Raw genomic sequence first — 56,642 nt, 5'->3', positions numbered from 1 at the left:
GCGCCCGCCTCATGCACGCCGGGAAAAACTGGAACCAGGTATCCGGACCGACCATCGTCGGGGGATCCCACGCCAGACTGCGCGTCACTTCGGCCCGTGGTCGTCGCGAATACCAAAAGGTTGGTCGGACGGAAGGCGCTCTGGAGAACGGTCTGAAACGACGCGAGCCATAGCCGGTAGGGCGCGGCATCAATGTCGCGCATGCAGACAATATGAAAGCAATCGGGTGCGCCCAAGGCTGCCTGCCAGGCATGCGCGAATGCGGTCGGTGCTTGCGTCCCGGGTGCCCGCCAGAGGTCGTCGAGACCGATGATGCTGGGGTCCAGAGCCATCGTTCGATAAACACCGGCGGAGATGCAACGCGCATACGCCCGGAGGGTGAGTTCGGCTTGCGGGCCACATAGCAGCACCAGCTCCCCGGCGCGCGCGAAAATGTCAGTCAGTCGTAGTGCGCTTTCATCGATTCCATGGCGCTTAGCTTCCTCGCTGATGACGGCGGTCAAGGAACCATATCCAATTTCGTTACAGGCGCCGCTCGGCATTCCGGTTCCCCAAGGCGGCATGGCCGGTGGAATCAGCGACGGCTCATGGTAACCGTGTTGAGTCAGCATGCCCTCGAGTCGTTCGGCAATGAACGACAACGCGGGATGGCCTTGAACGGGGCTTTGGGCGAGGGTGATGCGCAATTCCGAGGCAACCGCCGACAAGCCATCTGAAATCGCCTTCTGTTGCTCACGCCTCTCGTTACACTGTCTCTCCAGTTCTGCGGCGTCGCTCGAAGCCCGGGCGCGACGCTGCTCCAGATTCAGGATCTCTTCCGAGAGTTCGTCGCGCTGACGTCGTGCTTCGGTAAGTGATGCCTCGGTTTCCTCTCTCACCTGACGCTCAAGGCTGGGCCGTGCCTCTTCGAGAGCATGGCGGGTCGCCAGTTGCGTCGCGGCCGCGACTTTGTCCTTGATACCCGTGAGGTTGAGTATCAACGAAGCCAGTTCTTCAGACGCCTCCAGTCGTGCTTCAAGTATCGGCCAGTCTGTCTGGAGCCGTTCCATGTCAAGGACGATGCCGTTGTCCTCTCCCGGCATGAGGTCCGCCTGCCGGAGCGCGCGGGAAATGTACTTGACGGCATCCCGTGACGGTCGTGCGTAAGCGGTATCTCCAACACCCTGCATGAACTTCCGGAAGCGGTCGATAACGCGCTCGATAAAGTCCTGGTCACTACACCAGTTGACCGTTCCAATGACGGTAGCATGCGGTATGGTTTGAGCTGGAATGACCCGCAATCCGTTGAAGTCCAGCGACGTTTTCCAACCGTTGGGCATTTCCTTCAGTTGCACGGGGCGCGAGAGGCTGTTGCTGCGCCAAAGACCATCGGCCGAGCGCGTGAGCGTGACATCACAGAAGAGGTCATCGGACAGCAGGGCGACCGCAGTCACGGAGTTGAATTCAAGCGGGAGGGGGACGCCCTCATTGAAGAGCCTTCGTCGTGCCATCTCTAGTGAAATCGACGACAGGTCGACAATTGGCGTCGCCCGCACGATGTCCTCGGCGAGGAGGAGGTCGGGACCATGTAGGTCACGTTGCTCGTTCGGACGCTGCGTGAATGTCCACAGGCTGTCGGTTGGGGCGTTAAGCAGACCGCGCCTTGAGAATATTTTCCCTTCCTTGGGAAACATTTCTACCGTGTTATCGATTCGTTTCCATTGCCCTGCGACTCGCACCGCGAGGGGCTCAATCCGTGCCCAGTTCGCTTCGTTTCTGAAGACTTTTCCCAAAAACAGCTCGTCGTCCATCACAACCCCATAACCCTCATTTTCACTGGTGCCCGACAGGGGGCGGCATCAATTCCTGAACCCGAAACACGTTCCTGTTTCGAGACCATCCAAGTGCTTCCGCCGACAGGCTACTCAACTTTGCGTCAAGCGCCCACCTGTCGTCGACAAAGGCCTGGCCGAACATGGAGCGTATCCAGCCGACGCAGTCTGCAGTCATACCGTAGACATACGTCCAGCGCCCGTCCACTAATGCTGGACCAGGACTTCGACAGGACGAAAGCATGACGAGATTCGCAAGTGGCTCGACGAGGTGACCGTCCTCGCTATTTCGTATGAGGCGGGCGCCGTCCCATCTGAACATCGCGATTCGCGCACGTCGGTACGCCTCGATGATTGCTGACGTTCGGGAAGTGGTCACGTACCGCGTGGAACCGGGGCCGGTGACAACGAAGATGTCATCCCGGTCGCCTCGTTCTCGCCGGAAACGTTCGAGGTTTACTGGCCCGGGATTCGTGTTATCAAGGCTCCGAAAAATGCCGTCGGTCCAGTTCCATCGCCCCACGCGTCGATGTCGCGATTCATCGACGTTCTCGGGTGGCCAGCAGTCCGGCGCAGCCATGGGGGCGTATATCGGCTGTTCGGCAACCACCCATGCGAGTTCTTTCGCGACCTCGTCGAGAGCAGGTCCCCGCGCGAGTTGCATACATGCGGCGTACTCACTTGCTCCGGGTCGTTCCATCACCGTACAGCCGGCGGCTTGAGCGGTTTGCTGGAAGCGGCGCCGGATATTCGCAGGTGCACTTCCAACGAGCAGCAATCCTTCTATGCCTTCTCTATTCCTAACTCTGATAAGAGAGGGTGGAGTCAGCCACCATCGGCGCGCTCGCCATCTCAGATTGGAGGTAGGTGTCAGCCAGCCACACTCCATCAATCCACGCAGTATGTCCCAGACCGGGGGAGCGTTGTCTCCGAGGACGGCGCGCATGGTCGACACAAGCTCCTGTTCTGACCAGCCGGCGCGGCCTCCGGCGTACACCACTTCCAGACAGTCCTGGAACTTTGCTGAGCGCTCACTATCGACGGGCGGGTGGTCATCAGTGATGTTCGTCAGGACAATCGGCCCGCATGTCGAACGAACACGCGCTTCCTCCCGTCGCCGCCACGTCGCCTCCTCGATATCCCTGAGTTCGGCGTGTTCAAGGGCATCGGGGAAAAAGGCAACTGACGTTTCGATGGCGAGAGGCTCCGCCGACGGAATAATGTTCTCGTCCAGACGAAGCTTGTATGTGCCCTTGAGCGGCGTGCACGCGATGATTGAATAGAGGTTGTCGGAATCGCGACGGAGCCGACACTTCACTCCGTCTTCGTGCACTGGGCGCAGCGTCACAGCGCCGGGACCTGCAATCCTGATTTGCGGGAGAAGTGCGCTCCGGCCGAGAAGTCCTGAGCCGGTCCTGTGCCCGCCGACAAGCATCATGGCCTGGGAAGGCGGACCGGCTGGTTCGATGCTCCCTCCTAAGTATTGATACACGGAGCGGCAATCGCGGGCCGGAATCGGGCCCGCTAGTCTCCATTCGTCTCCAATCGGCTCTGTACTGACGCCCCATTTAAGGGCGACGTCCCGGTTTTTCTTTGATAGGAGGAGAAGGCAGCGGGTGGGCACTGGTGGCTGGAGCAGACTCGAATGCCATACACCGAAGCGGGACTCGACGAACGGGATGCCGCCGCGGCTGATGGCCGAAACAAGCGCTTCACTTGCGATTTTCCCGACTCGCTCGCTAGCCCAAGATGTCGTTTGCGCCATAACAAGGTCCGGGAACCCCTCTAGGATCTGGAGCGGGTCGACGTTCCCTTTCATATCAGCCAGAACGACGCGCAGTTCCACGTCGCCGAGCGTTGCGCTGAATCTGAGCTCAAGGCGCGGTACAAAGAATCGCTCGGCTGTTGGTGAATGCCGTTCCGTCAGGAGACCGGTCAAGGCTACCCAGAAGCGATGCAGGCCAAGCAACGAGGCCTTCCTCAGATACAGCTGCCGGTATTCTGCGCTCGCCTGGCGCATTGCCGACGAAAAGCTGGCGTCGTTTTCGACCAGGGGGGCCAGCTTAATTGCAGCCCCTACTGGGTCAACGATTGTGCGGTATTCCGTCCTTCGGTCCAGAAGTTGACGCAGTCGCTTGACGTCACGCCAACTCGGGAACGTTATCGCGTTGGTGAGGCCTAGGTGCTTGCCCGTGCCCGGTGGTGGAAGCATGACCTGTCGGACGGCTTCCCCGGCGGCGTGCGCCTCGTCACACCAGTCTCGCAACCGGAGCCACAGGTCTGGCAACGCCGAACGGTTGTTGAATGGATTCTGGGTTCCGAAGGCTCGAGCGAGGTTTTTGCCGAACTCGTGCGTTGAGTTGTTGTTGTCAGCCGTCGCGACAATCGCACATGTCATCACGAGGAACCGAAAGAAGCCCGGCAGTTCCGGTCTGGGCTTGAATGGCACGACACCGTTGGCCAGTGCGTCGATCATTGCGGCCGGACCACCGCAGGCTGCGGCCAGCAATCGTACCGGGTCTGCGTCATGCGCGATTTTCAAAGCCATGCGCAGTTGCGGTTCGGATGCGTCGATGTAGCGCAGCGGGCCTGCACCAAACGCCCCGTCGGAATGCAGATAGTAAGCCGTAAGCGCGGCTTCGACGCGCATCTGGTCCGCCGCCGAACACCGGTCTGCTACTAGAGCTAACACCGAATGGCCCTCTTTCCAGGAAGTTCTTTGCTCTGATTTCAGTGTTGCTTTCCGCTTATCGGAGCCGAAAGCGACTTCTTCTGACTATATGAATGTAACAGGATGTTACCTCAATCGCGCATCCAAAAATCCAAAAATCACGAGTCCATTGATTCACTCGCACATTCATCGACTCGTACCGCTCGGAAACGGAGTGGTTGGGATAGCCTGTGGCCTCTTTGTATGCCAGTTCGCCTTTTTCGACGTGCGCCACCATCGCCGATTTAAAAGCCAGGCTATAGTCTCGCTGCGTCCGCTTGATCCCTTGCCTCACTTGGCAGGTCTCCGCTTCCGCGAAAAAGTGTCAACCTATTTCACGACGGGTCACGGAAAGCAAAAAAGCCGCTGTCCTTGCGGAACAGCGGCTTTTTTGGTGAAACTGGTGGCGAATCAGGGATTCGAACGCCAGACTTTTGGACTATGATTTTGCGGCTGAGCTCTCATAAAACATGACGCTCCACAGGTAGGTTAGTCGCGCCAATTTTTTCGCTCCGTCGCAAAACTACGGTGCCAGTCGCACATACTCTGGCGCCCTACGACTACAAGAGGAATCAAACGTCAATATTCCCCGCCCGCAACGCATTGCTCTCAATAAACGCCCGCCGCGGCTCGACATCATCCCCCATGAGGGTAGTAAAGATCCCATCCGCAGCAATCGCGTCTTCGATCTGCACACGCAGCAGTCGCCGCACTGCCGGATCCATCGTCGTTTCCCACAGCTGCTCGGGGTTCATCTCCCCCAGCCCCTTATAGCGTTGTTTCGACACGTTCCGCTCAGCATCCGCCAGCAGCCACTTCATCGCGCTCTTGAAGTCCGCCACGGCCATGCTGCGCTCACCGCGCTTGATGACCGCACCTTCCCCAATCAGCCCCTTGAACGTATTCGCGGTCGTCACGAGCTGCTGATAATCCGCCGTGTGCTGGAATTCCTGGTCGATGACCGAAACCCGCACGTTGCCGTGATGTGTCCGCTCGACATGCAGCGCTCGCTGTTCGCGAACCGCGTCATACGAAGGCACAACCCGCACTTCGTTCTTCAGCGCTTCATCATGCAACGCCGCGTGCAGCGCCTTAGCCGAAGCCTCGGTCGACTCCTCGTTGGAGAGATCGATCACCACGCCATCCATAACGGCTTCCAGCGCAGCCGGGTCATACAACCGGCTCAACCGATCGATAACGCTCTGCGACAGCAGATACGACCGTGCCAGCTCCCCAAGCGCATCGCCCGAAATCGCCGCCGCGTTCTCCCCAGGCACCAGCTCCGACCCTTGCAGCGCCAACCGCAGCATATGCGCGTTGAGCTCCACGTCATCCTTCAGATACCGCTCGTCCTTGCCCGCCTTGATCTTGTAAAGCGGCGGCTGCGCGATATACACGTATCCGCGCTCGATCATGTCCGGCATCTGGCGATACAGGAACGTGAGCAGCAGTGTCCGGATGTGCGCACCGTCGACGTCCGCGTCGGTCATGATGATGATGCGGTGATAGCGGAGCTTGTCGAGGTTGTAGTCTTCCTTGCCGATCCCGCACCCAAGCGCGGTCACGAGCGTGACGATCTGTTCCGACGACAGCAGCTTGTCGTAGCGAGCCTTCTCGACGTTCAGCACCTTGCCGCGTAGCGGCAGGATCGCCTGGAACTTGCGATCGCGCCCTTGCTTGGCCGACCCACCTGCCGAGTCACCCTCGACGATATAGATTTCGCACTTCGCCGGGTCTTTCTCCTGGCAGTCCGCGAGCTTGCCGGGCAGGCCGACGCCGTCGAGCACGCCCTTGCGGCGCGTCATCTCACGCGCCTTCCGCGCAGCATCGCGCGCACGCGCGGCCTCGACGATCTTCCCGCAAATGATCTTCGCGTCGATCGGCGTTTCCAGCAGGAATTCTTCCAGCGCCTTCGCCACAACCTCCTCAACCGGCGCACGAACCTCGGAAGAAACCAGCTTGTCCTTCGTCTGCGAGCTGAACTTCGGCTCCGGCACCTTCACGGACAGCACGCACGACAGCCCTTCGCGCATGTCGTCGCCGGTCGTCTCGACCTTCGCCTTCTTCGCGATTTCGTTGTCGGTGATGTACTTGTTGATGACGCGTGTCATCGCGGCCCGCAGGCCGGTCAGGTGCGTGCCGCCGTCGCGCTGCGGAATGTTGTTCGTGAAGCACAGCACGTTCTCGTTGTAGCTGTCGTTCCACTGCATCGCGACTTCGACGCCCACGCCGTCCTTCTCGCCGTTGGCGAAGAACACGGTCGGGTGCAGGTTGGTCTTCGTCTTGTTGATGTACTCGACGAAGCCCTTCACACCGCCGGCGAACGCGAAATCGTCTTCCTTGCCCGAGCGCAGGTCCGTGAGACGAATCCGCACGCCGTTGTTCAGGAACGAAAGCTCGCGCATCCGCTTCGCGAGGATGTCGTAGTGATACTCGACCGTGCCGAAAATGGTCGGATCGGCCATGAAGTGCACTTCGGTGCCGCGGTTCTCGGTGTCGCCGGTCACGAGCATCGGCGACACTTCCACGCCGTCCACCACCTCGAGCACGCGATCCTGCGCGACGCCGCGATGGAACTCCATGAACCGCTTCTTGCCATCGCGGCGCACGGTGAGGCGCAGCCAGCTCGACAGCGCGTTCACGCACGACACGCCCACGCCGTGCAGGCCGCCCGACACCTTGTAGCTGTTCTGGTCGAACTTGCCGCCGGCGTGCAGCTCGGTCATCACGATCTCGGCGGCGCTGCGCTTCGGCTCGTGCTTGTCGTTCATCTTCACGTCGGTCGGAATCCCGCGGCCGTTGTCGGTCACGGAAATCGAGTTGTCGGCGTGAATCGTCACGTGGATGTCGTTGCAGTACCCGGCCAACGCTTCGTCGATCGAGTTGTCGAGCACCTCGAACACGAGGTGGTGCAGACCGGTGCCGTCCGACGTGTCGCCGATGTACATCCCGGGGCGCTTGCGCACCGCTTCCAGCCCTTCGAGGATCTGGATCGACGAAGCGCCGTAGCTGCTGTTATCGGGTTGCGAATTGTGCTGTTCACTCATGGATATCTTCCGGTTCTGCGGGGCCACTCTCGTGGCGGCGCGGTGCGTTTCAGCGAGAAATCGCCGGGCCGCTCCAGTTTCCTGGCCCGCCCCAAGTGCCGAAAAGGCACTAAAAGGGCGGGTTGTCGGTTCGCCATAAAAACGCCAAAGGGGCTTGCCGCCCCCTGGTGTGTGTCGCGATGTCGAGCGCGTCAGATGCGCATCGGCATCACGACATACTTGAACTCGTCGTTCTCGGGCACGGTGATCAGCGCGCTCGAGCTGGCGTCGCCGAGGCTCACCTGCACGGTGTCGACCTTCAGGTTCGCGAGCACGTCGAGCAGATACGTGACGTTGAAGCCGATGTCGACGGTATCGCCCTGGTAGGCGATTTCGAGTTCTTCCTGCGCCTCTTCCTGATCGGCGTTGGTCGACATGATCTTCAGCTGGCCCGGCGCGATGATGCAGCGCACGCCCTTGAACTTGTCCGAGGTCAGGATCGCCGCGCGCTGCAGCGAACGCTGCAGTTCCTCACGGCCGATCTCGAACGTGTTCTTGTGCGCCTTCGGGATCACGCGCTGGAAGTCGGGGAACTTGCCCTCGACGAGTTTCGACACGAGCTCGACCTGGCCGAACGTGAACTTGGCCTGGGTTTGCGCGATGTCGATGGTGACGGTGTCGTCGATGTCTTCGAGCAGGCGCTGCAGCTCGAGAATCGTCTTGCGCGGCACGATGACTTCCTGGCGACCGAACGTGCCGCCTTCGAGCTTCATCGACGAGAACGCGAGGCGGTGGCCGTCGGTGGCCACGGCCATCAGCTGGTCGCCGTCGACGACGAGCAGCATGCCGTTCAGGTAGTAGCGGATGTCCTGCTGCGCCATCGCGAAGTGCACCATGCCGAGCAACTGGCGGAACGACTTCTGCGGGACGGTGAGCGTGGCGCCGAAATCCTTCGCCTGCGCGACGGTCGGGAACTCGTCGGCCGCCAGCGTCTGCAGCGCGAAGCGGCTCTTGCCCGATTGAACGGTGAGGCGCTTGTCGGCGAGCGACAGCGTGACCTGGCCGTCAGGCATCGCGCGCAGGATGTCGAGCAGCTTGCGGGCCGCGACGGTGGTCGCGATCTGGTCGCCGCCGACGCCGAAGTCGGCGCGCGTGGTGATCTGCAGCTCCAGGTCGGTCGACAGGAATGAAACGTCCGGGCCGTTCTTGGTGATCAGCAGGTTGGCGAGGATCGGCAACGTATGGCGGCGTTCGACGATGCCGCTGACCGTTTGCAGCGGCCTGAGGAGGGTGTCTCGTTCGGTCTTGACCAGTTGCATAGAGTTCCTTCGTTGAGTAACGGCCTGCAGCGCAGCAGCCACGCAGCGCCCCGCCGGCCGGGCTCTTGGCCCGCCACCACCGGGGCGGTCAAACCAGTATTGTGCCTCAAAACCGAACCGCCCCCCTTAAATTGGGGCGGAGGCCGAATTATCAAGCGCGGTGCGCGCGCTCAGCCCTTCAGCGTCTGTTCCAGCACGTGCAGCTCGTGGTTGAGCTGCGCGTCCTTGCTGCGCTCGTCGGCGATCTTGCGCACCGCGTGCAGCACGGTGGTGTGATCGCGCCCGCCGAACAGCTCGCCGATTTCCGGCAGGCTCTTCTGCGTGAGTTCCTTCGCCAGGTACATCGCAATCTGCCGCGGCCGCGCGATGTTCGCGGGGCGCTTCTTCGAGTACATGTCCGCGACCTTGATGTTGTAGAAATCGGCGACGGTCTTCTGGATGTTCTCGACCGAAATCTGCCGGTTCTGCACGGTCAGCAGGTCCTTCAGCGCTTCCTTGGTCAGCTCGATCGAGATCTCGCGGCCGTGGAACTTCGAATACGCGAGGATCTTGCGCAGCGCACCTTCGAGTTCGCGCACGTTCGAGCGCAGGTGCTTCGCGACGAAGAACGCGACGTCTTCCGAGAGATTCACGCCTTCCGACTGCGCCTTGCGCATCAGGATCGCGACGCGCATTTCCAGCTCGGGCGGCTCGATTGCGACGGTGAGGCCCGAATCGAAGCGCGAGATCAGGCGATCGTCGATGCCCGAGATTTCCTTCGGATACGTGTCGCTGGTGATGATCACCTGCGCCTTGTTCGCGACGAGCGCCTCGAACGCGTAGAAGAATTCCTCTTGCGTGCGCGACTTGCCGGAGAAGAACTGGATATCGTCGATCAGCAGCAGGTCGAGCGAGTGGTAGTAGCGCTTGAAGTCGTCGAACGCCTTGCGCTGGTACGCCTTCACCACGTCCGACACGTATTGCTCGGCGTGGATGTAGCGGATGCGCGCGCCGGCCTTGTCGAGCAGCAGCTGGTTGCCGATCGCGTGGATCAGGTGGGTCTTGCCGAGGCCGACGCCGCCGTACAGGAACAGCGGGTTGTACGAGATGCCCGGGTTGTCCGCGACCTGGATCGCGGCGGCGCGCGCGAGCTGGTTCGCCTTGCCGGTCACGAAGTTGTCGAACGTGAGCACCGGGTTCAGCTTCGAGCGCTCGTACATCGAATCGGCTTCGCCGCCGTTCGCGGGCGCGGCGCCCGGGCCCGGACGCCACGTGCGGCGGCCGGCCGCGGCTTCGTGCGCGGGCAGGCTCGGCAGGTCGATGTCGGCGTCGTCGGCGTTCAGGTGGTGTGCGGCGGCCGCCGACGGCGTCATCGGCACGTCGGCCGGCGCGCTGGGCGCAGCGGCGGCATTCGCGGTCAGGTTGGCGGCGATCGCGGCGACCGTCGCGGCCGGGCCGTTCGGGGTCAGCGGCGCACGTGGCGCGGCCGGTGCGGCGCCTGCGGCGGCGCTGCGCATGCCGGCCTTCGGATCGAGGACGAACTGGACTTCGATCGGCGTGTTCCAGAATTCGCGGGCCAGATCGGAGATCCGGCCCGAAAACTGGCTCTTGACCCAGTCCAGCTTGAAGCGGTTCGGCGCGGCGATGGACAGCGTGTTCGCCGACGCATCGAAGGCCACCGGGGCCAAGGGTTTGATCCACGTCACGTACTGCTGGGGCGTCAGCTCGCGCTCCAGCAGTGCGGAACAGTGTTGCCAGAAATCGTTCATCAAGTAACTGTCGTTTTTTGCGTGCACAGCGCGGCTCGCCGGCGCCCTTGTCGCAGTCGCGCAACAAGGCCCGAAGCGGTCGTGCGAGCGTGCCTCGGACGCCTGCGTCACAGTGTTGGAGGGGCAGGCGCGAGCCGAGGCGGCGTGCGGGATTCTTGGAGATAAGGCGAGATTCTAACGCCAAACGCGGCCACAGCGGGACTTATCCACAGGCTGGGTTGGTGGGTCGCGGGGCCGGATCGGCGCGGCCCGGCACAGGCGAGCGACTCGTAAAGTATTGACCGTCAACGGAAAAACGGTTTAAATAGCGGGTTCCGCGAAAACCAATCCTGTATTCCCGGCGATTGCGTTCGCCCGAATGCCTCCGGTTAAGGGCACGCGGTCCCCTGAATTTCGACATTCTCGAACAAGTGAGAACATCATGAAACGTACTTACCAACCGTCCGTGACGCGCCGCAAGCGCACCCATGGCTTCCGTGTCCGCATGAAGACGGCAGGTGGCCGCAAGGTCATCAACGCTCGCCGCGCGAAGGGCCGCAAGCGCCTCGCCATCTAAGGCAGGTTGCGCGCTGTGTCCGCCGTCCGCAGTCCTGCGGAAGGTGCCGTCGAGCCGGGTGCGAATCCGTCGCAGACGAAAGCCGCCTTCCCGAAAGCTGCGCGACTTCTGAAAACGGATGAATTTTCATCCGTTTTTCGTTTGCGCCCCTGGCGGCGCTCCGCGCACTTCGTGATCTACGGCAAGCCGACCGGTCAGCCTGCACGCCTGGGGCTCGTCATCGGCAAGAAGTATGCGCCGCGAGCGGTCACCCGTAACCTCGTGAAGCGGCTGGCGCGCGATCAGTTTCGCCTGCGCCGCGCCGAATTCGCCGGTTACGACCTGCTGCTGCGGCAGCACACGCGCTTCGACAAGAAAGCGCTGCCGAGCGCGGCTTCCGCCCCGCTCGCGGCGATGTGCGCGGCCGAGATCCGCGAACTGCTCGACAGGGCAGTCCGGGAAATCGCGCGCCGTGCGTCGAAGCCCGCGTCCGAGTGACGCATCCGTCCGTGGTGCGGCGGCGTTCGCGCCCGCCCGGCCGGTTTTGACGCGGCGTCGTACGGCGCCGCCCAAGGTATGAAAACGGTATTGATCGCCTTGCTGCGCTTCTACAAGGTTGCCGTGAGCCCGATGCTCGGCAACCGTTGCCGTTTTTATCCTTCCTGTTCGGATTACGCGCGCGAGGCAATCCAGTATCATGGCGCCGCGCGCGGCACGTATCTCGCCGTCAGGCGCGTGTGCCGATGCCACCCGTTTTCCGCGGGCGGCATCGACCTCGTCCCGCCGCCCAACTCCGACACTCGCGCTCGCGGCGAAGCCGACGCGCGGTCCCATCGACTCTGAGACAACGCATGGATATCAAACGCACCGTCCTATGGGTGATCTTCTTCATGTCAGCTGTCATGCTGTACGACAACTGGCAGCGGGACCATGGACGCCCGTCGATGTTCTTCCCGAGCGCCACGCACACGGCCCCGGCCGCTGCCGGCGGCGCATCGGGCACGGGCGCGACGACGACCGCAGGTGACGTGCCGCCCGCCGCAGCCGGCGCCGCACCGTCGACGACGGCCCCGGCCGCCCAGGCGCAGCTCGTGAAGTTCTCGACCGACGTGTACGACGGCGAAATCGACACGCGCGGCGGCACGCTCGCGAAGCTGACGCTGAAGAAGCAGGGCGACGGCAAGCAGCCCGACCTGTACATCACGCTGTTCGACCACACGGCCGGCCACACGTACCTCGCGCGCACGGGCCTGCTCGGCGGCGATTTCCCGAACCACAACGATGTCTATACGCAGCTGAACCCCGGCTCGACGTCGCTGACGGGCGACCAGAACACGCTGAAGCTGTCGTTCGAATCGCCGGTGAAGGGCGGCGTGAAGGTCGTGAAGACCTACACGTTCACGCGCGGCAGCTACGTGATCGGCGTCGACACCAAGATCGACAACGTCGGCACGGCACCGGTCACGCCGACGGTCTACATGGAACTGGTGCGCGACAACACGGCCGTCGAAACGCCGATGTTCTCGCATACGTTCCTCGGGCCGGCGGTCTACACGGACGCGAAGCACTTCCAGAAGATCGACTTCAGCGACCTCGACAAGAACAAGGCGAACTTCGAGAAGTCCGCGGACAACGGTTGGGTCGCGATGGTGCAGCACTACTTCGCGTCGGCCTGGATTCCGCAGCAGGGCGCGAAGCGCGACATCTACGCTGAAAAGATCGACCCGACGCTGTACCGCGTCGGCGTGAAGCAGCCGGTCGCCGCGATCGCGCCGGGCCAGTCGGCCGACGTGCAGGCGCGCCTGTTCGCCGGTCCGGAAGAAGAGCGCATGCTCGAAGGCATCGCGCCGGGCCTGGAGCTCGTGAAGGACTACGGCTGGGTGACGATCATCGCGAAGCCGCTGTTCTGGCTGCTCGAGAAGATTCACGGCTACGTCGGCAACTGGGGCTGGGCGATCGTGCTGCTGACGGTGCTGATCAAGGCCGTGTTCTTCCCGCTGTCGGCCGCGAGCTACAAGTCGATGGCGCGCATGAAGGAAATCACGCCGCGCATGCAGGCGCTGCGCGAACGCTTCAAGAGCGATCCGCAGAAGATGAACGCCGCGCTGATGGAGCTGTACAAGACCGAGAAGGTCAATCCGTTCGGCGGCTGCCTGCCGGTCGTGATCCAGATCCCGGTGTTCATCTCGCTGTACTGGGTGCTGCTCGCATCGGTCGAAATGCGCGGCGCGCCGTGGATTCTGTGGATTCACGACCTGTCGCAGCGCGATCCGTTCTTCATCCTGCCGGTGCTGATGGCCGTGTCGATGTTCGTGCAGACGAGCCTGAACCCGACGCCGCCGGACCCGGTCCAGGCGAAGATGATGAAGTTCATGCCGATCGCTTTCTCGGTGATGTTCTTCTTCTTCCCGGCAGGTCTCGTGCTGTACTACGTGGTGAACAACGTGCTGTCGATCGCGCAGCAGTACTACATCACGCGCAAGCTCGGCGGCGTCAAGAAGAAGCCGGCCTGACGTTCGTTGCATTCGCGGGTGGCCAGCCGCCCGCGATGTGCGCAAAAAAAAGCCGCATGGTTCGTGACCATGCGGCTTTTTGTTTTCCCGGCGTTTTCCCGGCGACGACGGCGGCGGCGCGTGCGGTTGCTGCCGTTTAGGCCTTCTTCGCTTCGAGTTTCGGATCGCCGTAGAACTGCTCGACCAGTTCCTGCACGAGGTAGCGCTGATGCGGAGACAAGGCCTCGATCTTCGATGCGAGTTCGATCGTCTCGGGCGTGGGCGGATAGCGTTCGTCGCGCGGCAGCGGTTGCGGCGTCGGATGTTCGATCACGCTCGGCGATGGCCCGTAATGCAGCCAGTGCACTTCGACGCGCAACCATTCAGCGAGCGTTTCGAGTTTGTCCGACGTCGGGATCGTGCGGCCCGTCAGCCATTTGTGCGCGGTTTGCGGCGAAACGGGGTGCGTTCCGCGGTGACGCAGATTGAATCGGTTCGCCAGCTCCGTCGCGCCGGTGACCTTCTCCGGGCTGCGCCGCAGGGCGAATTTCAGGCGTTCCGAGAACGCGGCTTTTTCTTCGGATGTCGGCATGGGGAGATTGTGCAATTCCATCGCCGCGTCCCAGACAACCATACGGGATAAACGTATCTCGTTCGGACGAATCCCCCCTTGGTCAGGATGGGGAATGAAATTGAGGGACGCGGTGCCAAGCCCCTCCGGCACGCATACTCGTCCGAAATGGCCGCACCGTCATGACGCCGGACTGATACTCGGCTTATCCCCGGCGGGATAAATTCGGGCGTGTCCGAATCCGGCGTCGCGGCCGGTGGCGTATGAGCCGGCACGCTACAATGCCGGCGTTCCGATGCCCGAACTGTTGCGCGGGCGCACCATTGACCCGCTGATTACCCGATTTCCCTGATTCCTTCGATTCCCATGCTCGCTACCGATTCCGATCCGATCGTCGCCATTGCCACTGCTGCCGGCCGGGGTGGCATCGGGGTCGTCCGCGTGTCGTTCGGGCGCGGCGGCGAGGCGGCCGCGCTGCCGCTGATCGACGCGTTGTGCGGGCAAAAGCTCGCGCCGCGTCATGCGAGCTACGTGCCGTTTCTGGACGCGCACGGCGCGCCGCTCGACCGCGGGATCGCGCTGTATTTCCCGGCGCCGCATTCGTACACCGGCGAGCACGTGCTCGAGCTGCAGGGGCATGGCGGGCCGATCGTGATGCAGCTGCTGCTGCAGCGCTGCCTGGATGCGGGGCGCGGCTTCGGGCTACGGCTGGCGGAGCCGGGCGAGTTCACGCGGCGCGCGTTTCTGAACGACAAGCTCGACCTCGCGCAGGCCGAGGCCGTCGCCGACCTGATCGAGGCGAGCACCGAGGCGGCCGCGCGCTCGGCCGGGCGTTCGCTCGACGGCGCGTTCTCGCGGCAGATCCATGCGCTCGTCGACGACGTGATCACGCTGCGGATGCTGGTGGAGGCGACGCTCGATTTTCCGGAGGAGGAAATCGACTTCCTCGAAGCAGCCGACGCGCGCGGCAAGCTCGCGAAGATCCGCGCGCAACTCGCGCACGTGCTCGGCGATGCGCGGCAGGGCGCGCTGTTGCGCGAAGGGTTGTCGGTCGTGCTCGCGGGGCAGCCGAACGTCGGCAAGTCGTCGCTGCTGAATGCGCTGGCGGGCGCCGAGCTGGCGATCGTCACGCCGATCGCCGGCACGACCCGCGACAAGGTGGCGCAGACGATCCAGGTCGAAGGGATTCCGCTGCACATCATCGATACGGCCGGGCTGCGCGAGACGGAGGACGAAGTCGAACGAATCGGCATTGCGCGCACGTGGAGCGAGATCGAGCGCGCGGATGTCGTGCTGCATCTGCTCGATTCGCGCACGGGGATGACGGCGGACGACGAAACGATCGCCGCGCGGTTTCCGGCCGGCGTGCCGGTGGTGCGCGTGCTGAACAAGACGGACCTGACCGGCGTGCCGGCATGCGTCGAGCATCCGACGGCGGAAGGCGATCTGACCGAGGTGCATCTGTCGGCGAAACGCGGCGACGGGATCGACATGCTGCGCGCGGAGCTGCTGCGGATCGCCGGGTGGCAGGCGGGGGCCGAGGGTGTGTATCTGGCGCGCGAGCGGCATCTGATCGCGCTGCGGGCCGCGCAGGAACATCTCGCGCAGGCGGCAGATCATGCGGAGCAGCGTGCGCAGTCGCTCGATCTGTTTGCCGAAGAGCTGCGGCTCGCGCAGGAGCAGCTCAATGCGATTACCGGGGAGTTCACGTCGGATGATCTGCTGGGGGTGATTTTTAGCAGGTTTTGTATTGGGAAATGATCCGAGGGTCGTTGACCTCGTGGGGTGCTGCTTCATCTGCCTGCATCGTATCGGCACGCCTCGTCATACCTCTGTACGCTCCGACAACTCGACGCAAGCCTCTCGTGACGGCTCTGTCACGACGCTGACTATTTCGCAGCAGATTGTTCGCGTGGATGCTTGGGACTCCGCGTTCGGACAATGTTTGGACCGATGTCGTGCTCCATGTTGGCGCGATTGCCAAGCCTGTATCCGCTCGCGCTTCCCATTTTTGTCCTATTTCCTCGTCCGTCTCGCTTGCGATGGATTACCGCCGGCTCAACGAACCCTCGTGTTGTTCGTTCACCATGGGTTCATGCTCATGGCAAGCCGTCTGCCTGTTGGTCTCCAGATCTGGTTGGCAATCGAGCACGCGGAATTCGCGCCGTATCGTATCTCGTTGCGCCACGACCAATTGTGCAAAGGGATGTAAGCGCTCGCCTCGTAGCTCAAGTAGCCGACTCGAACGTAATGGGCTGGCGATTTCAGCGGGCGGCGTATTTCGTTGACAGATAGACCTTAAGGGTCTAAATTGAATCGCGTTGGGTAACGCTCCGCGTAGCCCGCTACCTCCGAAAGGAACGACATTATGAATAGCATCGTATTTGCGCGAATTCTGCGCGACCACGCTTATGGCCCTCAAATATTTCCCGCCGACGCCGGAAGACCTGCGTGCGCTGAAAGTGCGCCTCGGATTCACCGGCGAGCAGATGGCTCAGATGTTCGGATTGGCTGGCAACAGTCAGTGGCGAAAGTACACGGGGGGAGTCGAGCCGAGACCGATGTCGTTGCCGATGTTGTTCCTAGCGCTAGCGCTGCAGGATCGTTCCGCGACTGTCGACCAAGTGCTCGAGAAGTGTCGGCAGGTCGGCGCAACGATCGAGCTGGACGACGAGTAACCGCCGACGGCGCGCTTGCTGTTACCTTTCCGAATACACTTGCCAAATCTGCCGGTCCGATCGCCCTCATACCCAATGTCTGGCGTAACACTCGGTCGCCGAAGCCCACGATTACTGTCACATCGGAGTTATTCGAACTTGCCGGCATCCGCGCTGCAGAACACTGGCTGAATGTTCGCCCGACGGCGCGTCCGAGCCGGGGATATCGGTCGATGTTCGAAAACCTCTTCGCTGGCTTCGGTCGTATCCCCTACCGCGCTGACGGCTGCGCAGCGTTCAAACGCAGCATCGAGGCCGCAACTTGCACCGACTGTAAAGCCTCAGAGGTGTGCGCAATCTCCGCCACCGAAATCATTCTTCGCTGTTTGCTCGATGCAGTGGAGGCACACGCGTTTCTCGTGATTCCTGATATCTGGCCTCGGATGGGCGAGGCGGCGCGTTGCGTGCAAAATGCGGAGGCGCATCATGGCTCAAAATGATGACGCAACCTTATCTATCGAGGAGGCGCGCCGCGAACTGCTGCAGGCATCGCGTCAACTGAGCGTTCTGTTGCTCGATTTGTCGATGGATCCCGAACGGGTATTTGAACACTTTGCCGTACGCCGTGACGCCTTCTTCGAACTGTTGTCGGATCTGGGCGTCAAGGTCAATACGCGCCTGGAGGAAATGCTCCGTGAGTGAAAGCGTGAGCCTTCCCGTCGAAAAGCAGCTCGATGCCGCGCAAAGCAAAGTGAACGGCCCAGTGGGGTCGTTGTCGCTGTCAACGTCAATAGTCCTAAATATTCTTCGAAGACCTAGATCATGGACGGAATATTCACTGCGATAGTCGGCGTGCTTGGCGGCGAGATCGTAGGTACTGTGGCCGGTTTCCGTGCATCAGGGTCACTGGTCCTAGGGAGAGCCCGCCTGTATTTAAAGTTCGACATAGTCGAACTGTTGGGCGAGCCGTATCGATTCGATGCCCGACGCAATCTGATCAAAGATACGGAAAAGGATCCGCGCGGCGAGCGTCTCCACTACGAAACGCTCGCCGCGCTACAGGTCTTTCTGATGCATACCGAGCTGACGACGCCGGCTTGACTGCGCGACGGACCGGATCGAGGCGTTCGGACTGACGTCTGCCTTAATCCCAATGACGGTGATGATGGTAATACCCACCCCCACCGTAATACCCGCCACCATCAGGCACGACGATACAGCCGCTCAACAACACGGCGACGCCGGCAATCAGCAAAAGGGCCTTCTTCATCGCGTTCACCTGCTCGGGTTCAATATGAAACCCAGCATAGCGAGCGGCCTCGGCCCAGGCTGTAAGCGATCGTATCCCCGCGCCGCAATCCGTAACGGCGGATTATTCCGGTCACAATGACCGTAACAATTCGCCAAACAGCAGACGTTTCAAGCGACGACGACCCGGTTTCTCCCTGCATCCTTCGCGCGATACAGCGCGGCATCGGCAGCCTCGATCAACGCGTCGGGGGTCGACAGATCGTCGGCCGACACGGTCGCGCAGCCGACGCTGACGCTCACGCGCCCGGCCGGCGAGTCGGGCATCGCCAGGTCGAGCCGCAGCACGGCTTCGCGCACTTCGTCGGCCACCACCCGCGCACCGCGCGCGCCGGTGTTCGGCAGCACGATGGCAAACTCCTCGCCGCCGTAGCGCGCGACGATATCGGCCGGCCGCCGCACCGCGCCGGCCAGTGCATTTGCGACGGCGATCAGGCACGCATCGCCCTTCACATGACCGAACGCGTCGTTGTACGCCTTGAAGCGGTCGACGTCGACCATCAGCAGCGACAGCGGTTCGCCCTGCCGCCGCGCCTGCAGGAACAGCGTGTGGAAATGATCGTTGAAGTGGCTGCGATTGAACGCGCCCGTGAGTCCATCGCGCGCGGAAGAGCGGATCAGCGTCGCGTGCGCTTCGAACAGCTGCTGATACAGCATCGTCACTTCCCACGCGAGCACGCACACGAGCACGCCGGGCGTGAACATGCTGAACACGCGCGCGACATACCAGCCGACCGTGAAGCGGTTGGTGGACAGCAGGTTCAGCGTCGTATCGGTGAGGCAGGCGAGCACCGCGATCGCGAGCCACAGGTCGAGCGTCGTGCGCAGCCGGCCCGTGACCAGCACGGCCGCGAGCGCGAGCACGTTGAGGACCCACACGACGAGTGCGATGCCGCTGACGGGCAGCACGGCTGTGTCGCGGGGCGGGTGGAATGCCGGTGGCAGCGACACGTTCAGCGCGAGCGCACACAGGAGCGCCGCCGCGATGGCCGGCCCGCCGACGAGCACGACGGTCCAGCGGCGCGTCTCTTTCGCGCCGACCGGGGCGCGCGTCAGCCGCTCGCGTGCGACCAGCGCGGCCATCACGAAGCACGGAAAGCCAGCATGCCAGAAGACCCACATCCATGCGGCGCTTTGCGGGCGCGCGCCGAGCAGGCCGTGCGGGGCGAACACGCCGGGGAAGGTGAGCAGCTGCAGCGCGACGGCGAGCGCGGTGAACGCATAGGCGCCGCCGAGCGCACCGAGCACGGGCTGGCGCGTCACGGTGAACTGCGCGCCGAGGAAGAACGCGGCGATGCTCGCGGTCGTGAATACGGTGAGCGCGCACATCGGCATGAAGGGCTCGACGGGCGGCAGCGCGACGTTCGCATGCGGCGCGGCGATCCCGAGCGTGAGCAGGATGACAAGCGCCGTCAGCGCGCCGAACCACAGCTGACGTTGCGTCGTGTGCTGGATCAGGATGCCTTCCATGGAGTCCCCCGGACACGCGTGCGACGCACCCGATCTTGCGCCGGGCGGCACGCTTGCCGATCGCGGCGCGACCGGTGCGGCCCGATCCTATCGCGTTATTGGTCGGCGCTCAAATGCCGAGCCCCGGGCCGAAGTTGCCGGCGACCCAGCGCGTGACGGCGTCGACGTCCGCGTAGTCCTGTTCGGGCAGGCCGTCGAGCATCGACAGCACTTCGTTGCTGGCGCCGGCGTCGCGCGCGGCATCGACGATCGCATCCTTGTTCGCCGGATAGCGGACGGCCGCCAGGACATCGGCGATCTGCAGGTCGATCGTTTCGTTCGGGATATCGTGCGGAGGAATGGTGGGCTTGTCGTTCACGTGGGCGTCTCGCGGGTAGGGCGGGAATCGGATCGAAGCGCAAGGGCCGTGCCCGGCATGTTACGCGGCCCGCGCTGCCTCGGCCGGCGCGGGTTGCGGATGGCGACGATCGACGTCAATGCCCGCGTCGCACGCGGCGCCACGGATGCTTCCAGTCGATGTGCGGTGCGTTCTCGTCGCGCGGATGCTGGCGACGGTGCTCCTGCCAGAGTTCGTCGGAAAACAGCGCAGCCACAATGACGAGCGGCAGCACGAGGAAAATTCCGAGGATGACTTGCTCGACCACGATAGCCTCCTTGCGGTGGCAGGAACCCTTGCTCCCATTCTAGGCTCTGAACTCCGCCCGCGTTCAATTTCTTACAGTGCGAAACGGGCCCGAACGCGGCCGCGCCGCGCGGGCGTTCCGCACGTGCGCCGGCCTCAAAAAGGACATGAACATGCAACTCCAGAACGATACCAACACGCTCGCGCTGCGGCCGCTGGAGCGCCAGGACCTGCGCTTCGTCCACGAACTCAACAACGACGCGAAGATCATGCGTTACTGGTTCGAGGAGCCGTACGAAACCTTCTCGGAACTGTCGCAGCTGTACGACCGCCACGTGCACGACCAGCGCGAGCGCCGTTTCGTCGCGGTCGATGCGCAGGACGAACTGGTCGGCCTCGTCGAGCTGATCGAGCTCGACTACATCCACCGCCGCGGCGAGTTCCAGATCATCATCGCGCCGCAGCGCCAGGGGCGCGGCTATGCGGGCCAGGCGACGCGCCTCGCGATCGAATACGCGTTCAAGGTGCTGAACATGCGCAAGCTGTACCTGATCGTCGATACGTCGAACGCGGCGGCGATCCACGTGTACGAGAAATGCGGATTCCAGCACGAGGCCGAATTGAAGGAAGAATTTTTCGGGAATGGCGCGTATCACAACGCTTATCGGATGTGCATCTTCCAACGCGATTATTTCGAACGGCAGCAAACCGCCTGAATAAAGCAGGGTAAACACCACACCGGTAAAAGCGCTTGCGACGAGGCTTCGCGAGCGCCGAATACAGGCGGGAACTACGGATAAATACGGATACGCTTATACCTGGCATTTTTCTTGTATCAGGTATTTGCGATTCCGCGCTGCGGTAAAGTCGAATCGTTTCGGATGACTTTATGTGCATCGCATCAAAATGATCCGGATAGCGAAATGGATTATCCAAACCGTTCAATCGCCGCATTGTAACTTTGCTGAAAGCGTTGCCTGGTAACGCTCTCCGCCCGGCGGCGCGGGCCGATGCGCAGTTTGGCAGCGCTTGCCGAGGGTGCCGATTGCGCGAAAAGCAGCCTGCGCACGGGGTGCGACAATCCGCCGCTATTGCGGTCGCACAACAAATGTGCTTGCTATCGTTTACCGGTCTTCTAAAGTGAAAAACGCGGGTTCACGATCACCTTTAAACACATAGCTAACCCAGCCTGGTGCCCGCAAGCCTGGAGACAGAACATGATCAAGCGTACCGGTGTCCTTTTTGCCCTTGTCGGCGCATTTTGCGCTGTGTCGATTGCGCAGGCCGGCGGCGATTCGGCCGTCAAGCCGAAGCAGGAAATCCAGTTGACGAAGAACGCATGGGGCTGCCTGTCGAAAGACAATCTGGATTCCGTACTGAATCACGAACGTGACGGCAAGTCGCAGGCGAAGCAGCAGTACTTCGACGACTTCCGCTGCCTGTCGGTGCCGGAAGGCCAGCGTTTCCGCGTGGTGTCGGTCGACCAGGGCGACGTGCAGTTCGTCAGCGCCGACAACAGCGACCAGCAAGGCCTCTGGACCGATTCGCGCTTCGTCAAGCAGTAAGCGTCCCTTCATCGCGCCGTCGCACGACGCGCGAGCGCGCCGGCCCGACCAGCCGGCGGCGCGAACCGATCACGGCCCGGCGCCTGCCGGGCCGTTGCGCTGTGGATCGCGCATCACGCACGCCGGACGGCGCGCATTCGGTATCATCACGGCCCGACCGAACCGAATGCCCGCCCGGGCCGTATCCGCATGGCGCTGAAATCCACGATCTACAAAGCCGAACTGCAAATCGCCGACATGGATCGGCATTACTACGCCGATCATGCGCTGACGGTGGCGCGCCATCCGTCGGAAACCGACGACCGTATGATGGTGCGCATTGTCGCGTTCGCGCTGTTCGCGCACGAGCGGCTCGAATTCTGCAAGGGGCTGTCGGACGTCGACGAGCCCGACCTGTGGCAGAAGGATCTGACGGGGGCGATCGACGTGTGGATCGAGGCCGGCCAGCCCGACGAACGGCGCATCTCGAAGGCGGCCGGCCGCGCCGGGCAGGTCACGGTGATCGCCTACGGCGGCAAGACGTCGGATATCTGGTGGCAGGGCGTGCGCAGCAAGGTCGAACGACTGCGCAACGTGCAGGTGCTGTCGCTCGCCGACGGCGTCGCGGCCGCGCTCGGGCGGCTCGCGGCGCGCACGATGCGCCTGCAGTGCACGGTGCAGGACGGCACCGCGTGGATCTCGAGCGCCGACCACGATCCGGTCGCGGTCGAGTGGACGGTGCTGAAGGCGCGCGAGGGTGCGTAAGGGCCAGTCAGGGCCCCGCGCGCCGGCCGCGTTCAGCCGAGTGCGGCCGGCGGCCCCTTGAATTCGACCATGTTGCCTTCGGGATCGAACAGGTAGATCGACGGGCCGTAGCCGCCGGCGCCGTAGCGTTCGGCCGGCGCGCCGGGCCGCGCGCCATGCGCGGCGAAATGGGCGATCAGTGCGTCGGGATCGAACGGCTCGACGCGCAGGCACAGATGATCGAGGTTGCGTCCGGTGCCGGGCGGGCCGCTGTCGGGCCGGTCGATCGGGCCGCCAACCGTCAGCAAGTCGATCAGCGCATCGCCGGCGCGCAGTTGCACGAGGCCCAGGTCGGGCTGTTCCTTCTCCACATGACAACCGACGGCATCGCAGTAAAAGCGCGTCATTGCCGCCATGTCGGTCACGCGCAGCACGATGTGATCGATTCCGCGGATGGTGGGCTTCATGGGCGGGACTCCTTCGCAGTCGACGAGCATCGAGTGTAGACGCATCGCGCCTGCGCTGCCGGCCGGAACGCGGCACAATCGACGGACGAAAAAAAGCCCGTTCACGCAGAGCGGAACGGGCTTAATCCATATCAGGAGGAGACATGGAGGAGACAGTTCCAACTATACACACGGCGATGGTGCGACGCAATATTCCGATTGCAAAAAAACGTCAGGACGGCGATTTGTCGCATCTGCACTGCAGCAAAACGGTGACGGGACGATGACGAAAACGGCGCTGAAGCAGCCACCGCGCGCGTTTCGTCGGATTTATCTTTAACGATGCGACCCCGGCTCGCCGGCACGAATCACAGAGCAAGATTCAGGGCGCGACGGCATGTGCCGATGGCTAGAGTAGGCACCATCTACACTAGAGAGTGCGAGGTTCAGATGAAAACCGCCTATCCGACCGATGATGCCCGCTGGGGCGCCGTGACCGAGCGCGATCCGCATGCGGACGGCGCGTTCTTCTATGCCGTCAGCACGACCGGCGTGTTCTGCCGCCCGACCTGCGCGTCGCGGCAGCCGCGCCGCGAGAACGTGTCCTTTTTCGCCGATCCGGCTGCCGCACGCGCGGCCGGCTTCCGGCCCTGCAAGCGTTGCCAGCCGGAAGGGCTGCCGCGCGAGCTGGAAATCGTCAATCGCGCATGCGCGGTGCTCGACGCGCACGCCGAGCGGCTCACGCTGCAGCAGTTGAGCGACGCCGTGCACGTGAGCCCGTTCCACCTGCAGCGGCTCTTCAAGCGTGTGGTCGGCGTGTCACCGCGGCAGTACCAGGCCGCGCAGCGCGGCGCCGCGTTGCGGCAGGCGCTGCAAAGCGGGCAGCCGGTCACGCAGGCGGCCGTCGACGCGGGGTTCAACTCGCCGTCGCGGCTCTATGCGTCGGTGCCGCGCGAGTTGGGGATGGCGCCGTCCGCGTTCCGCCGCCAGGGCGCGGGCCTGCGGATCGACTATGCGACCGCGTCGACGTCGCTCGGCACGGTGCTCGTCGCCGCCACCGAGCAAGGCATCTGTCGGATCGCATTCGGCGACGACGCGGCGTCGCTCGTCGGCGAGCTGAACGACACGTTCGCCCGCGCCGAACTGGTCGAAGCGTCGGCCCGGCTCGCGCCGTTCGTCACGCAGATCCGCGCGTACCTCGACGGCACGCGGCAGGCGTTCGACCTGCCGCTCGACATCGCGCCGACCGCGTTCCAGCAGCGCGTGTGGGAAGCGCTGACGCATATCCCGTACGGTGAAACGCGCAGCTATTCGGAGATCGCCGAGGCGCTCGGTTCGCCGCGCGCGGTGCGGGCGGTCGCGTCCGCGTGCGCGTCGAATCCGGTCGCGCTCGCCATTCCGTGCCACCGCGTCGTGCAGAAGGGCGGCGCGCTCGCCGGCTATCGCTGGGGCGTGCGCCGCAAGGCGACGCTGCTCGCGGCCGAGGCGCGCCATGTTCACAACGATGAAGCCGAAGCCGAGACGGAGGGCAGTGCGGTTTGAGCATCGAGAAAACAACGATTACCTCCCTCGCGAACGGCGGCCCTGTGCCGCCGTCCGCGCAGATGGAGCTGCGCTACAAGGCGCCGTACGACTGGGCGCGCGTGCTGCGCTTCTTCAGCGGGCGCGCGATTCCGGGCGTCGAGCAGGTCGCGGACGGCGTGTATCGCCGCATTGTCGATCTGCACGGCGATGCGGGCCGGCTCACCGTCACGAAACATCCGCGCAAGCATTGCCTGATCGCGACCGTCGAAGGGGCGGTCGCGCGTCACGTCGACGATGCGTTCGCCGCACGCGTCGCGACGATGTTCGACCTCGGCGCCGATCCGGCCGCGATCGGCGGCGACCTCGCGCGCGATCCGTGGTTCGCGCCGCTCGTCGAGGCCGCGCCGGGGCTGCGCGTGCCGGGTGCGTGGTCGGGGTTCGAGCTGGCCGTGCGCGCGATCGTCGGCCAGCAGGTGAGCGTGAAGGCCGCGACGACGATCGTTGGCCGGCTCGTCGAACGGGCCGGCGAACGTGTGATTCATGAAGACGACGGCGCGCCCGCGTGGCGGTTCCCGACGCCCGACGCGCTGGCCGCGTGCGATCTCGACAAGATCGGGATGCCCGGCAAGCGCGTGGCCGCGCTGACCGGCGTGGCGCGCGCGGTGGCGGCCGGCGACGTGCCGGTCGATCGTGCGCATGCCGACCTCGCGATGCTGCGCAGCGCGTGGCTCGAGCTGCCCGGCATCGGCCCGTGGACGGTCGAATACATCGCGATGCGCGCATGGCGCGACCCGGACGCGTGGCCGGCATCCGATCTCGTGCTGATGCAGTCGATCGCCGCGCGCGACCCGGCGCTCGACCGGCTCGCCAGCCAGAAGCACCGCACCGAAGGCTGGCGGCCGTGGCGTGCGTATGCGGCGTTGCATCTGTGGAACGACGTGGCCGACCGGGCAGGCGGCGCGCGCGGCGGGTAAGCACGCCGCGGCAGGGGACGACCGCAAGGAGGCGGCGCCGCAACCCGTCGCGCACGCGGTGCCGGCATGCGGCAAGCGCCGGGGCGTGACGCGGCGCCGTCACGGCGCTTCGCCTCCCTCCGGTGCTGGCCGAATGTAGCGCGTGCGATGCCTGCGCACGCGTCGTTTCGCGATCGATCCAGCGGCAAGGTTGCGCCTGCCGCCACTCGTTCGCCGCTCACGTTTCCTCCGACGAATTCCGCCGACCGGCGTGCCGATCGGTCTCGCCCGGAACCGATGATGCAGACCGGGACTGCCGCGCCCGCCCCGCCCGATCACCCGCTCAGGCCCGTGCGCCGTGCCCGCGGCCACCTCAAGCGCGGCTTCCGGCGAGATGTTAAAGTGCCCGCTACCAACGAAGCGACCAACAATCCAGCCGGCCGCGCGCGGCGTTCTGCGCGCGGCCGTCACGCACTTGCGTCTCCATGTCGAACACCATGACTCACCGCCAGTCCGAACTGCTGCTGAAACGCCTCGACGCGCTGAGCTCGGGCCCGACGCGGCAGCATCTGCCCGACGGCCTGCGCGGCATCGAGAAGGAAAGCCTGCGCGTGACGCGCGACGGGATGATCGCGTTCACGCCGCATCCGCGCGCGCTCGGTTCGGCGCTCACGCATCCGGCGCTGACGACCGACTATTCCGAAGCGCTGATCGAACTGATCACGCCCGCGGAGCGCGACGCCGCGCTTACGCTCGAACGCCTCGACGATCTGCATCGCTACGTCTATGCATCGCTCGGCGACGAGATCCTGTGGAACGATTCGATGCCCGGCCTGCTGCCGGCCGACGACCAGATCCCGATCGCCAACTACGGCACGTCGAACATCGGCCGCCTGAAGACGGTGTACCGGCGCGGCCTCGCGTATCGCTACGGCCGCACGATGCAGTGCATCGCCGGCATCCACTACAACTACTCGTTGCACGAGGAAGTGTGGCGGCGCCTGCATGAGGAAGAAGAGTCGACGGCGACGCTCGTCGATTACCAGTCGGAACGCTATCTCGCGCAGATCCGCAACTTCCGCCGCCGCAGCTGGCTGCTGATGTACCTGTTCGGCGCGTCGCCGGTGCTCGACACGAAGTTCCTGCGCGGCAAGCCGCACAAGCTCGATACGTTCGACGCCGATACGCTGTACCGGCCGTATGCGACCAGCCTGCGGATGAGCGATCTCGGCTACTCGAACACGACGGCCCAGGCCGCGCTGCACGTCGACTACAACACGCTGCCGGGCTATCTCGACGCGCTGTCGAAGGCCGTGAGCGAGCCGTATCCGGCGTACGAGGCGATCGGCACGCATCGCGACGGCGAGTGGATCCAGATCAACACGAACGTGCTGCAGATCGAGAACGAGTTCTATTCGACGATCCGGCCGAAGCGTGTCACGTACTCGGGCGAGCGGCCGCTGCATGCGCTCGCGTCGCGCGGCGTGCAGTACATCGAAGTGCGCTGCCTCGACATCGACCCGTTCGAGCCGACCGGCATCGCGCTGGAGACCGCGCGCTTCATCGACGCGTTCCTGCTCGCGTGCGCGCTCGACGACAGCGCGCCGCTCGACTGCGACGCGTACAAGGAAGCGAACGCGAACTTCGGCAGCGTGACGCTGGACGGCCGCAAGCCGGGGCTCGCGCTGACGCGCGAAGGTCGATCGGTCACGCTGCAGCAGTGGGCCGATGAACTGATGGCCGATATTGAAATCGTCGGCCGCCGGCTCGACGAAATCCGCGGCGGCGACGAGCATGCGCGCGCGATCGCCGCGCAACGCGAGAAGCTCGCCGATCCGGAGCGCACGCCGTCGGCGCGCGTGCTGCGCACGATGCGCGAGAACGGCCAGTCGTTCCTCGCGTTCGGGCTCGCGCAGAGCGAAGCGCATGCCGCGCATTTCCGCGCGCACCCGCCGTCGGCCGAGACGCTGCACACCGAGCAGGCGCTTGCCGCGAAGTCGCTGGCCGAGCAGGCCGAGCTCGAAGCGAAGGAGGCCGGATCGTTCGACGCATTCGTCGCCGCCTATCGCGCCTATACGCTGAACCGCTTCAGCGTGTGACGATCGCGCACGCGGCCGGCGCGGCGTGTGCCGCGCCGCTGCCGTGCGATCCGGCTGGTTCCATCGGTGAGCCGGTCAGTGATGCGCATAAGTGCCGCGGTCGATTGCGTGCGGCAGCGCCGGCTTGCCTGATTCCCCGGTCGCCCGGTCGTCGCTGCCGTAACCGGCAACGTCGTCTTCACCGCGCGCCTGCGCGGCACGCTGCATGACCGCCTGCATGTTCCGCGGAAAGTCGGGACTGCTTGCGAGGCTCGTCCGGTAGCCGGCGGCCTGCAGCTCCACGAGTTCCTGGCGGACCTGTGCGCGCGTGAGCGTCGACGCGGCTTGCGCGTGAGCGGCGAACGCCGCGCCGATCAGCACGAATGCGCATGCCGCGTGTTTCATCGTCTTCATCGTGTGTGCTCCGTGAGGTTCCGGTGCCGCGCCATCGCCGGCGCGGCCGGAAACGATGCAGCCAGTCTAGGCTTCGGAGGCCAAACGAAACATCCTCGTGGCTGGCAGTCACCTTTTCCGGCCGCGCAACATTGCGCGCTCCGGCGAGCCGGCCGCGACGGGTTTCCTGTCGAACGCGCCAGCCGCGCGTCATCTGCCGGCCAGCGTGCGGCGGCCGGTTCGCACCGGCTCGCCCGCATCGGGCTTCTCCCCCTTGTACAAGCGCGTCGCGCCTCCTAACCTCTTTTAAGCGACCGATCGGTTGGCCGCGCAACGTCGTTGCGTACGCAAGCGCCTGATCGTGGCCGTGACTGCAGGACATCGCCTTGACCCGAACCCGGCGCATCGAGATGCGAACCCGGGTCGACTCTGGAGACACGATGAATCCCACCGACGCCCTACCGCCCGGCATCGTCTTCGCGCAACCGTTGACGCCCGTCGCCAATTCGCTGCTCCTGTCGTTCCTCGTCGCCGCGATTCCGATCGCGGTCGCGCTGATTGCGCTCGGCGTGCTGCGCCGCCCCGCGTGGCAGGCGTCGCTCGCCGGGCTCGTCGCGGGCCTCGCGGTGGCGATCGGCGCGTGGGGGATGCCGGCCGGGCTCGCATTCAACGCGGTCGGCGCCGGCATGGCGCTCGCGGTCGTGCCGGTGATGTGGATCGTCTTCAACGCGCTGCTGCTGTACAACATCGCGGTGAAGTCGGGCCGCTTCGACCAGTTCCGGCAGTGGATGCTCGACAACCTGCCCGACGATCGCCGCCTCGTGCTGCTCGTCGTCGCGTTCTCGTTCGGCTGTCTGCTCGAAGGGATTTCCGGATTCGGCACGCCGGTCGCGATCACGAGCGCGCTGCTGATCGCGCTCGGCTTTCCCGCGCTCGAAGCGCTCACCTATACGCTGCTGTTCAACACGGCGCCGGTCGCGTTCGGCGCGCTCGGCGTGCCGATCACCGTGCTCGGCGCGGTCACGTCGCTGCCGCCCGCGACGCTCGCGCAGATGGTCGGCCGCCAGTTGCCGTTCTTCGCGCTGCTGCTGCCGTTCTACGTGGTCGGCGCGTATGGCGGGCTGCGCTCGATCGCGAAGCTGTGGCCCGCGCTGCTCGTGTCGGGCGGCAGCTTCGCGCTCGCGCAGTTCGTCACGTCGAACTTCCTCGGCTACCAGCTCACCGACGTGCTGTCGTCGCTCACGTCGCTGATCGTGACGATCGGTTTCCTGCAGCTGTGGAAGCCGCAGCCCGATCCGCAATACGCGCTCGCGCGCAGCGTGCCGGCCGCCGCCGGCGCCGCGCGCGCGGGTTTCGGCGGCTGGCTGCCGTGGCTCGTCGTGTCGGTGGTCGTGATCGTGTGGGTGCACGCGAACATCGCGGCGATCGGCGACGTGAAGATCAAGTGGCCGGGCCTGCACAACGCCGTATACGTGTCGCTGTACCACAAGCCGTATGCGGCGATCTGGGATTTCCAGCCGCTCGGCACGGGCACCGCGATCCTCGTGTCGGCAATCATCACGGCCGCGCTGACGCGCACCGGCCCCGGCGCGTTCGTCGAATGCGTGGTGAAGACGTGGCGGCAGACGTGGATCGCGATCGTCACGGTGATGATGATCGTCGGGCTCGCGTACCTGCTGAACTACTCGGGCATCAGCTATACGCTCGGCACCGGCGTCGCGTCCACCGGTGCGCTGTTCCCGCTGGTGTCGGCATCGCTCGGCTGGATCGCCGTGTTCCTGTCCGGCAGCGACACGTCGGGCAACGCGCTGTTCGGCAACCTGCAGGTCGTCGCCGCCCGGCAGCTCGGCCTCGATCCGGTGCTGATGGCCGCCACCAACTCGTCGGGCGGCGTGATGGGCAAGATGATCTCGCCGCAGAACATCGCGACGGGCGTGTCGACGACGGACCTGAAAGGGCAGGAGGGTGTCGTGTTCGCACGCACCTTCTGGCACAGCGTGATCCTCACGCTGTTGCTCGGCGTGCTGGTGTTCCTGCAGCAGCACGTGCTGACCTGGATGATTCCGGCGCTGCCGAAGTGACGCGCGGCGCGGCGACAGAAGGAAGGCACGAGGGAAGCAACGAGGGAAGGCGCGGGAAAAGCGCCACGTAGTGTGCGGAAGCGGTGAACGCGCGGCGGCTCAGCGCGCGTTCGCCCGCCGCATCGTTCGTCCGGTTTCGATCGCGTCGGCAGCATCGACCACGTCGGCCGCTTCGCCGCCGCCCGGCAGGATGCACGCAAGGAACGCATCGATCGCGGGGCTCTGGCGGCGCGCTTTCAGGTAGTACACGTATTCGTCGATCGTCGTGTCGACGCCGCGCAGCGCGATCACGCGCAGGTCCGGATGGCGTTCGGCCTCGCCGAGCGGAAACAGGCTGCCGCCCACGCCATGCAGGATCGCCTCGCGAATCGCTTCGCGGCTGCCGATCTCGGCGACCGAGGTGGCCGCGACGCCGGCCGCGGCGAGGATCGTCTCCGTGCAGCGGCGCGTGACCGACCCTTCCTCGCGCATCAGCAGCCGCACGCCGGCGAGCCGCGCCGCGTCGATCGACTCGAACCGCGCGAGCGGATGCTGGCGGTGCACGACGAGCACGAGCGGATCGGTCGAGATCACCTTGCGTTCGAGGCCGTCGGCGTCGTTGCGCTGCGACGAGACCGCGAGATCGATGCGGAATTCCTGCAGCGCCTGCAGGATTTCCTCGGAGTTGCCGATCCGGCACGTGAGCGCGATCGACGGGTGCGCGCTCGAGAAGCGGCCGACCGCATCCATGATGTAGTACGGGCCCGTCGCGCCGATCCGCAGATGGCCCTCGAACAAGCCGCCGACGTTGCGCAGCATGATGTCGGCCTGCGCCTCGAGCGCGATCATCTTCTCGACGAGCGGCAGCAGCTCGATGCCCGTCTCGGTCACCTCGAGCTTGCGGCCGCTGCGGTAGAACAGCTCGACGCCGTACACCTGCTCGACCTGCCGGATCTGCGCGGCAATCGTCGGCTGGCTCACGCCCAGGTGGCGCGCAGCGCGCGTGATGCTGCCCTGCCGGACGGTCGCGTGGAACGCCTTCAGCTGATCGAACACGACTCGGCTTCTCCCCTCTTCATCGCGCGTCAGCGTAGCGCACGGATATGTCGGCCGGATGAAAGGCGCGCCGTGCGAGACTTCGAAAAAAAGCTGGGGGTGACCGCAAGAAACCTGCGGGAACCGGTCACGGCCGGGACATGCCGGTGCGGGGTAATAACGGCGACGCCAGATCGCCGGCCCGCTCGCCCGGCGCCCCCACTCCCACCGACCACAGGTGCTCTTCATGTCTTCGAACAATCGACGCGATTTCCTGCGCCTCGCCGCGCAGTCGGCCGGCGCGATGGCCGCCTACGCGGGCTTCCCGCCCGCGATCCGCAATGCGCTGGCGATGCCGGCCGCCTATCGCACCGGCACGATCCGCGACGTGGAGCACGTCGTGATCTTCATGCAGGAAAACCGTTCGTTCGACCATTACTTCGGCGGACTGCGCGGCGTGCGCGGTTTCAACGACCCGCGCCCGCACCTGCTGCCGAACGGCGCACCGGTGTGGCAACAGCCGCCGGCGTCGGTGTTCACGAAGAACTACCATTCGCGCGGGCTCGATCCGTCGGCGCCGTACGTGCTGCCGTTCTATCTCGATCCGAAGCAGACGACCGAATTCCAGCCGGGCACCAACCACGGCTGGAGCAGCGGCCACCTGTCCTGGAACAACGGCCAGTGGGACCAGTGGGTGAACCAGAAGCAGGACGTGCTGACGATGGGCTACCTGAAGCGCCAGGATCTCACGTACCACTACGCGCTCGCCGACGCGTTCACGATCTGCGATTCGTACTTCTGCTCCGCGCATGCCGACACGGCGCCGAACCGCATCTACCTGTGGACCGGCACGGTCGACTCGCGCAACGTCTACGGCAGCGCGCCGAACGGCCCGGGCATCGGCGAGCGCAACGACGTGAACGGCTACACGTGGACGACCTACGCCGAACGGCTCGAGAACGCGAAGATCAGCTGGAAGGTGTACCAGGGCGGCACCGGCATCCCGGGCGACCCGACCGACAACTACACCGACAACTCGCTGATGTTCTTCAAGCGCTTCCAGGTGAAGGAAGGCGCGAGCGGCCCGCTGGTCGACAAGGGCGCGTCGGACCACACGCTCGCTGAGCTGAAGGCCGACGTGCAGGCCAACCGGTTGCCGCAGGTGTCGTGGATCGTGTCGCCGTACAAGTACAGCGAGCACCCGCAGGCGTCGCCGACCGACGGCGCGTTCTACATCAACATGGTGCTCGAGGCGCTGACGTCGAACCCCGAGGTGTGGGCGAAGACGGTGTTCATCCTGAACTACGACGAGAACGACGGGCTGTTCGACCACGTCGTGCCGCCGGTGCCGCCGGTCACGAGCGGCGTGGGCGGGCAGGGCATCGTGTCGTCGAACCTGCTGTCGAACCTCGGCGACGAGCTGCTTGACCTGAACAAGTACCCGGGCGAAATGAGCCCGCTCGTGCCGGGCGCCGACCCGGGCGGCATCCAGCCGATCGGCCTCGGGCCGCGCGTGCCGCTGATCATCATCTCGCCGTGGACGAAGGGCGGCTGGGTCTGCTCGGAGACGTTCGACCATACGTCGGTGCTGCGTTTCCTCGAAGCGCGCTTCGGCGTGAAGGAGCCGAACATCAGCGCGTGGCGCCGGTCGATCTGCGGCGACCTCACGTCGGCGTTCGACTTCTCCGCGCGTCCCGACACGCGCACGGTGAGCTTCACGGTGCCGCAGCACCTCGCCACCGCCGGCCAGGCGTACCAGGTGCCCGCGCAGCAGTCGATGCCGGCGCAGGAGCCCGGCACGCGTCCGGCGCGTGCGCTGCCGTACGAGCTGTTCGTGCACAGCCGCGTGGGCGCGCATGACGACACGGTGTCGCTCGACTTCGCGAACACCGGCGACGCGGGCGCCGCGTTCTACGTGTACGACCGCCGCAACCCGGCGACGCCGCCGCGCCGCTACGCGGTGTCCGCGCGCGACCGCTTCGTCGATACGTGGAGCACGTCGGCCGCGCGCGGCGAGTACCATCTGGCCGCCTACGGCCCGAACGGCTATCTGTGCGAATTCCAGGGCAACACGCGGCTCGCCGCGGACGGCCGCCACGCGAACCCCGAAGCGAAGATCGGCTACGACGTGCGCAATCGCCACGTGTACCTGCAACTGCGCAACAGCGGCCGCGCGACGTGCCGCGTGACGGTCGACAACGCGTACAGCCATGCGCATGCACGCACCTACACGCTGGAGCCGGGCGAGCGCGTCGAGGGGCACTTCGAGCTGTCGTCGAGCCACGGCTGGTACGATCTGACGATCACCGCGACCACGCTGCGCGGCGGCGACGACAAGGTCGTGCGCCGCTTCGCGGGCCACGTCGAGACGGGCCGGCCGAGCCACAGCGATCCGGGGCCGGTGAAGCAGACGGCCTGACGGCGCGACGCGGCGGTCGTGCGAAGCGGGGCAGTTCGCCCGTAGCGCGCGACCACCGCGTGCCGATTGCAGGCGGGTGGCGCTCCGCCCCGCAGGATTGGCTTTTGGAAACTGAAAACTGTTGACAATGTGTCGGGCCGAGGGTATACAAGGATCATTCGCCGATATGGCGCCCTCGTTTTCATCCACAGCCCCGCTGCCTGCCCGACCATGACTGCCCCGAACGCGCTCAGCGCCATCGAACTCCTGCAAAGCCAGTCGCTCGCGATGATCGTCCAGGACATGCTCGAGCGCGCGATCGTCTCCGGCGAATACGCGCCCGGCGAAAAGCTCAACGAAGTCGAGATCGCGACCAGGCTGAACGTGTCGCGCGGCCCGGTGCGCGAGGCGTTTCGCGCGCTGGAGCAGGCCGGCCTGCTGCGCAACGAGAAGAATCGCGGCGTGACCGTGCGGGTCGTGCCGCTGCGTGAGGCCGAGGAGATCTACGAAGTGCGCGCGATGCTCGACGAATCGGTCGCACGCGCGCTCGCGAAGCGCATCTCGCCCGATACGCTGAAGGTGCTGAAGGGCATCATCCAGTCGATGAAGGACGCCGCGAAGACGCACGACGTCACGCGCTATACCGAGCTGAACGTGCAGTTCCACGACGCGATGGTCGTCGGCGTCGGCAATACCCATCTCACCGATACCTACCGCCGGCTCGTGCGCCAGCTCGGCCTGCTGCGCCAGGCGGCGATCGAGGCCGAGGCGGATGCGATCGCCGTGTCGGCGGCCGAGCACGACAAGATCGTGCAGGCGCTCGCGGCCGGCGACGAGGACAAGGCCGTCGCGCTCGTGCGCGAGCACGTCGCGCACGGCCTCGCGCGGATGCGCCGTACGCACGACGAGCAGGGGCTGCCCGCGACGGGCAAGGCGGCGCGGGAGAAGGCCGGCGCGTAAGCGTCGGTCAATGCCCGCGCGGGCTGCCGCGCACCGGCAAAGGGACGCGTCGCCGCGTCCCTTTTTCGTTGTGCGTTCCGTTCAGCGTTTCGTCACGCCTTGTCCGCCTTCCCCGCCGCGCTCGCGAATTTCGCGAGCCACGTATCGACCACTGACGGCTGCCGGCTCTCGTCCTCCGCGCGCTCCTTGCGGCGGATCGCGTTGCGCACGACGTGCGCGCCGACATAGCGGATCGGCTCCGGCGGGAAATGGCCGAGCGGGCCGCGCACGATCGGGCTGCGCGTCCATGCGTTGTCGAGGCCGAGCACCAGCGACGACAGGATCTGCCCGCCCATGTAGGTCGGCCCGACGCCATTGCCCGAATAGCCGAAGCCGTAGAACACGTTCGGCGCGTCATCGAGGCGGCCGAAGAACGGGAAACCCGTCACCGAACGATCCGACGGCCCGTTCCAGCTCGCGGTGATCGGCACGCCGGCGAGCGACGGGAAGAATTCGCGCAGGCTGCGCGTGAGCTGCGCCTCGTACGGCGAGCGGCGGTCGAACACGGGCGCGATGCGGCTGCGCCACGAGAACGTGTTGCCGCCTTTGCCGAGCATCAGCCGCCCGTCGGCGGTCGTGCGGTAGTAGTACACGAAGATCCGCGAATCGAGCACCGATACGCCGTCCACGAGCCCGGTCCGCGCGAGCAGCTCGGGGCATTTCTCGGTGATCACCATGTCGCTCGACACCACCGCGATCGTCCGTTCGAACTGCGGGAAGCGGCTCGCCATCCACGCATTGATCGCGAACACGAGCTTGCCCGCCGTGACGCTGCCGGACGGCGTACGCACGACGGCCGGCTGGCCGGGCGTGAAGTCGAGCATCGGCGTGCGCTCGTAGATGCGGATGCCCATCGCAAGCGCGACGCGGCGCAGCCCGCGCACGAGCTTGCCGGGATGCACGGTCGCGGCGATCGGCGAGTAGACGCCGTCGAGATTGCGCGCGGAGCCCGAGCGGCGCGCGACTTCGGCGGACGGCAGCGGCTCGTAGCTGTGGATGCCGCACGCGGCGAGCGCGTCGAGCACCGGCGCGAGCGTGCCGACCTGCGCGCCCGACGTCGCGGTGTACAGCGTGCCGTCGAGCCGCAATTCGGCGTCGATGTCGTGCGCGCGGCAGAAATCGGCGATGTGCTGCACGGCCGCTTCCGATGCCTTAACGAGCCGGATCGCCTCGGCTTCGCCGAACAGGCGCCGCAGCGTCAGGAATTTCGCGGACCACGTGAGCAGGCAGCCGCCGTTGCGGCCGCTCGCGCCCGCGCCGCACAGGTCGGCCTCGAGGATCGCGATGTCGAGCGCGGGGTCGTGCTGCTTCGCCTGGATCGCGGTCCAGAGGCCCGTGAAGCCGCCGCCGACGATGCACACGTCGGCCTGCGTCGCGCCTTGCAGCGCGGGGGCGAGATCGCCGTCGTTGAACAGCGCTTGTTCGATCCAGAAGGGTCGCATCGGGTGCCATGCCGGTAAGGGTCGAAGATTGCCGTGCGGCGCACGACGGGAAAGCAAAAAACGAAAACGAAACCGCCGCACGGCGATGGACGGCGGCGGCGGGGCGCGCAGCGCGGCTTGGTGCATCGCGTCGCATCGTCGGGCCGCCGCTTCGGCCGATACGCGGCGCACGCCCATCGTCTTCAGCGTGCCCGCGATCGCCGCGACGGCGCCGGGAATCCCGGCTTCGCCGAAATGGTCGACGCAGCCGGCGCGGACCGCATCGACCTTGGCGAGCTTGCCCGGATGCCGACTGTAGTCACGCTTTTTGACCGCCTGATAAAAACCGCGCCGCGGCAGAGGGCGGATGCGCGGCCGCCACACCTTGCATGCGCATCATCCATTTTGCCGTTTGCTTTCTGTTCTCTGCATGTTGTTGACAATCTACAAATCATCGACTTTAATGTCAAGCGTCGAAAACAGCAGTGGCCACGGCGCGGGCGCCGACCGCTCAACCCCCTTCGAACCGAAAAGAATGAACGTCATGACTGAAACGCCTGTATCCGTGGAAGTGAACGGCCGCCGCTACAACTGGATGAGCCGGCCCGTGGTGGTCGTCTGCGTCGATGGCTGCGCATACGAATATCTGGAGGAAGCCGCCGAGGCCGGCGTCGCGCCGTTCCTGCGCACGCTGCTGAAGCCCGGCACGGCGCTCAAGGGCGAGTGCGTGGTGCCGAGTTTCACCAATCCGAACAACCTGTCGATCGTCACCGGCGTGCCGCCGGCGATCCACGGGATAAGCGGCAACTACTTCTACGATCGCGACACCGGCGCCGAGGTGCTGATGAACGATCCGAAGTACCTCGTCGCGCCCACCGTGCTCGCGACCTTCGCCGAGCAGGGTGCGCGCGTCGCGGTCGTCACCGCGAAGGACAAGCTGCGCCGCCTGCTCGGCAAGGGGCTCAAGGGCATCTGCTTCTCGTCGGAAAAGGCCGATGAAGCGAGCGTCGAGGAAAACGGCATCGACCACGTGCTCGAGCTGGTCGGCAAGCCGGTGCCGAGCGTGTACAGCGCGGACCTGTCGGAATTCGTGTTCGCGGCCGGCGTGCGCCTGCTCGAGACGCGCCCGATCGACCTGATGTACCTGTCGACGACCGACTACGTGCAGCACAAGTGCGCACCGGGCACGCCCGGCGCGAACGCGTTCTACGCGATGATGGACACCTACCTGCAGCGCCTCGACGCACTCGGCGCGATCGTCGCGATCACCGCCGATCACGGGATGAACGCGAAGCACGACGACGCGACCGGCGAGCCGAACGTGATCTACCTGCAGGAGCTGTTCGACGAATGGCTCGGCCACGATGCGGCGCGTGTGATCCTGCCGATCACCGACCCGTACGTCGTGCACCACGGCGCGCTCGGTTCGTTCGCGACCGTCTACGTGCCTGGCGACGCCGACACCGACGCGCTGCGCGCGCGGCTCGCCGCGGTCGACGGCATCGAGGTCGTGCTGACGGGCGCCGAAGGCTGCGCGCGCTTCGAGCTGCCGCCCGCGCGGATGGGCGACCTGATCGTGATCTCGAAGCAGGACGTCGTGCTCGGCACGCGCCGCATCAAGCACGACCTGTCGGGCCTCGACGTGCCGCTGCGCTCGCACGGCGGGATCTCCGAGCAGATCGTGCCGCTGATCTTCAGCAAGCCGGTCGCGACCGACGTCACGGGCCGCGCGCGGCTGCGCAACTTCGACATCATCGACATCGCGCTCAACCATCTGCAGTGACGCGGCCGCATCCGCCAGGAGACACTCATGAACGCCATTGCAGCATCGACGGATGTCCGCACGCCTCATCGTGAAGCACTGCGAATCGACGGTGAAAAGATCTACCGCGACGCGGTGATCGAAGTACGCAACCCGTACGACGGCACGCTGGTCGGCACCGTGCCGAAGGCGACGCTCGACGACGTGCGCCGCGCCTTCGCCGTTGCGCGTGCGTACCGGCCGACGCTCACGCGCCACGATCGCGCGGCGATCCTGCGTCGCGCGGCCGACATCGTGCGGGCGTGCACCGCCGAGATCGCGGCGCTGATCACGGCCGAGGCCGGGTTGTGCCTCAAGGATTCGACGTACGAAGCCGGCCGCGTGGCCGACGTGCTGACCTTCGGCGCCGGCGAAGTGCTGAAGGACGACGGGCAGATCTTCTCGTGCGACCTGACGCCGCACGGCAAGAAGCGCCGCGTGTACACGCAACGCGACCCGCTGCTCGGCGTGATTTCGGCGATCACGCCGTTCAACCATCCGATGAACCAGGTCGCGCACAAGATCGTGCCGTCGGTGGCGACCAACAACCGGATCGTCGTGAAGCCGTCGGAGAAGGTGCCGCTGTCGTGTTATCGCTTCGCGGACATCCTGTACGAAGCCGGCCTGCCGCCGCAGATGCTGCAGGTGATCACCGGCGACCCGAAGGAGATCGCCGACGAGCTGATCACGAACCCGGCGATCGACATGATCACGTTCACCGGCGGCGTGTCGATCGGCAAGTCGATCGCCGCGCGGATGGGCTACCGGCGCGCGGTGCTCGAACTCGGCGGCAACGATCCGATCATCGTGATGGAAGACGCCGATCTCGACGAAGCGAGCACGCTCGCGGTGTCGGGCTCGTACAAGAATTCCGGGCAGCGCTGCACGGCGATCAAGCGGATGCTCGTGCACGAGGCGGTGGCCGATCGCTTCACGGAGCTGGTCGTCGAGAAGACGCGCGCCTGGTCGTACGGCAATCCGTCCGATCCGTCGGTCGACATGGGCACCGTGATCGACGAAGCGGCCGCGAAATTCTGCGAGCAGCAGGTGAACGACGCGATCGCGCGCGGGGCGCGGCTGCTGGTCGGCAACGTGCGCGACGGCGCGCTGTATTCGCCGACGGTGGTCGATCGCGTGACCCCCGACATGCCGCTGGTCAAGCATGAAACCTTCGGGCCGGTGTCGCCGATCATGCGTTTTCGCGACATCGACGAGGCGATCCGGATGTCGAACAGCACCGACTACGCGCTGTCGTCGTCGGTATGCACGAACCGCTTCGACCACATCACGCGCTTCATCACCGAGCTGGAAGTCGGCAGCGTGAACGTGCGCGAGGTGCCCGGCTACCGGCTCGAACTGACGCCGTTCGGCGGCGTGAAGGATTCGGGACTCGGGTACAAGGAGGGCGTGCAGGAAGCGATGAAGAGCTTCACGAATACCAAGACGTATTCGCTGCCGTGGTAAGCGACGTGTAAGGCGCCCGCGCCGGCATCGTGGCCGGTGCGGGCGTTATTCGATCGGCTCATATCGTTAGCCGATTTGCGTTTTTGCCGGCCCTCCACGCATCGGTAGAATTCGCGGACCTCTCGAACGGCGCAGGCGCGCCGGCGGGATGATCCTCTCCAATCATTCGGGGTCCGCACCATGAAATTCCTCCGCTCCATTCTGGTCGTCGCGCTGCTGCAGGCTGCCGCGGCCACCAGTGCGCTGGCTGCCGACGACCTGTCGCAGATCAAGTCGGCCGGCGTGTTCCGCGTCGGCACCGAAGGCACCTATGCGCCGTTCACGTACCACGACGAGACCGGCAAGCTGACGGGCTTCGACGTCGACATCGCGACCGCGATCGCGCAGCGCCTCGGGGTGAAGCCGCAGTTCGTCGAAGGCAAATGGGACGGGCTGATCGCGGGGCTCGACGTGAACCGCTACGACGCGGTCGTCAACGAAGTGTCGATCACCGACGCGCGCAAGGCGAAATACGATTTCTCGACGCCGTACATCACGTCGCACGCGGTGCTGATCGTGCGCGCGGACAACACGACGATCCGCTCGTTCGACGACCTGAAGGGCAAGAAATCCGCGAACACGCTGACCAGCAATTTCGGCAAGCTCGCGGCCGCGCACGGCGCCGACGTGGTGCCCGTGCAGGGCTTCAACGAATCGATCGACCTGCTGACGTCCGGCCGCGTCGATGCGACGATCAACGACTCGCTGTCGTACCTCGATTTCCGCAAGCACAAGCCCGACGCGAAACTGAAGATCGCGGCGACCGACACGACCGGCGCGGGCGACGCATCCGGCGTGCTGCTGCGCAAGGGCAGCCCCGCGCTGGTGGCGGCGATCGACAAGGCGCTCGCGGACATCAAGGCGGACGGTACCTACGCGAAGATCTCGCAGAAGTACTTCGGCCGCGACGTGTCGCAGCCGTGACGCGAGGCTGAACGATGCCGGCCTGGCTGCACCTGATGGCGGAATCGCTGCGGCCCCTGCTCGTTGCAGGGCTCGTGTTTACGGTTCCGCTCACGCTCGCGTCGTTCGCGATCGGTTTATTGCTTGCGTTCGGCGCGGCGCTCACGCGGCTGTTCGGGCCGCGCTGGGCGCAGGCCGTCGTGCGGTTCTATATCTGGCTGTTTCGCGGCTCGCCGCTGCTCGTGCAACTGTTCGTGATCTTCTACGGATTGCCGAACGTCGGCATCGTGCTCGATCCGCTGACGGCCGCCGTGATCGGTTTCTCGCTGAACGTCGGCGCATACAACGCGGAAGTGATTCGCGGCGTGATCGAATCGATGCCCAAGGGGCAGTGGGAGGCCGCGTACTCGATGTCGATGACGCGCGCGCAGGCACTGCGTCGCGCGATCCTGCCGCAGGCCGCGCGTGTCGCGCTGCCCGCGCTGTCGAATTCATTCATTTCGCTCGTGAAGGATACGTCGCTCGCTGCCGTGCTGACGGTGCCCGAGATCTTCCAGGCCGCGCAACGCATCGCGGCCGTGACCTACGAGCCGCTGATCCTCTATACCGAAGCCGCGCTGATCTACCTGCTGTTCAGCTCGGTGCTGTCGTCGCTACAACGCCGGCTGGAGCTTCGCTTCGGCCGCCACGCGCTGTTCCAGGCGGAGTTGCGATGATCCGCCTCGAACGCATCGACAAGTCGTTCGGCACGCACCGCGTGCTGAGCGGGATCGACCTCGCGCTGCAGCCGGGCAGCGTGACCGCGCTGATCGGCCCGTCCGGCAGCGGCAAGAGCACGCTGCTGCGCTGCGTGAACCTGCTCGAAGTGCCGGAGGCGGGTGCGCTGGTCGTCGGCGATGCGCGCATCGACTTCGTGCCGGCGCGCCGGCCGTCGCGCGACGCGGTGTTCGCGGTGCGCAAGCAGACCGGCATGGTGTTCCAGAACTTCCAGTTGTTTCCGCACCTGAGCGTCGTGCAGAACGTGATGGAGGGGCTCGTGACCGTGCAGCGCTGGCCGCGCGAGCGGGCCCGGGAGCGCGCGCTCGCGCTGCTCGACAAGGTCGGCATCGCGGACAAGGCCGACGCATGGCCGGCCACGCTGTCGGGCGGACAGCAGCAGCGCGTGGCGATCGCGCGGGCGCTCGCGCCGTCGCCGCAGGTGCTGCTGTGCGACGAGCCGACGTCGGCGCTCGATCCGGAGCTGTCCGTCGAAGTGGTCGAGGTGCTGCGCCAGCTCGCGCGCGAAGGCACGACGATGCTGATGGCCACGCACGACCTGCGTCTGGCCGCGTCGATCGCGCATGATGCGGTGTTCCTCGCCGATGGCCGCATCGTCGAAGCGGGCGCGTCGCGCGACCTGTTCGGCCGGCCGCGCGACCCGCGCACCGCGAAGTTCGTCGCGACGCTCGCGCAAGGCGTGCCGGCGTTCTGACGCGGCACGTAACACGCGCTGGGGTGATGCTCAGCCCAGCGTGTATCCGTCGAGCACGGCGGCGACGATTGCTTCCGGCGCATCCTCCTGAACCAGATGGCCCGCGTGCGGGACCCGGATCAACTGGCCGTCCGCGATGCGATCGGCGAGCGCCTGCCCTTGTTCGAGCGGAATCCACACGTCGTCCTCGCCCCACACGATGCGCACCGGAAAGTCCGGCGGCGCGTAGCGGGCCTCCGCTTCCTCGATGTAGCGCTGGCGCATCTGCGCGATCTGGCGATAGAACGCGGCCTGGCCGGCCGACGTGAGCCACGGCTCGCGGTAGATCGACAGCACGTCGTCGCTCAACGGCCGTGCGACTGCCTGGCCGATATACGTCGACACGAGCGCATGGTGTGCGTACGCGGGCAAGCCGGTGAACGCAGCTTCGTGCTGCGCGACGTGGCGCACGAACGGCGAGCCTTGCGGCGCGATCGCGACCGGGTTCACGAGCGTCAGATCCGCATACGCGATGCCGTCGAGAAAATGCGCGCGCAGCACGGTTGCGCCGCCGTAGTCGTGCGCGAGCACGCGCGGCCGCGCCAGTTTCCATTCATTCAGCAGCGCGCCGAACAGCACGTTCTGGCAACCCAGCGACACGTCCGCATCCGGCATGTCGGACTGGCCGTAGCCGAGCAGGTCGTAGAAGTACACGCGATGGCGCCGCGCCAGCCACGGCGCGATCCGGCGCCAGACCTGCGACGAAAACGGCGTGCCGTGCACGAGGACGAGCGGCGGGCCTTCGCCGAGCGTGCCCCATGCAATCCGGTGGCCTTCGAAATTGAAGCGGTTCGGGAGTTCGAGCATCGGCTTCTCCGTGATAACCTGTTTCGGTTGTTAACAGGTTACGCCGGATTCTCCGGATGTGAAACCGATAGGCGAAAATAAATGGTTACTCGATCCGACCCGGCGCGACCCGGGTACGAATGGCGTGAGACCGATTTCATCGGCGGCCATCCGGCGCTCGACTTTCTCAATACGGTGGCCGACACGGGCAAGACGCGCGACGAGGACAAACTCGTCGACTGGCCGGCCGTGCGGGCGTGGGCCGGGAAAGCGGGATTGCTGGCGCCCGACGATCTGGCGCGGCTGCTGCGTCATCCGCGCCAGGACGGCCCGGATGAACTGGCGGCGCTGCGCCGCTTTCGCGACGACGCGTACGTCGCGATCGCGCATCTGACGGCCGAAGGCGGCGGCAGCGCGGGCGCGCGCGCGGCGGAGCGGCTCGCGGTGGCGATCCGCGACGCGATCGGGCGCAGCGCATTCGACGCGGTCGGCGGCCGCTTCGCGTGGCGGCCCGATGCACGGGCCGCGTCGCGCTGGGTCGATGCGGTCGCGCTCGGTTTCGAACATCTGATGCGCAGCGACGATTTCGCGCGCGTGCGGCAATGTGGTCGGTGTACGTGGTTCTTCGTCGATCGCGGCCGCGGCGTGGGGCGGCGGTGGTGCGACATGCGCACGTGCGGGAATCGCGCGAAGGTGGAGGCGTTCAGGGAGCGGTGATGCGCGCGTCGCGACGATTGCCGTGCCGCGCGCGCGTCATTGAGCGGCCTCGTGCGGACGGTGATCGGGCCATAACGTCGCGGCGACGAACAGCCCCGCTGCCAGGAACGGCGCACCGATCGCGAACAGGATGGCCGTGAGGCCCCAGCGATCCCAGAAGCGGTCGACGAGCGCGCGCTCGGGCGTGACGGGGTCGTACAGCACGTTGACCGCGTCGCCTTCGTGCAGCCCCGGGTGCGACGACGCCGAGCCCTGGGCGAACGTGATGAGTCGCCCGCTGTCGGTCGTGAATGCGACGACGGCCGAATACAGCGCCGTGCGCGACCGCGACGACCGCCCGTTTTTCGCGATCTCGACGACGTGGCCGGTCGAACGCGCATAGTGGTGGACGATTTGCCACTGATGCAGGCCGGCCGCGCCGGCGCCGGCGAGGAAGCCCGTGCCGATCGCGATCGGAATCAGCACGATCGCGACATCCCAGCGGCGCCGTGCCGGCTTGCGTGCGACGCGGCGTGGTGCCGGGTCCGATTGCCGTCGGCGGCGCTCGCTGGCGATCAGCAGCCCGCCGATCGCGAACGACGCGACGGCGAGCAGCGCCGGCACGGCCACCGGAAACCAGCGTTGCGTGAAATCGTCGATCAGCGCGGGGCGCTCGGGATGCTCGGGGTCGAGCAGGACGTCGACGTTTTCGCCGATGTCGTATGCGGGGACCGTCGATGCGGTATTGCCGGCGACTTCGCGGCGCTGGCCGTCGTTCGCGAGGTAGGCGACGATCGGCCGGTACGCGCGCATCGCATCGCTGTCCTGGACGATCCGCACGACCGTGCCCGGCGCGCGGACCAGATGGCCGGGTTCCCGGCCGGCCGTGACGGCGAGTACGCCGGCCAGCACGAACAGGACGACACCGATCGTCAGCGCGATCAGCGCGTCCTTACCCGGCATGGCGCGATCCGGTTCGTGCGTCGCGCGGCTTCGGGTGTGCCCCGGTGAACGGCCCATCGCGACGGACGGGCCGATATTGACGCAACCATGCCCTCTGAATGGTCGCGTCTCGTTCACATGCTTCCATGTCTGACGTCCCATGTTCTCTCAGTGCCGGCGGGCAAACGACGATGCTTGGCGCCGGTCGTGTGATATTTGTCGGACGATTCTAGCGGAAACGATGGGCGGCAGGCGTGCGGTTGCATACCGCCGCGAAGGGTGCGCGTCGCACTCGCGACGCGCCAAAACGGAAAAGGCCGGTCAGCTTTCGCTGACCGGCCTTTGAAATTCCTGGTGGGGCGTGAGTGACTCGAACACTCGACCTACGGATTAAGAGTCCGCTGCTCTACCAACTGAGCTAACGCCCCCAACAGAAGAAAGATTATGCCGGGGTTTTCAGGACATGGCAAGCCCTTTGTGCGAATTTCCTGAAAATATTTCGTCAAGACAACGGCGGTTGCCAGCGCGGTAACGAGCGATCGCAGTTCGCGCGCTCCCGGTATGATGACGCCACACGCGTTGCGCGGCGGTCGCGCAACGCTTTCTGGACATCGAAGATGGACGAAAACGCAGTCCGCGAATTGCTGGATCGCCTGCTGGCCCCGTGGGTCCGCTCGCTGGGTCTGGTCCCCGTGTCGATCGGCGATGACAGCGTCACGCTGCGCCTGCCGTTTTCCGGCGAGTTCCGTCATTCGGGCGGCATCATCTGCGGCCAGGTGTTCACGGCGGCCGCCGACACCGCGATGGTGGTCGCGATCTCGGCCGCGCTCGGCGAATTCCGGCCGATGACGACGGTGTCGCTGAACACCAACTTCATGCGTCCCGTGCGCAAGGGCGACGTGCTCGTCACCGCGCGCGTGCTGCGAATGGGCCGCAACCTCGTGTTCGGCGAAGTCGAGCTGTTCGACGAGGACGGCAAGATGGCCGTCCACGCGACGTCGACCTACGCGCTCGTCAGCTGAGCGGCGCGATGTTCGACCAGATCGTCTTTGCGGGCGGCGGCAATCGCTGCTGGTGGCAGGCCGGCTTCTGGGATGTCGCACAGCCGGCCCTCGCCCTGCGCCCGCGCGTGATCACCGGCATCTCGGCCGGCGCGGCCACCGCCTGCATGCTGTATACGCGCGACGCCGCATGGGTGATGCGCTATTACGAAGAGGCGCTGCGCCACAACCGGAAGAATGCCTACTGGGGCAACCTGTTCGGGCGCGAGCCCGTGTTTCCGCATTACCGGATCTATCGTCAGGCGCTGCTCGACATCTACGGCGAGCCGTTCGCGCAGCTCGCCGCGGCGCCGGAGATCCGCATCGGCGTGTCGCACGTGCCGCGCTGGCTCGGTGCGCGCAGCGCGGTCGCGGCCGGCCTCGTCGCATACAACATCGAGAAGTACGTGCGCAAGACGCTGCACCCGACGCTCGGGCGCACGCTCGGGTTTCGCCCCGAATTCGTGCGGGCGCAGGCCTGCACGCACGTCGACGAACTCGCCGACCTGATCCTGCAGTCGTCCTGCACGCCGCCGTTCACGCCGGTGCTGCGGCGTGGCGGCCGGCCGGTGCTCGACGGCGGGATGGTCGACAACGTGCCGGTCGATGCGCTCGATCCGTCGCCGGGCGACGTGCTGGTGCTGGTCACGCGGCTGTATCCGCGTCCGCAGATGTTCACGGTCGCGCATGGCGACCAGCGGCGGCTGTACGTGCAGCCGTCGAGCAAGGTGCCGATTTCGAGCTGGGATTACACGAGCCCGTCGCAGATGCGGCATGCGTACGATCTCGGGCGGCGCGACGGTGAGCACTTCCTCACGCGGGTCGGCGCGATGACGGGCGGCCGCGTGGCCGCCTGACGAGCGGGAATGAAAGGGGGCCGCGCGACGCGCGCAGCCCGTGCGATCAGCGCTTGCGGATCGGCGTCAGCGCTTCCGGGTTGGCGACGCTCGACATGTCGCCGTCGTCGAACGCGAGAATGTTGCGGAATGCGGCACTGAAATACAGTTCGTAGCTTTCGCGCTCGACGTAGCCGATGTGCGGCGTGCAGATCACGTTTTCCATCCGCAGCAGGCTGTAGCCCTGCAGGATCGGCTCGCTTTCGAACACGTCGATCGCGACCATGCCCGGCCGGTTGTGCGACAGCGCGTTGACGAGCGCGTTTTCCTCGAGCAGCTCGGCGCGGCTCGTGTTGACGAGCAGCGACGTCGGCTTCATCCGCATCAGGTCTTCCTGCTTCACGATGCCGCGCGTGTCGTCGTGCAGGCGCAGGTGCAGCGACAGCACGTCGCTTTGCTCGAACAGCGCTTCGCGGCTCTCGGCGGCCGTGTAGCCGTCGGCGCGCGCGGCTTCGAGCGAATGCTCGCGGCCCCAGATCAACACGTTCATCCCGAACGCCTTGCCGTAGCCGGCGACGAGCCGGCCGATCTTGCCGTAGCCCCAGATGCCGAGCGTCTGGCCGCGCAGCACCTGGCCGAGGCCGAAGTTCGGCGGCAGCGCCGACGTCTTCAGGCCCGACTGCTGCCACGCACCCTGCTTCAGGTTCGCGACGTACTGCGGAATGCGGCGCTGGGCGGCCATCACGAGCGCCCAGGTCAGCTCGGCCGGCGCGACCGGCGAACCGGTGCCTTCGAGCACCGCGACGCCGCGGTCGGTACACGCGTCGAGATCGATATGGCTCGACACGCGGCCGGTCTGGCTGATCATGCGCAGGTTCGGCAGCTTGGCGAGCAACTGGGACGTAATCGGGGTCCGTTCACGAATCAGCACGAGCGCCTCGACTTCCGCCAGACGGCTGGCGAGCTGTCCGAGGCCGCGCACCGTATTGTTGAAGACCTTTACGTCGTGGCCGGCGAGCATCTCGAAGCAGTTCAGCTTGCGGACGGCGTCCTGGTAGTCGTCGAGGATGGCAATTTTCATGGTGAACGGGGTGTCGCGCGTTGAAAGCGGGGCCGTGGCGGCGGCGCACCTTGCGCACCCGTCCCGCCCGGCCGGGGCCGACATGATGCTACGTCGGCTGCCTCCATGGTGTCTTTTTAACAGGTTGTTACGCTCCGCCGCAATCAGCGCCAGCCACACCCGGCGCCGCTCCCGCGCGGTGCAACAGGGTGCGCTGTTGTGTCGCATCAAATATGTCCTTCCTGATTCGGCCATTTACTCGACGAGGTTCACCCAATTGTTGCTCTCGGCAGAATAATTGGATCAACTATCCGCAGAGGCCGAGGATTTTTGACTATTTTTATCGTCAACCGGCCCCTTGTTGAGCAACTCTGCATCATTTCCGCTGTCGTAGGAGAATTACGCATTTGCTTCATCTTTTTGAAGTTGTAACAGCGGCAGGAGTCGTTTATGGATCATTTGCAGTCGATGCGCGTGTTCGTCAAGGTTGCAGATCTCGGCAGTTTCGCGCGGGCCGCGAGCGCAATGGATATCTCCAACGCGGTCGCGACGCGCCACGTCGCCGATCTGGAAGGCCGGCTCGGCACGCGTTTGCTTAACCGCACCACGCGCAGCCTCTCCCTGACGGAGTCGGGTCAGGTCTATCTGGAGCGTGCCCGCCAGATCCTCGACGAGCTCGAGGATGTCGAGCAGATGGTCGTCGCACGCAATCACGAGCCGGTCGGCACGCTGCGCATCGTCGCGCCGGTGGTGTTCGGCCTGCACAACCTCGCCCCCGTGCTGCAGTCGTACACGGAGAATTTCCCGAAGGTGGTGCCCGATCTCACGCTGGTCGACCGGCAGGTCGATCTGGTCGAGGAAGGTTTCGACGTCGGCATCGTCGTCACGCGCCAGATGCGTAGCGCGAGCATCGTCACGCGGCGCCTGACCACCGGTTGCATGACCGTGTGCGCGACGCCGAGCTATCTGGAAAAGCACGGCGTGCCGACGCATCCGGAACAGCTCGCCGAGCATCCGGCGCTGAGCCTGCCGACCGAATACTGGGGCGACGAGCGCGTGTTCACGGGGCCGGACGGCGAAGTGCGCGTGCGCCCGACCAACGTGATCGTCGCGAACAACACCGCGATGCTGCGCCAGTTCGCGTTGCTCGGGATGGGTGTCGCGATCCTGCCGAGCTACCTGATCGGCAGCGACATCGCGCGCGGCGCGCTCGTGCGGCTGCTGCCGGATTTCCGGCTGCCGCAGGTCGAGATCAACATCGCCTATCCGAGCCGGCGCCATCTGCCGGCGAAGGTGCGCACGTTCATCGACCATCTCGTCGAGCATTTCAGCCACTCGACCGACGCGATGATGGGCGAACAGTGGGCCGCGCAGAGCGCGACGCTGCCGCCGATCGGCGTCGAGATGCGCGCCGAGCAGCCCGAATCGACCGATCCGAACCTGCAGCCGCGTCTGGCGCGCTCGCCGCGCACGCGCGCAGCGGTGCCGTCGCCGCTGTAACGGCGCTGCGGCCCGGGCCGGCAGCGCTACAGCCGGCACAAAGAAAAAACGCGGATCGATCGATCCGCGTTTTTTTATGGCTGCGTGCCGGAGCCGGGCGCGCCGCAAGCGGCGCCCGGCGGCCGGGCCGTCACGAACCCGTCTTGCGCGCCGTCGTCTTGCGGGCGGCGGTCTTGCGGGCCGGTGCCGGTTTCTCTTCGGCGCCTTCCGTCACGGTTTCGGCATCCTTCGTCGCCGATTTGGCCGTCTTCTTCGCGGCGGCGGCTTTCGGTTCCTTCTTCTCGAACTCGAAACCGATCTTGCCGTCCGGCTGCTTCACGAGGAACGCCTTGAAGTTGCGGCCGGTACGCGACGACTTGAAGTTCGGCAGCAGATCCGTGCGGCCGTCGGCGAGCAGCTTGCCCATCTGCTCGCGCGTGATTTCCTGCTGCAGGATCACCTTGCCCGAGCGGAAGTCGCAGGTCTTCGGGTTCGCCACCGAGTGTTCGCACACGTAGCTCATCCCGTGCTCGAACACGCGGCCCTTGCACTTCGGGCACGCGCCGACCGGCTCCTGCGCGGAGAAGTCGGGCGCTTCGCCTTCCTCGCCGCCCTGGTCCTGGCCGAAATCGAACTCGAGCTTGTAGTTCTTCGTCTCGTCGTCGAAGGACAGCTTGAGGATCGCCGAGAACGGGCGGCCCATCTTGCTGCGGAACCCGGACAGCGGCCCGATTTCCTTCTTCTGCAGCAGCTCTTCGACTTCCGGGATCTCGAACTGCCGGCTGCCCGGGATCTTCGAGATCGAGAAGTCGCATTTCGTGCACGCGAAGCGGCGGTAGTTTTCCTTCACCTGGCCGCCGCAATTCGGGCACGGTGTCTCGAGCGTCGCGTAATCGCCGGGGATCGTGTCGGAATCGTATTCCTTCGCGCGCTTGACGATCTGCTGCGTCATGCGGGCGATTTCCTGCATAAACGCGTCGCGGCCGAGATTGCCGCGCTCCATCTGCGACAGCTTGTATTCCCATTCGCCGGTGAGCTCGGGCGCCGTGAGTTCCTTCACGCCGAGGCCGCGCAGCAGCGTCATCAGCTGGAATGCCTTCGCGGTCGGGATCAGTTCGCGACCTTCGCGCAGCAGGTACTTTTCGCCGAGCAGGCCTTCGATGATCGCCGCACGCGTGGCCGGCGTACCGAGGCCCTTCGCGGCCATCGCCTCGCGCAGCTCGTCGTCCTCGACCAGCTTGCCCGCGCCTTCCATCGCGGACAGCAGCGTCGCTTCCGAGTAGCGTGCGGGCGGCTTGGTCACGAGCGCGACGGCGGCGATCTCGTCGGTCTTCACCTTCTCGTCCTTCTGCACCGGCACGAGGTTCGCGTCCGCGCCTTCGGCGTCGCGGCCGTACACCTGCAGCCAGCCCGGCTCGACCAGCACCTTGCCTTCGGTCTTGAAGTGATGGCCGGCGACTTCGGTGATCCGGGTCGTCACGCGGAATTCGGCCGCCGGGAAGAACACGGCGAGGAAGCGCTTCACGACCAGGTCGTACAGCTTCTGCTCGGGCTCGGACAGCGCCTTCGGCGCCTGGAGCGTCGGGATGATTGCAAAGTGGTCGCTGATCTTCGAGTTGTCGAAGATCCGCTTGTTCGGCTTCACCCAACCCTTGTCGAGCACCTGCTTCGCGTGCGGCAGGTAGTTGTTGCTCTCCTTGAGCATCTCGAGCGTGGACTGCACGGTCGACAGGTAGTCTTCCGGCAGCGCGCGCGCGTCGGTACGCGGGTAGGTCAGCACCTTGTGCTTTTCATACAGCGCCTGCGCGAGACCGAGCGTGTTCTTCGCGGAGAAGCCGAAACGGCCGTTCGCTTCGCGCTGCAGGCTCGTCAGGTCGAACAGCAGCGGCGACAGTTGCGTCGACGGCTTCGATTCCTCGGACACCGTGCCGATCTGGTCGCGGCAGGCGGCGACGATCGTCTCGGCGGCCGGCAGGCTCCACAGGCGGGAGTCGCGCTTTTCCGGATCGAATTCGTCGCGCTTGAATTTCGGGTCGTACCACTTCCCTTCGTAGAAGCCGCTCGCGCACGCGAATTCGGCCTTCACTTCCCAGTAGTCGCGCGGGATGAAGCGGCGGATTTTCTCTTCGCGTTCGACGACGATCGACAACGTTGGCGTCTGAACCCGGCCGACGGTGGTCAGGAAGAAGCCGCCGCCCTTGCTGTTGAACGCGGTCATCGCGCGGGTGCCGTTGATCCCGACGAGCCAGTCGGCTTCCGAGCGGCAGCGTGCGGCGTCGGCGAGCGGCTGCATGTCCGTGTCGCTGCGCAGGTTCGCGAAACCATCGCGAATCGCCTGCGGCGTCATCGATTGCAGCCACAGGCGCTGGACCGGCTGCTTCGCCTTCGCGTGCTGCGCGATCAGGCGGAAAATCAGCTCGCCTTCGCGCCCCGCGTCACATGCGTTGATCAGGCGGTCGACGTCCTTGCGCTTCATCAGCTTCGTGAGCACCTTGAGGCGCGACTCGCTTTTTGCGATCGGGTTCAGGTCGAAATGCGGGGGAATGACGGGCAGATGCGCGAAGCTCCATTTCCCGCGCTTGACCTCGTACTCCTCCGGGGCGGCGATTTCCAGCAGGTGGCCGACAGCGGACGAAAGGACGAAATCGTCGCTCTCGTAATACTCGTCATGCTTGGTAAAGCCGCCCAAAGCGCGTGCGATGTCGTTCGCGACAGAAGGCTTTTCCGCAATGATCAGTGCTTTGGACATGACAGGTGTGTGTTGGTAGACCGGGTTCGCCCGGTTGTGGGTCCCTTTTACGACCGCTTTATAGCACACGCCGCAGCGACGGCGGCTCGGCGTGTAAAAAGCGGCTCATCATAGAGGGGGGCTGCAATGGCGGCAAGCGCCCGGCGCGGCGGGCCGCGCCAACCTGCGCAAAACCGCCGGGCGGGCCCGCGAATTCAGGCTTCGACGTTCAGGATGTCGCGCAATTTCGGTGCGTGCGGCGCACCGGGCACCGCACTCAGGTCGGACAGCATGCGTTCGACGATCGCCGCGTGCGGCAGCACCGTGCCGAAGAAGCGGGCGGTATGGGCATCCTCGATCAGGATGGTCGGGAAATTCTCGACGTCGAGATCGTCGAGGCGGTCGGCATGGGTTTCGATGTCGATCCAGGCGAAGCAGGCGTCCGGATGCGCATCGGCGAGCTGGTCGAAGGCGCTCCGGTAGTCGCGGCACGTGCCGCACCATTCGGCGCACAGGCAGGCGACCAGCAACGTGCCGGGATCGGCGAGGCGCTCGGCGATCCGATCTGCATCGGTGTCGAGATTCAGCGCGGGCATGGAATTCCTTGGGTAGCGTCGGCGGTCGGACCGCCCCTATGCCGGGGAATGTAGCACGCCCCGCGCAGAGGGGGTGGGCGCGGCGTCAAGCCGCGCGAAGCGTCCGCCGGCGACGCTTGCGACGCGGCCAGCCAGCTCCAGCGCGAGCAGCGCGCCATGCAGCACGTCGTTGGACAGGCCGCTGTGCTCGGCCAGCCATTCGTACGTCACGGGGCCGTATCCCAGCGCGGTGAGCACCGCCTGTTCCGACGGGGTGCCTGGTGGAGCGGCTTCGATGGAGGCCGGTGCGGTGGTCGCGGCGGTGCGATTCGTTTGCGCGATGCCGGCAGCTTCGGGTTCGCGGATCTCGTCGGCATTCGGGCCCTGATTACCGGCTCGCATTGCGCCGCTCGTTGCGCGCGCCGCCGGTTCGCCCAGCCCGTATTCCTCGAGCACGTCGAGCGGCGCCGCGGTGAGCTTCGCGCCGTCGCGGATCAGCGCGTGGCAGCCCTGCGCGAGCGGGGCGTGGATCGAACCGGGCATCGCGAACACGTCGCGCCCCAATTCGTTCGCGAGCCGCGCGGTGATCAGCGACCCCGAGCGCGGGGCGGCCTCGACGACGAGCGCGCCGATCGCGAGCGCGGCGATCAGCCGGTTGCGCTGCGGGAAATGCGCGGCGCGGGCCGGCGTGCCGAGCGGCCATTCCGACACGATCGCGCCGTGTGCGGCGATCTCGTGCGCGAGCGCGCGGTGTCGCGCCGGGTAGACGAGATCGGCGCCCGTCGCGATCACCGCGACGGTGCCCGAGCGGCCGTCGAGCCCGCCGCGATGCGCGGCGCCGTCGATACCGAGTGCGAGGCCCGAGACGATCGTGAGGCCTGCGTCGGACAACGCGTGGGCGAAATGCGTGGCGTCGGCGAGCCCCTGCGGCGTCGCATGGCGGCTGCCGACCACCGCGAGGCCGCGTGCGTGCAGCAGGTCGAGCCGCCCCTTTACATATAGCAGCGGCGGCGGATCGTGCAGATCGCGCAGCCGCGGCGGGTAGGCCGGATCGCTCAGCGTGACGAGCACGTTGCCCGGCCCGTCGAGCCACGCGAGCGCGGCGCCGGTGCGCGTATCGAGATCGTCGCGCTCGCTCGCGCGCACGGCCTGCGCGGCGGCGGGGCTGGCCACGGCGGCGATTGCCTCGTCGGGCGCGCGCAGCAGCGCTTCCGGCGAGCCGAAAGCCGCGAGCAGCACCTGCAGCACGGCGGGCGAGAGACCGGGCGCATGCGCGAGCTGCAGCCAGGCGCGCAGCGCGGCGGGCCTCAACGCTTGCGGGGACATGAGGTGGCCCTCGAATGCGGCGGCCAGCGGAGCGTGTGGCGCCATGATAAAATTTTCATCATCCGAAATACTCGACAGGGCCGTGCGCGCAGGCACGCGGCCGATTGCAGGAGGCGCGATTCGCGGCATTGATATGCCACGCATCCGCCTCATCTTCATTGCATCCCGGCGGCGGCGCCAGCCGGCCGGATGGCCGATGCGGCACGCCGCTCCACCGAATACCGAACACCATGGCATTGCTCAATATTCTTCATTACCCCGACAAGCGGCTGCACAAGGTCGCGAAGCCCGTCGACAAGGTCGACGACCGGATCCGCAAGCTCGTCGCCGACATGGCCGAGACCATGTACGCGGCGCCCGGCATCGGCCTGGCGGCCACGCAGGTCGACGTGCACGAGCGCGTGATCGTGATCGACGTCTCCGAAGAGAAGAACGAGCTGCGCGCGTTCATCAACCCGGAGATCGTGTGGTCGAGCGACGCGAAGCAGACCTATGAAGAAGGCTGCCTGTCGGTGCCCGGCATCTACGACGAAGTCGAACGCCCCGACCACGTGCGCGTGCGTGCGCTCAACGAGCAGGGCGAGACGTTCGAGCTCGACTGCGAAGGCCTGCTCGCCGTGTGCGTCCAGCACGAGATGGATCACCTGATGGGCCGCGTGTTCGTCGAATATCTGTCGCCGCTCAAGCAGACGCGCATCAAGACGAAGATGAAGAAACTCGAACGCGCGATGTAATGCGCGTGCGCCCAGCCCGACCCCGAACGCTGTCATGACCCATACGTTGCGCGTGATTTTTGCCGGCACGCCGGAATTCGCCGCGGCCGCCCTGGCCGCGATCCACAAGGCCGGTTTCCCGGTGCCGCTCGTGCTGACCCAGCCCGATCGCCCGGCCGGGCGCGGGATGAAGCTCCAGGCGAGCGCCGTGAAGCGCTACGCCGTCGAGCACGGGATGGCCGTCGCGCAGCCGCCGTCGCTGCGCCGCGCGGGCAAGTACCCGGCGGAGGCGGCCGACGCGATCGAGTTGCTGCGCACGACGCCGCACGACGTGATGGTGGTGGCCGCGTACGGCCTGCTGCTGCCGCAGGAAGTGCTCGACATCCCGCGCGCCGGCTGCATCAACATTCACGCATCGCTGCTGCCGCGCTGGCGCGGCGCGGCGCCGATCCATCGTGCGATCGAGGCCGGCGACGCCGAGACGGGCGTCACGCTGATGCAGATGGACGTCGGCCTCGACACCGGCGCGATGATCGAGGAGGCGCGCATCGCGATCGCGCCTGACGATACGACCGCGACGCTGCACGACCGCCTCGCCGCCGACGGCGCGCGGCTGATCGTCGACGCGCTCGTGCGGCTCGAGCGCGACGGGACGCTGCCGGCGACGCCGCAGCCGGCCGACGGCGTGACCTACGCGGAAAAGATCGGCAAGCATGAAGCGGCGCTCGACTGGCGCAAGCCTGCGGACGTACTCGCGCGCCAGGTGCGTGCGTTCGACCCGTTCCCGGGCGGCGTCGCGACGCTTGACGGCGCGGCCATCAAGCTGTGGGCGGCCGAGCCCGTGGCGACGGATGGCACGATTGCCAGCGCGGCGCCCGGCACGATCGTCGAAGCCGCGCCGGAAGGCGTGGTGGTCGCATGCGGCAGCGGCGCGCTGCGCGTCACCCAGCTGCAGAAGCCCGGCGGAAAACGGCTGCCTGCACGCGAATTCCTCGCCGGTTCGCCGCTCGCCGCCGGCCAGCGTTTCGCGCTACCCGACGTCGACTGACAGGCCTGAGCGCCATTCGACCCGGTCTGCCGGCCCGGCGCAACTGGCCGGACGGCCGAGTCGCGCGGGGCGGCAGGCACGCGTAGAATTTCCCTGCGCTCCCCGGTTTCGAGGTTTTCATGTTCGGCATCACCCATTTCGGCTTCTTCGTGTTCGCGGTTTTCCTGCTGAACATCACGCCCGGCCCCGATACGGCCTACATCGTCGGCCGCAGCGTCGCGCAGGGGCGCGGCGCGGGGCTGATGTCGGCGTTCGGCATTTCGGCCGGCTGCTGCGTCCACGCGCTCGCCTGCGCATTCGGCCTCACCGCGCTGCTGGCCGCGTCGGCCACCGCGTTCACGGTGATCAAGCTGGTCGGCGCCGCGTACCTGATCTATCTCGGCGTGCGGATGATCATCGCGAAGCAGGCCGCCGCGCCGTCGGGCGCCGCAGCCGCGCAGGCCGCGGCCGCCAAGCCGCTGCGCCAGCTGTTCATGCAGGGTTTCTGGACCAACGTGCTGAATCCGAAGGTCGTGCTGTTCTTCGTGTCGTTCTTCCCGCAGTTCGTGTCGGCCGACAGTCCGCACAAGGCCTGGGCGTTCCTGACCCTCGGCGCGGTGTTCGTCGCGATGAGCACGGTCTGGACGAGCCTGGTTGCATGGGTGGCGGGCAGCGTCACGCAGCGCTTTTCCGGCAAGCCGGGCGTCAAGAAGTGGCTCGATCGCACGGTGGGCAGCGCTTTCGTCGGCCTCGGTCTTCGTCTGGCAGCTTCGCAACGCTGAGATTGAATTTTTCCGGCAAGACCTTATCTAACAAATCGCTTACAATTTTCCGCCGTGCCCTGTGATGCGCGGCGGGTCCCCTGACGGATAAGGAGTGGGTATGTTCAATTGGGTCAAAACGGCGATGCTGATGGCCGCGATCACGGCCCTGTTCATCGTGATCGGCGGGATGATCGGCGGCTCGCGCGGCATGACGATCGCGCTGCTGTTCGCGCTCGGCATGAATTTCTTCTCGTACTGGTTCTCGGACAAGATGGTGCTGCGCATGTACAACGCGCAGGAAGTCGACGAGAACACGGCGCCGCAGTTCTACCGGATGGTCCGCGAGCTGGCCACGCGCGCGAACCTGCCGATGCCGCGCGTCTACCTGATCAACGAGGATGCGCCGAACGCGTTCGCGACGGGCCGCAACCCCGAGCATGCGGCGGTCGCCGCGACGACGGGCATCCTGCGCGTGCTGTCGGAGCGCGAGATGCGCGGCGTGATGGCGCACGAGCTCGCGCACGTGAAGCACCGCGACATCCTGATTTCGACGATCACCGCGACGATGGCGGGCGCGATCTCGGCACTCGCGAACTTCGCGATGTTCTTTGGCGGGCGCGACGAGAACGGCCGGCCGGCCAACCCGATCGCGGGGATCGCGGTCGCGCTGCTCGCCCCGATCGCAGGCGCCTTGATCCAGATGGCGATTTCGCGGGCTCGCGAGTTCGAAGCCGACCGCGGCGGCGCGCAGATTTCCGGCGATCCGCAGTCGCTCGCCACCGCGCTCGACAAGATCCATCGCTATGCGGCGGGCATTCCGTTCCAGGCGGCCGAGGCGCATCCGGCCACCGCGCAGATGATGATCATGAACCCGCTGCACGGCGGCGGCCTGCAGAACCTGTTCTCGACGCACCCGGCCACCGAGGAGCGCATCGCGCGCCTGATGGAGATGGCGCGCACCGGCCGCTTCGAGTGACCCCGGGCGACCCGCGCGGCGGCTGCCCGCGCGGGGCCGCCCCGCCACCCCGCATGCTTCGCGCTGCGGGGTGTTTCATTTGTGCGCGCCGTAAAGGGGCCAAAGGGCCAGCA

General features: G+C 65.8%; 52 protein-coding genes and 1 tRNA gene (1 of these 53 running past the window's edge). 32 read left to right on the top strand and 21 right to left on the bottom strand.

Going from position 1 to position 56,642, the window contains the following annotated elements; genetic code table 11:
• The 5 genes from AP428_RS13475 to dnaA form a co-directional block, all read right to left on the bottom strand.
• Positions 1 to 1,790: the 5' portion of a hypothetical protein gene (locus AP428_RS13475; RefSeq protein ID WP_156349316.1), read on the bottom strand. 295 nt of this gene lie to the left of the window's left edge; 1,790 of the gene's 2,085 nt are visible here — the first part of the coding sequence; its start codon is at positions 1,788 to 1,790; its stop codon lies beyond the left edge, outside the window.
• Between the two features lie 22 nt (positions 1,791 to 1,812).
• Positions 1,813 to 4,461: a hypothetical protein gene (locus AP428_RS36695; RefSeq protein WP_156349315.1), complete on the bottom strand. Its 2,649-nt coding sequence runs from the start codon at positions 4,459 to 4,461 to the stop codon at positions 1,813 to 1,815.
• Positions 4,462 to 5,093: 632 nt separating this feature from the next.
• Positions 5,094 to 7,568, bottom strand: a complete 2,475-nt coding sequence (gene gyrB, locus AP428_RS13465) for a DNA topoisomerase (ATP-hydrolyzing) subunit B (RefSeq protein ID WP_011546516.1) — start codon at positions 7,566 to 7,568, stop codon at positions 5,094 to 5,096.
• A 191-nt stretch (positions 7,569 to 7,759) separates the two neighbouring features.
• Positions 7,760 to 8,866 carry a DNA polymerase III subunit beta gene (dnaN, locus tag AP428_RS13460; protein ID WP_006490996.1) on the bottom strand — a complete coding sequence of 369 codons (1,107 nt, stop codon included), beginning with the start codon at positions 8,864 to 8,866 and terminating at the stop codon, positions 7,760 to 7,762.
• A 170-nt stretch (positions 8,867 to 9,036) separates the two neighbouring features.
• Positions 9,037 to 10,614, bottom strand: a complete 1,578-nt coding sequence (gene dnaA, locus AP428_RS13455; protein ID WP_012327525.1) for a chromosomal replication initiator protein DnaA — start codon at positions 10,612 to 10,614, stop codon at positions 9,037 to 9,039.
• Positions 10,615 to 11,035: 421 nt separating this feature from the next.
• Between dnaA and rpmH the strand changes: the two genes are divergently transcribed.
• From rpmH to yidC, 4 genes are all read left to right on the top strand, one after another.
• Positions 11,036 to 11,170 carry a 50S ribosomal protein L34 gene (gene rpmH, locus AP428_RS13450; protein ID WP_004198824.1) on the top strand — a complete coding sequence of 45 codons (135 nt, stop codon included), beginning with the start codon at positions 11,036 to 11,038 and terminating at the stop codon, positions 11,168 to 11,170.
• Between the two features lie 15 nt (positions 11,171 to 11,185).
• Entirely contained in the window at positions 11,186 to 11,647 is a 462-nt protein-coding gene (gene rnpA, locus AP428_RS13445) for a ribonuclease P protein component (RefSeq protein WP_006489941.1), read from the top strand.
• A 78-nt stretch (positions 11,648 to 11,725) separates the two neighbouring features.
• Positions 11,726 to 11,992, top strand: coding sequence for a membrane protein insertion efficiency factor YidD (gene yidD, locus AP428_RS13440; protein WP_006489939.1), 267 nt, complete (start codon positions 11,726 to 11,728; stop codon positions 11,990 to 11,992).
• An 8-nt stretch (positions 11,993 to 12,000) separates the two neighbouring features.
• Positions 12,001 to 13,662 carry a membrane protein insertase YidC gene (gene yidC / locus AP428_RS13435; RefSeq protein WP_054928174.1) on the top strand — a complete coding sequence of 554 codons (1,662 nt, stop codon included), beginning with the start codon at positions 12,001 to 12,003 and terminating at the stop codon, positions 13,660 to 13,662.
• A gap of 136 nt (positions 13,663 to 13,798) precedes the next feature.
• On the opposite strand, the gene AP428_RS13430 is transcribed toward yidC, so the two are convergent.
• Positions 13,799 to 14,233, bottom strand: a complete 435-nt coding sequence (locus AP428_RS13430; protein ID WP_006489946.1) for a transcriptional regulator — start codon at positions 14,231 to 14,233, stop codon at positions 13,799 to 13,801.
• Positions 14,234 to 14,578: 345 nt separating this feature from the next.
• Here AP428_RS13430 and mnmE point away from each other — a divergent pair, with 345 nt between their 5' ends.
• The 5 genes from mnmE (at position 14,579) to AP428_RS36685 (ending at position 17,970) form a co-directional block, all read left to right on the top strand.
• Entirely contained in the window at positions 14,579 to 15,973 is a 1,395-nt protein-coding gene (gene mnmE, locus AP428_RS13425; RefSeq protein ID WP_054928173.1) for a tRNA uridine-5-carboxymethylaminomethyl(34) synthesis GTPase MnmE, read from the top strand.
• Between the two features lie 650 nt (positions 15,974 to 16,623).
• Positions 16,624 to 16,890 (top strand): hypothetical protein, encoded by a 267-nt coding sequence (locus AP428_RS13420; RefSeq protein WP_034201889.1) that lies wholly within the window; start codon positions 16,624 to 16,626, stop codon positions 16,888 to 16,890.
• Positions 16,891 to 17,102: 212 nt separating this feature from the next.
• On the top strand, positions 17,103 to 17,369 hold the full coding sequence (locus tag AP428_RS36690; protein WP_143275949.1) for a hypothetical protein: 267 nt from the start codon (positions 17,103 to 17,105) through the stop codon (positions 17,367 to 17,369).
• Complete coding sequence (locus tag AP428_RS13415) at positions 17,356 to 17,571, top strand: hypothetical protein (RefSeq protein ID WP_034201201.1); 216 nt, start codon at positions 17,356 to 17,358, stop codon at positions 17,569 to 17,571. The genes AP428_RS36690 and AP428_RS13415 overlap by 14 nt, the downstream gene beginning before the upstream one ends.
• Positions 17,572 to 17,691: 120 nt before the next feature.
• Positions 17,692 to 17,970, top strand: a complete 279-nt coding sequence (locus tag AP428_RS36685; RefSeq protein ID WP_156349314.1) for a hypothetical protein — start codon at positions 17,692 to 17,694, stop codon at positions 17,968 to 17,970.
• Between the two features lie 43 nt (positions 17,971 to 18,013).
• Here AP428_RS36685 and AP428_RS37670 read toward each other — a convergent pair whose 3' ends face one another.
• The 4 genes from AP428_RS37670 to AP428_RS37165 form a co-directional block, all read right to left on the bottom strand.
• Positions 18,014 to 18,139, bottom strand: coding sequence for a hypothetical protein (locus AP428_RS37670; RefSeq protein ID WP_256097665.1), 126 nt, complete (start codon positions 18,137 to 18,139; stop codon positions 18,014 to 18,016).
• A gap of 149 nt (positions 18,140 to 18,288) precedes the next feature.
• Positions 18,289 to 19,647: a sensor domain-containing diguanylate cyclase gene (locus tag AP428_RS13410; RefSeq protein ID WP_054928172.1), complete on the bottom strand. Its 1,359-nt coding sequence runs from the start codon at positions 19,645 to 19,647 to the stop codon at positions 18,289 to 18,291.
• 109 nt (positions 19,648 to 19,756) lie between these two features.
• Positions 19,757 to 20,005, bottom strand: coding sequence for a DUF2795 domain-containing protein (locus AP428_RS13405; RefSeq protein WP_006489924.1), 249 nt, complete (start codon positions 20,003 to 20,005; stop codon positions 19,757 to 19,759).
• Between the two features lie 115 nt (positions 20,006 to 20,120).
• The gene (locus tag AP428_RS37165) at positions 20,121 to 20,291 is read right to left on the bottom strand and encodes a hypothetical protein (RefSeq protein ID WP_006477422.1); all 171 of its coding nucleotides are present in this window, start codon (positions 20,289 to 20,291) and stop codon (positions 20,121 to 20,123) included.
• A 151-nt stretch (positions 20,292 to 20,442) separates the two neighbouring features.
• Here AP428_RS37165 and speG point away from each other — a divergent pair, with 151 nt between their 5' ends.
• The 3 genes from speG to AP428_RS13390 all read left to right on the top strand — a co-directional run bounded on the left by speG (position 20,443) and on the right by AP428_RS13390 (position 22,578).
• Positions 20,443 to 20,985 (top strand): spermidine N1-acetyltransferase, encoded by a 543-nt coding sequence (speG, locus tag AP428_RS13400; RefSeq protein ID WP_011546509.1) that lies wholly within the window; start codon positions 20,443 to 20,445, stop codon positions 20,983 to 20,985.
• A 501-nt stretch (positions 20,986 to 21,486) separates the two neighbouring features.
• Positions 21,487 to 21,834 (top strand): surface attachment protein Sap1, encoded by a 348-nt coding sequence (sap1, locus tag AP428_RS13395; protein ID WP_006477424.1) that lies wholly within the window; start codon positions 21,487 to 21,489, stop codon positions 21,832 to 21,834.
• Positions 21,835 to 22,023: 189 nt separating this feature from the next.
• Entirely contained in the window at positions 22,024 to 22,578 is a 555-nt protein-coding gene (locus tag AP428_RS13390; RefSeq protein ID WP_006477425.1) for a YaeQ family protein, read from the top strand.
• A 32-nt stretch (positions 22,579 to 22,610) separates the two neighbouring features.
• Here AP428_RS13390 and AP428_RS13385 read toward each other — a convergent pair whose 3' ends face one another.
• A complete protein-coding gene (locus tag AP428_RS13385) occupies positions 22,611 to 23,024 on the bottom strand; it encodes a VOC family protein (RefSeq protein WP_006498690.1) in 414 nt (137 codons plus the stop codon).
• Positions 23,025 to 23,453: 429 nt separating this feature from the next.
• On the opposite strand from AP428_RS13385, the gene ada reads away from it, so the two are divergent.
• From ada to gshA, 3 genes are all read left to right on the top strand, one after another.
• Positions 23,454 to 24,545: a bifunctional DNA-binding transcriptional regulator/O6-methylguanine-DNA methyltransferase Ada gene (gene ada / locus AP428_RS13380; RefSeq protein WP_027814534.1), complete on the top strand. Its 1,092-nt coding sequence runs from the start codon at positions 23,454 to 23,456 to the stop codon at positions 24,543 to 24,545.
• The gene (locus AP428_RS13375; RefSeq protein WP_054928171.1) at positions 24,542 to 25,501 is read left to right on the top strand and encodes a DNA-3-methyladenine glycosylase; all 960 of its coding nucleotides are present in this window, start codon (positions 24,542 to 24,544) and stop codon (positions 25,499 to 25,501) included. The genes ada and AP428_RS13375 overlap by 4 nt, the downstream gene beginning before the upstream one ends.
• Positions 25,502 to 25,965: 464 nt before the next feature.
• Positions 25,966 to 27,579, top strand: coding sequence for a glutamate--cysteine ligase (gene gshA / locus AP428_RS13370; protein ID WP_041489267.1), 1,614 nt, complete (start codon positions 25,966 to 25,968; stop codon positions 27,577 to 27,579).
• A 75-nt stretch (positions 27,580 to 27,654) separates the two neighbouring features.
• Here gshA and AP428_RS13365 read toward each other — a convergent pair whose 3' ends face one another.
• Complete coding sequence (locus tag AP428_RS13365; protein ID WP_011546504.1) at positions 27,655 to 27,972, bottom strand: DUF4148 domain-containing protein; 318 nt, start codon at positions 27,970 to 27,972, stop codon at positions 27,655 to 27,657.
• Between the two features lie 419 nt (positions 27,973 to 28,391).
• Between AP428_RS13365 and AP428_RS13360 the strand changes: the two genes are divergently transcribed.
• Positions 28,392 to 30,032, top strand: a complete 1,641-nt coding sequence (locus AP428_RS13360; RefSeq protein ID WP_011546503.1) for an L-lactate permease — start codon at positions 28,392 to 28,394, stop codon at positions 30,030 to 30,032.
• A 99-nt stretch (positions 30,033 to 30,131) separates the two neighbouring features.
• Here the strand turns inward: AP428_RS13360 and AP428_RS13355 are convergent, their stop codons facing one another.
• Entirely contained in the window at positions 30,132 to 31,067 is a 936-nt protein-coding gene (locus AP428_RS13355; RefSeq protein WP_011546502.1) for a LysR family transcriptional regulator, read from the bottom strand.
• 226 nt (positions 31,068 to 31,293) lie between these two features.
• On the opposite strand from AP428_RS13355, the gene AP428_RS13350 reads away from it, so the two are divergent.
• Positions 31,294 to 33,465, top strand: a complete 2,172-nt coding sequence (locus AP428_RS13350) for a phosphocholine-specific phospholipase C (RefSeq protein WP_011546501.1) — start codon at positions 31,294 to 31,296, stop codon at positions 33,463 to 33,465.
• 210 nt (positions 33,466 to 33,675) lie between these two features.
• A complete protein-coding gene (locus AP428_RS13345; RefSeq protein WP_011546500.1) occupies positions 33,676 to 34,404 on the top strand; it encodes a phosphonate utilization associated transcriptional regulator in 729 nt (242 codons plus the stop codon).
• A gap of 92 nt (positions 34,405 to 34,496) precedes the next feature.
• Here AP428_RS13345 and AP428_RS13340 read toward each other — a convergent pair whose 3' ends face one another.
• Positions 34,497 to 35,885 carry an FAD-dependent oxidoreductase gene (locus AP428_RS13340; protein ID WP_011694448.1) on the bottom strand — a complete coding sequence of 463 codons (1,389 nt, stop codon included), beginning with the start codon at positions 35,883 to 35,885 and terminating at the stop codon, positions 34,497 to 34,499.
• Positions 35,886 to 35,918: 33 nt separating this feature from the next.
• On the opposite strand from AP428_RS13340, the gene AP428_RS36680 reads away from it, so the two are divergent.
• From AP428_RS36680 to AP428_RS13315, 6 genes are all read left to right on the top strand, one after another.
• A complete protein-coding gene (locus AP428_RS36680; RefSeq protein WP_127479564.1) occupies positions 35,919 to 36,416 on the top strand; it encodes a hypothetical protein in 498 nt (165 codons plus the stop codon).
• The gene (gene phnA / locus AP428_RS13335; protein ID WP_011694447.1) at positions 36,409 to 37,647 is read left to right on the top strand and encodes a phosphonoacetate hydrolase; all 1,239 of its coding nucleotides are present in this window, start codon (positions 36,409 to 36,411) and stop codon (positions 37,645 to 37,647) included. The genes AP428_RS36680 and phnA overlap by 8 nt, the downstream gene beginning before the upstream one ends.
• 27 nt (positions 37,648 to 37,674) lie before the next feature.
• Positions 37,675 to 39,129, top strand: a complete 1,455-nt coding sequence (gene phnY / locus AP428_RS13330; RefSeq protein ID WP_011694446.1) for a phosphonoacetaldehyde dehydrogenase — start codon at positions 37,675 to 37,677, stop codon at positions 39,127 to 39,129.
• Between the two features lie 180 nt (positions 39,130 to 39,309).
• Complete coding sequence (locus tag AP428_RS13325; RefSeq protein ID WP_011546496.1) at positions 39,310 to 40,092, top strand: amino acid ABC transporter substrate-binding protein; 783 nt, start codon at positions 39,310 to 39,312, stop codon at positions 40,090 to 40,092.
• A gap of 14 nt (positions 40,093 to 40,106) precedes the next feature.
• Positions 40,107 to 40,787 carry an amino acid ABC transporter permease gene (locus AP428_RS13320; RefSeq protein WP_011546495.1) on the top strand — a complete coding sequence of 227 codons (681 nt, stop codon included), beginning with the start codon at positions 40,107 to 40,109 and terminating at the stop codon, positions 40,785 to 40,787.
• Positions 40,784 to 41,542 carry an amino acid ABC transporter ATP-binding protein gene (locus AP428_RS13315; protein WP_011694444.1) on the top strand — a complete coding sequence of 253 codons (759 nt, stop codon included), beginning with the start codon at positions 40,784 to 40,786 and terminating at the stop codon, positions 41,540 to 41,542. The genes AP428_RS13320 and AP428_RS13315 overlap by 4 nt, the downstream gene beginning before the upstream one ends.
• A 30-nt stretch (positions 41,543 to 41,572) precedes the next feature.
• Here AP428_RS13315 and AP428_RS13310 read toward each other — a convergent pair whose 3' ends face one another.
• On the bottom strand, positions 41,573 to 42,388 hold the full coding sequence (locus AP428_RS13310; protein ID WP_011694443.1) for an alpha/beta fold hydrolase: 816 nt from the start codon (positions 42,386 to 42,388) through the stop codon (positions 41,573 to 41,575).
• Positions 42,389 to 42,469: 81 nt separating this feature from the next.
• Between AP428_RS13310 and AP428_RS13305 the strand changes: the two genes are divergently transcribed.
• Positions 42,470 to 43,084: a CGNR zinc finger domain-containing protein gene (locus tag AP428_RS13305; RefSeq protein WP_054928170.1), complete on the top strand. Its 615-nt coding sequence runs from the start codon at positions 42,470 to 42,472 to the stop codon at positions 43,082 to 43,084.
• Positions 43,085 to 43,120: 36 nt separating this feature from the next.
• Here the strand turns inward: AP428_RS13305 and AP428_RS13300 are convergent, their stop codons facing one another.
• Together AP428_RS13300 and AP428_RS13295 are read right to left on the bottom strand one after the other, a co-directional pair.
• Positions 43,121 to 44,167, bottom strand: a complete 1,047-nt coding sequence (locus tag AP428_RS13300) for a DUF3592 domain-containing protein (RefSeq protein WP_011546491.1) — start codon at positions 44,165 to 44,167, stop codon at positions 43,121 to 43,123.
• Between the two features lie 190 nt (positions 44,168 to 44,357).
• A tRNA-Lys gene (locus tag AP428_RS13295) sits at positions 44,358 to 44,433 on the bottom strand.
• Between the two features lie 189 nt (positions 44,434 to 44,622).
• On the opposite strand from AP428_RS13295, the gene AP428_RS13290 reads away from it, so the two are divergent.
• Positions 44,623 to 45,027, top strand: coding sequence for a PaaI family thioesterase (locus AP428_RS13290; RefSeq protein ID WP_006477449.1), 405 nt, complete (start codon positions 44,623 to 44,625; stop codon positions 45,025 to 45,027).
• 8 nt (positions 45,028 to 45,035) lie between these two features.
• Positions 45,036 to 45,902: a patatin-like phospholipase family protein gene (locus tag AP428_RS13285; RefSeq protein ID WP_006477451.1), complete on the top strand. Its 867-nt coding sequence runs from the start codon at positions 45,036 to 45,038 to the stop codon at positions 45,900 to 45,902.
• Positions 45,903 to 45,948: 46 nt separating this feature from the next.
• Here AP428_RS13285 and AP428_RS13280 read toward each other — a convergent pair whose 3' ends face one another.
• Positions 45,949 to 46,962 (bottom strand): D-2-hydroxyacid dehydrogenase family protein, encoded by a 1,014-nt coding sequence (locus tag AP428_RS13280; RefSeq protein WP_011546490.1) that lies wholly within the window; start codon positions 46,960 to 46,962, stop codon positions 45,949 to 45,951.
• A 429-nt stretch (positions 46,963 to 47,391) separates the two neighbouring features.
• On the opposite strand from AP428_RS13280, the gene AP428_RS13275 reads away from it, so the two are divergent.
• Positions 47,392 to 48,441 carry a LysR family transcriptional regulator gene (locus tag AP428_RS13275; protein ID WP_011546489.1) on the top strand — a complete coding sequence of 350 codons (1,050 nt, stop codon included), beginning with the start codon at positions 47,392 to 47,394 and terminating at the stop codon, positions 48,439 to 48,441.
• A gap of 130 nt (positions 48,442 to 48,571) precedes the next feature.
• Here the strand turns inward: AP428_RS13275 and AP428_RS13270 are convergent, their stop codons facing one another.
• From AP428_RS13270 to dprA, 3 genes are all read right to left on the bottom strand, one after another.
• Complete coding sequence (locus AP428_RS13270; protein ID WP_011546488.1) at positions 48,572 to 51,169, bottom strand: DNA topoisomerase III; 2,598 nt, start codon at positions 51,167 to 51,169, stop codon at positions 48,572 to 48,574.
• Positions 51,170 to 51,363: 194 nt separating this feature from the next.
• Positions 51,364 to 51,744 (bottom strand): thioredoxin family protein, encoded by a 381-nt coding sequence (locus AP428_RS13265; RefSeq protein ID WP_006477457.1) that lies wholly within the window; start codon positions 51,742 to 51,744, stop codon positions 51,364 to 51,366.
• A 36-nt stretch (positions 51,745 to 51,780) separates the two neighbouring features.
• Positions 51,781 to 53,094 carry a DNA-processing protein DprA gene (gene dprA / locus AP428_RS13260; protein ID WP_166488152.1) on the bottom strand — a complete coding sequence of 438 codons (1,314 nt, stop codon included), beginning with the start codon at positions 53,092 to 53,094 and terminating at the stop codon, positions 51,781 to 51,783.
• Between the two features lie 185 nt (positions 53,095 to 53,279).
• Between dprA and def the strand changes: the two genes are divergently transcribed.
• From def to htpX, 4 genes are all read left to right on the top strand, one after another.
• The gene (gene def / locus AP428_RS13255) at positions 53,280 to 53,783 is read left to right on the top strand and encodes a peptide deformylase (protein ID WP_006485794.1); all 504 of its coding nucleotides are present in this window, start codon (positions 53,280 to 53,282) and stop codon (positions 53,781 to 53,783) included.
• A 34-nt stretch (positions 53,784 to 53,817) separates the two neighbouring features.
• Positions 53,818 to 54,810 carry a methionyl-tRNA formyltransferase gene (fmt, locus tag AP428_RS13250; protein WP_011546486.1) on the top strand — a complete coding sequence of 331 codons (993 nt, stop codon included), beginning with the start codon at positions 53,818 to 53,820 and terminating at the stop codon, positions 54,808 to 54,810.
• A gap of 119 nt (positions 54,811 to 54,929) precedes the next feature.
• Positions 54,930 to 55,571: a LysE family translocator gene (locus tag AP428_RS13245; RefSeq protein WP_011546485.1), complete on the top strand. Its 642-nt coding sequence runs from the start codon at positions 54,930 to 54,932 to the stop codon at positions 55,569 to 55,571.
• Between the two features lie 100 nt (positions 55,572 to 55,671).
• The gene (htpX, locus tag AP428_RS13240; RefSeq protein ID WP_011546484.1) at positions 55,672 to 56,529 is read left to right on the top strand and encodes a zinc metalloprotease HtpX; all 858 of its coding nucleotides are present in this window, start codon (positions 55,672 to 55,674) and stop codon (positions 56,527 to 56,529) included.
• Positions 56,530 to 56,642 lie beyond the last annotated feature (113 nt).

The organism is Burkholderia sp. E168m22, from assembly GCF_001319805.1.
Classification (GTDB): domain Bacteria; phylum Pseudomonadota; class Gammaproteobacteria; order Burkholderiales; family Burkholderiaceae; genus Burkholderia; species Burkholderia orbicola.
The sequence above is the reverse complement of the archived record's forward strand: the minus strand, read 5'-3'. Positions and strand labels throughout refer to the sequence as shown.

Coding starts and splice junctions, on each gene's coding strand:
- AP428_RS36695 (WP_156349315.1), bottom strand. CDS start 4,461: ATGCGCGTCGAAGCCGCGCTTACGGCTTACTATCTGCATTCCGACGGG.
- gyrB (WP_011546516.1), bottom strand. CDS start 7,568: ATGAGTGAACAGCACAATTCGCAACCCGATAACAGCAGCTACGGCGCT.
- dnaN (WP_006490996.1), bottom strand. CDS start 8,866: ATGCAACTGGTCAAGACCGAACGAGACACCCTCCTCAGGCCGCTGCAA.
- dnaA (WP_012327525.1), bottom strand. CDS start 10,614: ATGAACGATTTCTGGCAACACTGTTCCGCACTGCTGGAGCGCGAGCTG.
- rpmH (WP_004198824.1), top strand. CDS start 11,036: ATGAAACGTACTTACCAACCGTCCGTGACGCGCCGCAAGCGCACCCAT.
- yidD (WP_006489939.1), top strand. CDS start 11,726: ATGAAAACGGTATTGATCGCCTTGCTGCGCTTCTACAAGGTTGCCGTG.
- yidC (WP_054928174.1), top strand. CDS start 12,001: ATGGATATCAAACGCACCGTCCTATGGGTGATCTTCTTCATGTCAGCT.
- AP428_RS13430 (WP_006489946.1), bottom strand. CDS start 14,233: ATGCCGACATCCGAAGAAAAAGCCGCGTTCTCGGAACGCCTGAAATTC.
- mnmE (WP_054928173.1), top strand. CDS start 14,579: ATGCTCGCTACCGATTCCGATCCGATCGTCGCCATTGCCACTGCTGCC.
- AP428_RS13420 (WP_034201889.1), top strand. CDS start 16,624: ATGGCCCTCAAATATTTCCCGCCGACGCCGGAAGACCTGCGTGCGCTG.
- AP428_RS36690 (WP_143275949.1), top strand. CDS start 17,103: ATGTTCGAAAACCTCTTCGCTGGCTTCGGTCGTATCCCCTACCGCGCT.
- AP428_RS13415 (WP_034201201.1), top strand. CDS start 17,356: ATGGCTCAAAATGATGACGCAACCTTATCTATCGAGGAGGCGCGCCGC.
- AP428_RS36685 (WP_156349314.1), top strand. CDS start 17,692: ATGGACGGAATATTCACTGCGATAGTCGGCGTGCTTGGCGGCGAGATC.
- AP428_RS37670 (WP_256097665.1), bottom strand. CDS start 18,139: ATGAAGAAGGCCCTTTTGCTGATTGCCGGCGTCGCCGTGTTGTTGAGC.
- AP428_RS13410 (WP_054928172.1), bottom strand. CDS start 19,647: ATGGAAGGCATCCTGATCCAGCACACGACGCAACGTCAGCTGTGGTTC.
- speG (WP_011546509.1), top strand. CDS start 20,443: ATGCAACTCCAGAACGATACCAACACGCTCGCGCTGCGGCCGCTGGAG.
- sap1 (WP_006477424.1), top strand. CDS start 21,487: ATGATCAAGCGTACCGGTGTCCTTTTTGCCCTTGTCGGCGCATTTTGC.
- AP428_RS13390 (WP_006477425.1), top strand. CDS start 22,024: ATGGCGCTGAAATCCACGATCTACAAAGCCGAACTGCAAATCGCCGAC.
- AP428_RS13385 (WP_006498690.1), bottom strand. CDS start 23,024: ATGAAGCCCACCATCCGCGGAATCGATCACATCGTGCTGCGCGTGACC.
- ada (WP_027814534.1), top strand. CDS start 23,454: ATGAAAACCGCCTATCCGACCGATGATGCCCGCTGGGGCGCCGTGACC.
- gshA (WP_041489267.1), top strand. CDS start 25,966: ATGTCGAACACCATGACTCACCGCCAGTCCGAACTGCTGCTGAAACGC.
- AP428_RS13365 (WP_011546504.1), bottom strand. CDS start 27,972: ATGAAGACGATGAAACACGCGGCATGCGCATTCGTGCTGATCGGCGCG.
- AP428_RS13360 (WP_011546503.1), top strand. CDS start 28,392: ATGAATCCCACCGACGCCCTACCGCCCGGCATCGTCTTCGCGCAACCG.
- AP428_RS13350 (WP_011546501.1), top strand. CDS start 31,294: ATGTCTTCGAACAATCGACGCGATTTCCTGCGCCTCGCCGCGCAGTCG.
- AP428_RS13345 (WP_011546500.1), top strand. CDS start 33,676: ATGACTGCCCCGAACGCGCTCAGCGCCATCGAACTCCTGCAAAGCCAG.
- AP428_RS13340 (WP_011694448.1), bottom strand. CDS start 35,885: ATGCGACCCTTCTGGATCGAACAAGCGCTGTTCAACGACGGCGATCTC.
- phnA (WP_011694447.1), top strand. CDS start 36,409: ATGACTGAAACGCCTGTATCCGTGGAAGTGAACGGCCGCCGCTACAAC.
- phnY (WP_011694446.1), top strand. CDS start 37,675: ATGAACGCCATTGCAGCATCGACGGATGTCCGCACGCCTCATCGTGAA.
- AP428_RS13325 (WP_011546496.1), top strand. CDS start 39,310: ATGAAATTCCTCCGCTCCATTCTGGTCGTCGCGCTGCTGCAGGCTGCC.
- AP428_RS13320 (WP_011546495.1), top strand. CDS start 40,107: ATGCCGGCCTGGCTGCACCTGATGGCGGAATCGCTGCGGCCCCTGCTC.
- AP428_RS13315 (WP_011694444.1), top strand. CDS start 40,784: ATGATCCGCCTCGAACGCATCGACAAGTCGTTCGGCACGCACCGCGTG.
- AP428_RS13310 (WP_011694443.1), bottom strand. CDS start 42,388: ATGCTCGAACTCCCGAACCGCTTCAATTTCGAAGGCCACCGGATTGCA.
- AP428_RS13305 (WP_054928170.1), top strand. CDS start 42,470: ATGGTTACTCGATCCGACCCGGCGCGACCCGGGTACGAATGGCGTGAG.
- AP428_RS13300 (WP_011546491.1), bottom strand. CDS start 44,167: ATGGGACGTCAGACATGGAAGCATGTGAACGAGACGCGACCATTCAGA.
- AP428_RS13290 (WP_006477449.1), top strand. CDS start 44,623: ATGGACGAAAACGCAGTCCGCGAATTGCTGGATCGCCTGCTGGCCCCG.
- AP428_RS13285 (WP_006477451.1), top strand. CDS start 45,036: ATGTTCGACCAGATCGTCTTTGCGGGCGGCGGCAATCGCTGCTGGTGG.
- AP428_RS13280 (WP_011546490.1), bottom strand. CDS start 46,962: ATGAAAATTGCCATCCTCGACGACTACCAGGACGCCGTCCGCAAGCTG.
- AP428_RS13275 (WP_011546489.1), top strand. CDS start 47,392: ATGGATCATTTGCAGTCGATGCGCGTGTTCGTCAAGGTTGCAGATCTC.
- AP428_RS13270 (WP_011546488.1), bottom strand. CDS start 51,169: ATGTCCAAAGCACTGATCATTGCGGAAAAGCCTTCTGTCGCGAACGAC.
- AP428_RS13265 (WP_006477457.1), bottom strand. CDS start 51,744: ATGCCCGCGCTGAATCTCGACACCGATGCAGATCGGATCGCCGAGCGC.
- dprA (WP_166488152.1), bottom strand. CDS start 53,094: ATGGCGCCACACGCTCCGCTGGCCGCCGCATTCGAGGGCCACCTCATG.
- def (WP_006485794.1), top strand. CDS start 53,280: ATGGCATTGCTCAATATTCTTCATTACCCCGACAAGCGGCTGCACAAG.
- fmt (WP_011546486.1), top strand. CDS start 53,818: ATGACCCATACGTTGCGCGTGATTTTTGCCGGCACGCCGGAATTCGCC.
- AP428_RS13245 (WP_011546485.1), top strand. CDS start 54,930: ATGTTCGGCATCACCCATTTCGGCTTCTTCGTGTTCGCGGTTTTCCTG.
- htpX (WP_011546484.1), top strand. CDS start 55,672: ATGTTCAATTGGGTCAAAACGGCGATGCTGATGGCCGCGATCACGGCC.